Origin of the sequence: Pseudooceanicola marinus (assembly GCF_002786295.1) — a bacterium.
GTDB lineage: Bacteria > Pseudomonadota > Alphaproteobacteria > Rhodobacterales > Rhodobacteraceae > Pseudooceanicola > Pseudooceanicola marinus.
Genome location: NZ_PGTC01000009.1, coordinates 391942 through 449356 on the forward strand (window position 1 = coordinate 391942; position 57415 = coordinate 449356).

The following is a 57415-nucleotide window of genomic DNA, read 5'->3' on the forward strand; positions in this document are numbered from 1 at the left end:
ACCACGAGGTGCGGACGCCCGAGGACGTGGCGGGGCTGAAGCTGCGCGTGTCCGGTTCGGCCGCGGCCTCGGTGGTAAAGGCCCTTGGTGCGGTGCCGGTGCAGATGCCGGCGGGGGAGATCTACAACGCGCTGCAGACCGGGCTGGTCGACGGCGTGGTAACCGGCGCCTCTGCTGTCGGCGACTTCAAGCTGGACGAGGTGGCCAACAGCTACACCTACGGGCCGAACCTGGGGCATATCACCTTCTACCTGGTGATGAACGAGGCGCGCTACGAGGGGCTGTCGGAAGCGCACCGCGCGGCCATCGACGGCATCGCCGGGCGCCGGCTGTCGCAATTCGCCGAGGAGGGATGGCTGGAAAGCGCGAATGCGGTGACCGAGCAGATCAAGGCGGCCGGCGACAATACGGTGATCGAACTGTCGGAGCAGGAGGCCGCCGCCTTCAACACGTTGACGGAGCCGGTGACGCAGCAGATCGTCGGCGACCTCGGGGCCAAGGACGTTCTGTCGGCGATGCGCGGCGAGTGATTTCCCCCGTTTCGGCATCGCGATGACAGGTGCCGGTCCGCAGCTCACGAGGATCATCAGGGCGCCCGGTATGGCGCCCTGTCTTAAGGTCTGCCGTGCCTCAGCCCTGCACGTCAGGGGGGCAGGGCTCAGCGGTGTCGGGCGCGGGGGCAAGGCGGCGCGCCTCCTCGACGGCCAGGGCGGCCATCTGCAGGATGGCCTCTCGGCTGGTGGCGGCGGCGATGAACAGGGCCTTGTGACAGAAGGTGGCGCCGGGCACACCGCTGACCGCTTCCAGCTCGGCGCCCGAAAGGCCACCCCAGGCGGCCGGCAGGTCTGCCCGCTGTTCAAAGCCTTCGTCGTACTTGCGGATGCCGCCCAGGGTCCAGTCGCCCCCCGGACGCGGGGTCACCACGAACAACAGGTGATCGGCGCCGGCCTCGATGACGGCGGGGCGGAAGGGCATGCCCATGGGCAGTTCCAGGATCGGGCTGTCCCCGGCGGCACGCACCGCCTCCGCCGCCAGCAGCTCGGCGCGGCGCTTGGCGGCGCTGCGGGCCACGCGGGCCTCGACGAACTGCCGCGCGATCTCGACCGCGGCATGGAAGCCGCGGGTTTCGGCCTCGGGGTCTGTGTCGTCGAACACCGGCTTCAGCGTTTCGATCAGCCCGGGCAGGGTCAGCGACGACAGCGGCCCGGCCTCGGACACGCTGACGGTGCCGTTGTCGACCTGGTCGACCGGCAGCACGAACCCGCGGTCGAAGCTGCCGTGGATCTTCTCCAGGTCCGCCTCGGGGATGTCGAAGCTTTTCAGGTAGTCCATGCCGAAGTGTTTCCAGATCAGCCCGAAGGAACTGTAGGGGGTTTCGTCCTCGCGCAGCGGGCTTTCCCGCTGGTGGTGGTCGAAGATCCGCGCCTCGGGGTCGTAGGTGCCGCCGACATCGTAGATCACGCGGTCCGCAGCCGGGGTGATCTCCTCCCGTGCGCGGGTGCGCAGGACGCGGGCCTCGGGGTAGAGGCGCGTGAGGATGACGGTCGACAGGACTTCGTCGGCATGGAAGCCCCCGGAATGGGTGACGAGGGTGGTGATGGTCATGGGGCGCGTCCTGCTGTCTGTCTTGGCTGCGCCCCCAATGGCAGGAGCGGCGCCGTTTTCCCAGCGGGAAGTTGCGAATTCCGGCGCGGGCGATTGCACCGGCGGGCAGGTTCGGATCGCCCAAGTGACGGGTGATTTGCAGCAGAGTCTGCCGATGCCGCGACAGTTCGGCCCCGGAGGCAGGGGGCGTGCTGCCCGGACGGGACCGATCCAAGCGGAATTCTCCAACTGGCGGGAGGAGCCGTCGGCGCATTTCGCCGCCTGTCCCTTCGATAGGGTCAGCACGACGGAAGGGCGCGGTCAGCGTGTCCTCCTGCCGGAACTGCATCGCTCCGGATCGCACCTGGGTGGCGCTGGACAGCGTTGAGGAGAACGTGGCGGCCGGGGGAGCGCCGGTGACCCTGACCTGTGGGAGCCGAACGGCGGGGCGAACCGCCCCACGGTCAAAGGGTCACGTGCAGATGCCGCTGCGGGGGAGGGGATCGGCTGGCCCTTCTCGAAAAGCGTCCGGGCAGGCTGTTGCGCCGCCTGACGTCCTCCCGTCAGGCGCGCTGCCCGTGCGCCGCTTCTCGTGGCGGGTGGGATCAGCCCTCCGCGGCGCGGGCCGTGGCCTCGGGGCAGTCTGTCTTGCCGGAGGGGCCAAAACTGCCGCGCAGCCACAGGGCCATCAGCTCGGATCGGCTGCGGACGCTGTATTTGCGGAAGATCCGCTTTACATGGCCGTGGGTCGTGTGGCGGCTCTGGTTGACGACCTCGGCGATGGCCTTCTCGCTCAGCCCATCCAGCAGCCCGCGCAGGACCATGCGCTCGGCCTCCGTCAGAGGGGACTGAACCACGCCGATCCCCTCGTTCAGCATCTGCTGGCGATAGAACCAGCGCAGGCCGCGCAGGCAGAAGCGCAGGATGGAGCGTTCCGCTTCGCCGAAGGCTGGGCGCTCGGGGCCGCGATGCAGGCCCAGATGCACCTCGGCGCGGTCACAGACGGGAATGCTGATCCACAGCGACGAGGCACGACCGATGTCGGTGTAGTACTCGCGGAAACCGCGGCCTTCGAACCAGGTGGCCTCGACCATTTCGTCCAGGGATTCGATGCGGAACTGGCCGGCGCGCTGCGCCGCGGTGATCGCCGTCTGATCCGGTTCACCCCGTTCCATTTCGCGAATGGCCTGGCGGATCCGGTCGCTTGCCACCGGGTCATCCGGGCAATTCTGCACGAGGCGCGGTCGCCAGCCCAGCATCGGGTCCCCCTCGGGAGCCTCATCCAGCTTCATGAAGCCGATCCACTCGGCATTCGTGGCCCCCACCAGGTCGCTGAGCACCTGAAGCAGGTGGTTGCGGGCGATATGTCCACGACTGGCCTCGAAATCGGCCAGTTCATCCCAGAGCGTGAAGACACGTTCCTTCCAGGTGTCACCTCCGTGGCTTGGATCGTGAATGGGGTGTGTCAGACTGTCTTGTAGCATGGCCTCCCCTCCTTGCTCTGGAGTACAAATTTAACAAGTCGTTTCATCTAAAACAGCACGAAAGCGTGTGGGTTGCTGCACGCGTAGGGGGAGAAGTGTTTTTTGGGTGGGGTCCGCCGGTTGTCCGGCGTACCCCTTTGGTTTTCGCTGATGCGATGATCAGTTGGTCGGATCGCCGAAGACGGCGCCGGTGATGGCGGCGGTCACGGTGCTGGTGTTGATCGCGCCAGCTGCGGTGGTGCCGACTTCGCCGATCGAGCCGTTGCCGGAGAAGTTGATCGTCGCGGTACCGGTGATTTCGCCGGTGTTGGCGGCGATCTGCTCGACGCTCACACCGGTGCCGGCTGCCATGGCGTAGTTGGCCGCGGAGTCGGTGGAGCTGGTGGCGGCCGAGGAGCTGGTGTTGATGGAGCCAGCCGTTTCGGTCAGGTCCACGGTGCCGTTGTTGACAGCGCCCAGAGCGGTTGCCGAAACGTCACCAAGTGCAACGGTGGTCGCGCCGACCTCACCCGAGAAGGCACCTTCGGTGATGATCGAGTTATCTTCCATCCAGTCGATGGCCAGAGCACCTTCGGTTGCGTTGCTTGCGACGCCGTCAGTGGCGCTGGTGGCGAAGCTTGCGCTACCAGCGGCATCCAGGATGTCGTTGGTGGTGGTGCTGAAATCGCCAGCCAGCGCACCGCCGGCGGAGCCGTCAACGGTGATGTCGATGGAGCCGTCGATGGCTGCGTCGTTGCCAGCGATCGAGCTGATCAGAGCCGACACTTCTTCGTCGGTGTCTGCAATCAGGGTGTTGATGCTGGGGATCACCTGGGCGGAGCCCATGGTCGGCAGCATGGCGGTGGCGCCGAAGACGGCGGCTACAGCAAGTTTCTTGTGAAGCATAATTGTCTTCCTCCAGAGTTGTTGGCCCTGCCACCTGAGGGCCTGAAATCAATTTCGGTGGCTTCCCCCGTCCCGTACCAGGCGTGGAAATCTGTCTGTCGATCAGGCGTCTGAGAGCGTGGCGCTGTCGGCCGGCGTGGTGCCGAGCGCCTCTTCCGCGTTCTCCGTGGGCTTCAGTTTGCGATCGGCGGCCCCGTCAACGGGGGCTGTGCTGTGGACAACGGCCCGGGCGGGCAGTGCCTCGATGTCTGTGGGGGCCTCGGGCCGGCGGGCGGGCGCCGGATGCGGCGCGCGGGCCTCCTCGGTGGTCTCCCCGGCGGGCGCCGGGTCTGCCTGGGGCAGGGGCGCTGCAACGGCGGTCGTCTCGGGCGCTGCCTCGGCGGTTGGGACCTCCGCAGGCGCGGCGTCGGCCGCATCCTCCGCGGCGGCGCGTTCGGCATCGGCGGCGGCCTCTGCTTCTGCTGCGGCGGCATCGGCGGCGGCCTGGGCCGCCTCCATTTCCGCGTCGCGGGCATCCTGCAGCATGGCCAGCTGTTCGCCCGACGTCTTGGTGCCGCTCACGGCGCCCACGTCCTCGGCGATCAGGGCGCTGCATTCCTCGTATTTCTCCGGCGGCATCAGCTGCGTCAGCAGTTCGTAGGTTGCCAGGTACAGCATCTGTCGCAGCGCCATGTTCAGCGCCTCGCGGCGCTGCACGCCCGCGTCCATGTTGACCAGGGTGGTGCCGAAGAAGCGGTGCGTGAAGGCGCCCGTCTCATCCGAGAAGATCTGCTTCTGCAGGGGGATGTTGGCGACGACCTGGCCGTTGGCGGCATTGGTCACCGCCAGGTCCATGCCGACCAGAATCCGGTTCTGCCGATACTGCGGCCCGACCCCGCGCACGCCCAGCGACATGCCGCCCCCAGGAATGAAATCCAGGGTGTTGACGCTGCCGCTGATGAACAGGTTCACCGGCATCTGCCCCTTGATGTCGCGCAGACCCCAGCGGGCCTCGGTCTGGGGGATGCCCATGGAACGGCGGTTAACGATCGTCACACCGGACTTGAACAGGGCCGATTGCACGATGTCGGCCGCGCCTTGGCTGACGTATTTCCCGGCACCGCCGTCGTTGTAGCTTTCGCGCCCGGTCAGATCGGGGATCGGCCCGACGCTGAAGGCCAGCTTGTTGGAAATCCGGTTGTCCAGGCAATGCAGGGCCTGGTCGATCGGTGTAACGACATCCTCGATCGGGGGGCCTTCAAGCAGGTCCAGGTTCTTGCTGGGCGGGGTACAGGCGGCCAGGGCCACCAGGGCCGCCGCGCCCGCGAGTTTCGAGAAGGGCAGGGCGGTCACCGTCAGCACCCCGATGCACCACCAACGGAGGAATTCCCGCTGGAGATGTCGAAACCGCTGGAGCTTCCGACGTTAATGCTGCCGTTCTGGCAGCCCTGGGAGGAGGACGAGTTGTTGATATCGACGGAGTTGTTGCTGCCGTCAACATTTACCTCTGTCGTGGAATTGTTCACCGATCCCACCGTGTAGGATTCGTTTCCGGAATTCTCCCCTGTCCGATAATCAATATCGGCGCTGCTACCGTCGCCGACGTAGACGTCGCCGACGGAGCGATCATAGACCGTAGTGTTATTGTAGATGTCCGCACCGAAAGTCTCGTAATAGCCGGACTCGGCACGCTTGATCAGGTCCGCCTGGCTGGTGTTCGCCAGGTTGCTGTTGGGCGAAGAGAAATTGTAGGAGCCAGTCCACGAGGATCCGGGGCTGGACTGCGCCAGAGCGATCTGCGGAATGCTCAGCAGCGCGAGGGAAATGGCGTAGGAGAGACGCATGGAAAACTCCGGAATTGAAAGGTCACTCGTTGAACTGCGCGTCAGTTGGGCGGATCAATCCGTGCCGGATGTCTCGTCGCCGTCCGTGGCGCCCGTGCCACCGTTGCCGGCGGAAGACGACTGATCCCCGGCGGAGGCGCTGGCGGAGGCGCCGCCCGGGCCTGCACTTGCGGTGCTGGTTTCACCGGTCCCGGTGTCGGACGCGCTGGCCTGGGAACCACCAGCGTTGGCGCTGGCATTGCTTTGCTGCGTGTCGCCGGGACCCTGGGGGTCGGGATCTTGCGGATCAGGGTCCTGCGGGTCCGGGTCTTGCGGGCCAGGGCCTTTCGGGTCATCTTCGGTGCCTTCGATCCGCACTGCGCTGGCCCCTGCCACCTCGCAGGTGTCGCCCGCGATGAGGGGCTCCGCCAGGATCGGAGTCCCGGATTTGGTATAGATCACGGCTTGCGCGCGTTCGTCGCAAGACATGCCTTTGGGTGCGCAGGCAGCCAGGGACAACCCGGCTCCCACCAGAAACAGGACTCTCATAAATTCCCCCAATTCAATAGTAGACAGGCCGCCTTCCGACGCGCCGCCGATTGGTCAGAGCTCCGTTCGGCAGATCGTGGAGCCTCACGCCATCTGCGGAATTCATACGCTTGCACGCTGAATTCCAACAACACCCCTAATAAGGGGTATTTGCATTTTTCGGCTGTGTGTTATTTGCGCTCTATTCGCCTTCAGGGTGAGTGGTGTGCCGTTAATTGCACCGGGGTCGGGCGCCCGAGAGGCCCCGGGTGAGAAAGGTTGTCGTATTACGGTTCAGTACGTTTGAATACAGGTATACAGAGATTTCTATGGAAAGCGTCGACGGAAATGACCAGACTTCCGATTTGAAAGCTACGCAGGAATTTCGCGTCTAAGTTGTGATAGCTTGAGCGCCCTGTAAGTCGGAGAGAAATCAACGAACGCGGCGCGGGTTGAAAGAATGAATCATCGAAAAGATGAGTGGTCTTGTCGGGAATAATCTGCCTGCCTCGTTTAATGGATCCTGGGTTATACTGCCTAGTCATCTTGGTGCTCGGCTCCCGCCTCTCCCGGCTGTGGCAGGGAATAGGGGCGGGGGACAAGAACAGGCGCCTTCGCCCATGGAAGGCGGCGCGGCGTGTCGGCGGGTGGTTCCCGCGGGGCCGGGACACTGCGATGGACCTGCCTCCGAGGGAGAGGGCCCCGGCGATGCCTGCGCGACGGGCAGCAGGCCCCGTGTGTTCAGATCGAAGACGGCGCAGCGGGTCATTTTCACTTTTCAGGCCATTGCGGGCCGCCCCGGCACGGCCCGCGTCCGCCCAGAGGGACGGCCCCGTCAGCGAGGTGACCCGCCGTCAACACAGTCGGCGCACAAAGCGATTTCAACTCTCCGTACCACCGCCTAAGCTCCGCGCGGATTTGCCGGTACGACCCGGCGCCGATGGGAAAGGGGCACGTGATGGACATCCTGACGATCAATGACCGGCCGGGGCAGTATCCCGCCAGCTGGTATGCCGCCACGGCCGAGGCGCCGGGCCCCTTCCCTCCGGCGGAGGGGGAGATCCGCGCCGAGGTCTGTGTCGTCGGCGGTGGCTTCTCCGGTCTCTCGGCGGCGCTGCACCTGGCCCGCCAAGGCCTTTCGGTGGTCCTGATAGAGGCCAACCGCCTGGGCGGCGGCGCCTCGGGACGCAATGGCGGACAGGTCGGCACTGGCCAGCGCGTCGAGCAGCCGGAACTGGAAAACCTGGTGGGGGAGGACCGGGCGCGCGGGCTCTGGCAGCTTGGCCTCGACTCCGTTGATCTGGTGCGCGACCTGATCGCCGAAAGCGGCGAGGACTGCCAGCTGGCCCCCGGTATCCTGCATGCCGACCACCGCGCCCGCTATACCCCCCATACGCGCGCTTTCGTCGATCATCTGCGCGACCGCTACGATTACGACAAGATCCGCTTTCTCGACCGTGAGGCGGTGCAGGGGCAGGTCGGCTCGCCCGGCTATGTCTCGGGCGCGCTGGACATGGGGGGCTTCCACGTCCACCCGCTGCGCTATGCCTTCGCCCTGGCGCGACTGGCGCAGGCGGCGGGCGTCACCCTGTACGAAGGGTCACGCATGACCGGGCTGACCCCCGGCACGGGCGGTCGGCCCGCCCGCGTCACGACCGACCACGCCACGATCACCGCCGATCACGTGATCCTCGGCCTCAACGGCTATCACAACAACATCGCCGCGCCGCTGGCCCAGCGGGTCATGCCGATCAACAACTTCATCGCCGTCACCGAACCCCTGGGGGAGGCGGCCGCGAAGGCGCTGATCGCCAACAACCACGCGGTGGCCGACAGCCGTTTCGTCATCAACTACTTCCGCCTGTCGCCTGATCGCCGCATGGTCTTCGGCGGGGGCGAAAGCTATGGCTACCGCTTCCCCGCCGACATCGCCGCCAAGGTGCGTGGCCCGATGTTGCAGGTCTTTCCGCAACTGAAGGAGGCGCGCATCGACTACGCCTGGGGCGGCACCCTGGGCATCACCATGTCGCGCCTGCCGCATTTCGACCGGCTGGGCCAGAACGTCCTGTCGGTGGCGGGCTTTTCGGGGCATGGGGTGGCGATGGCGACGCTTGCGGGCCGCATGGCGGCGCAGGCCGTGGCGGGGCAGGCGGGGCAGTTCGACCTGATGGCGGGTCTGCCCACGGCACCCTTCCCGGGTGGCAAACGCCTGCGCTCGCCACTCTTGGCGCTGGCGATGTTGTGGTACGCGATGCGCGACCGGCTGTGACCGCTTGCACCCCCTGTGCGCCCGCGAAAGGGTGGGCGGTAAAGGGAGTGCGATGATGACCGACTACAACCAGCCGCTTGGCGGCAACGAGATGCCCCGCTTCGGCGGCCCGGCCACGATGATGCGCCTGCCCGCGGCGGACACGGCGGCGGGGCTGGATGCAGCCTTTGTCGGCATCCCGATGGACATCGGGACCTCCAACCGGCCCGGCACCCGCCTGGGCCCGCGCCAGATCCGCGACGAAAGCCGGATGCTGCGCCCCTACAACATGGCCACCGGTGCCGCCCCGTTCGAGCGGATGCAGGTGGCTGACCTCGGCGATGTGCCGATCAACACCTTCGATCTGAAGAAGTCGGTCAAGATCATCGCCAGCCATTACGCCGATATCCTGTCGCACGGCTGCACGCCCTTGACGCTGGGGGGCGATCACACCCTGACTTGGCCGATCCTGCGCGCCACGCGCGATCGCCACGGCCCCGTCGCCCTGATCCACGTCGATGCCCATGCCGACATCAATGACGAGATGTTCGGCGAGAAGGTCGCCCATGGCTGCCCCTTCCGCCGCGCCTGGGAGGAGGGCTGCCTGCAGGACGACAAGGTGTTCCAGATCGGGCTGCGCGGCACCGGCTATGCGCCGGAAGACTTCAATTGGGGCCGCGACCGCGGCTGGCGCGTGGTGCAGGCGGAGGCGTGCTGGTGGAAATCCCTCACGCCGCTTATGGCGGAGGTGCGCGAGGTCATCGGCGACACGCCCTGCTACCTCTCCTTCGACATCGACAGCCTGGACCCGGCCTTTGCCCCCGGCACGGGGACGGTGGAGCCCGGCGGGCTGACCACCTGGCAGGCGCTGGAGATCGTGCGCGGCTGCGCCGGTCTGACCCTTGTGGGCGCTGATCTGGTCGAGGTCTCGCCGCCCTATGATCCGTCCGGCAATACCGCCCTGATCGGGGCCAACCTGCTCTATGAAATGCTCTGCGTTCTGCCTGACAAGGCGTGACCGCCGGGGCGGATCGCCCCGCCAGTTCGGCTTGCGGTGGTCCCCGCGCCGGTGCATCTTCGCCCCATGGCAGAGCCTTCCGACACCCCCGACAGCGCCCCGCGCCTTCGCATTCGCCTGTCTTACGGCGATGGTCAGGTGATGGGTCCCGGCAAGGCCGAGCTGATGGAGGGCATCGCCCGCACCGGCTCCATCTCCGCTGCGGGGCGCGCCATGGGGATGAGCTACAAGCGCGCCTGGCAGCTGGTCGATACGATGAATTCCATGTTTGCAAACCCGCTGGTGTCTTCTTCCCGGGGCGGAGCGAAGGGCGGCGGCGCACATCTGACGGAGGCGGGCGAGGAGGTTCTGGCCGCCTATCGCGCGCTGGAAGAGGCCAGTCGCACCGCTGGCGCCCCGGCGCTGGCGCGGCTCGCTGCCCTGAGATCCGATATGTCTGACGGAAAATAACGCTTGGCGCTTTGGGCGATTTCGTTATGTTTGCCGAAATATAACGTGGATGTCCCCATGAAGTCCTTTCGCCCCTTCCTTTTCTCCATTGCTTTCAGCACTCTGGCCTTTCCCGTCGCGGCGCAGGAGGTGACGCTTTTCGCTGCCGCCTCGCTGAAAACCGCCATGGACCAGCTCGAACCGGCCTTCGAGAGGGCCACCGGCGCCGACCTGCGCGTCTCCCTCGCCGGCTCCTCGGCGCTGGCCCGGCAGATCCAGCAGGGGGCGCCGGCGGATGTCTTCATCTCCGCCAACCCCGGCTGGATGGACCAGCTCGAAGCGGACGGGCTGATCACGCCCGAGACACGCAGAGACCTTCTGGCCAACGAAATCGTGCTTGTGGCCCATGGCGCTGACGCCGCGCCGGTGACGCTGAACGCAGACCTCGATCTGCCCGCGATGCTGGGCGATGCGCCGCTGGCCATGGCGCTGGTCGATGCGGTGCCGGCCGGCATCTACGGCCGCACCGCCCTGCAATCTCTGGGCCTGTGGGACAGCGTGGCCCCCCATGTGGCCCAGGCCGATAACGTGCGCGCGGCGCTCGCCCTCGTGGCCCTGGGGGAGGCGCCCCTGGGCGTTGTCTATGCCACCGATGCGGCCGCCGAACCGGATGTGACGGTGATCGGCACCTTCCCCGAGGACAGCCACGACCCGATCCTCTATCCCCTTGCCGCCCTTGCAGACAGCACCAATCCGCTGACGGCGGATCTGCTGAATTTCCTCTCCGGTCCCGAGGCCCGCGCGATCTTCGAAGGGCAGGGGTTCACCTGGGCGTCCGACTGAGATGACCGACTGGCTTGGCCCCGAGGAATGGCAGGCGCTGCGGCTCTCGCTGAAGGTCTCCTTCTGGGCCATGCTGGCGAGCCTGCCCCTGGGCCTCCTGGCCGCCTACGCCCTGTCGCGCTGGCGCTTTCCGGGGCGACAGCTGTTGAACCTGCTGATCCATCTGCCGCTGGTGCTGCCGCCCGTGGTCACGGGCTACCTGCTGCTGCTGACGCTGGGGGCCAGAGCGCCTCTGGGCGAGTTCCTCGGGCAGTTCGGCATCACCTTCGCCTTCCGCTGGACCGGCGCCGCGCTGGCCGCCGGGATCATGGGCTTCCCGCTGATGGTGCGAGCCATCCGCCTGTCCCTCGACGCCGTCGATCCCAAGCTGGAGGAAGCCGCCTCCACCCTCGGCGCGCGCCCCCTCTCGCGCTTCGTCACCGTGACGCTGCCGCTGATCGCGCCGGGTATCCTGGCCGGCGCCGTGCTGTCCTTCGCCAAGGCGATGGGAGAGTTCGGCGCCACCATCACCTTCGTGTCGAACATCCCCGGATCGACCCAGACCCTGCCCTCGGCCATCTACGCCTTCCTGCAGGTGCCCGGCGGCGAGGCGTCCGCCCTGCGCCTGGTGGCGCTGTCGGTGCTCATCGCCATGGGCGCGCTGCTGTTGTCGGAACTTCTGGCCCAGCGGGTCGCGAAACGGGTGGCAGGCAAATGAGCCTGTCTGTCTCCCTCCGTCACGATTTTGGCGGCTTCTCCCTGGACGTGGACTTTCGCGCGCCGTCCGGCCTGACCGTGCTCTTCGGGCGCAGCGGCTCAGGAAAGACCAGCGTGATCAAGGCGGTGGCCGGTCTTCTGCACCCCGACGCGGGGCGCATCGCCACCGCCGACCGGGTGCTCTTCGACAGCACCACGGGCCGCGCCTTGCCCGTCCATCGCCGCCGCATCGGCTATATCTTCCAGGAGCCGCGCCTCTTCCCGCACCTGACCGTGCGCCGCAACCTGACCTATGGCCGCCGCTTCGGCCCCCGGCGCCGCGACAGGGCCGAGGTCGATCGGGTGGTCGAAATCCTGGGCCTCGGCGCGCTGCTGGATCGCCGTCCCGGCGCGCTTTCGGGCGGCGAACAATCCCGCGTCGCCATCGGCCGCGCCCTGCTGTCGGCGCCGGAGATCCTGCTGGCAGACGAACCCCTGGCCGCCCTGGACGAGGCCCGCAAGGCGGAGATCCTGCCCTATTTCGAGCGCCTGAGGGATGAGACCGACATTCCCATCCTCTACGTCAGCCACTCGGTAGAGGAGGTGGCGCGCCTGGCCACCACGGTCGTGGCACTGGAGCAGGGCCGCGTCACCCGCTCGGGGCCGGCAGTGGAGGTCTTCGCAGATCCTGCCTTCTCCCCCACGGGGCCGCGCGACGCCGGCGCCCTGGTCGAGGCGCGCATCCTCACCCACCACGCCGACGGCCTGACCGAGGTGCAGGCCGGGCCGGCCCGCCTCCATCTGCCGCGCATGCCCGGCGCGCCGGGCGATCCCCTGCGCCTGCGCATCGCCGCCCAGGATGTGATGCTGGCGCGCGACGCGCCACAGGGCCTCTCGGCGTTGAACATCCTGCCGGGCACCGTCACGGCGATCCGCGAGGACGCAGGCCCCGGCGTGCTGATCTCGTTGACCACGCCCGCCGGGCCGATCCTCTCCGCCATCACCCGCCGGTCGCTTTCGGCCCTGCGATTGGCCGAAGGCACCCCCTGCCACGCGATCATCAAATCCGTGGCCATCGCGCAACGCGAGGGCCCGCGTGCGGGCTAGCCCCATACGATGGCTGAAAATACTCCCGCCGGAGGCCCCCGCTGGCAAAAGGCAAACGGCCCGCGGGATCTCTCCAGCGGGCCGCCAAATGCATAAAGGAAGAACGCTCAGGCGTTCCAGGCCTTGTCTTCGCCGTTCACCTCGACCCGGGTCGGCAGGCCGATCTCATCCAGGATGGTGAAGAAGGGCTTGGGGTCCATTTCCTCGACGTTCTTCATGGTGCCCGCGTCCCAGTCGCCCTGCGCGATCAGCATGGCGGCGGCGACGGGCGGCACGCCGGCGGTGTAGGAAATGCCCTGGCTGCCCACTTCCTCGTAGGCTTCCTTGTGGTCGGCCACGTTGTAGACGAAGACCTCCACGTCCTGGCCGTCCTTGGTGCCCTTCACCAGATCGCCGATGCAGGTCTTGCCGGTGTAGTTCGGCGCCAGCGACGACGGATCGGGCAGGCAGGCCTTCACCACCTTCAGCGGCACAACTTCCTGCCCCTCGGCGGTGGTCACGGGCTGCTCGGACAGCAGGCCGATGTTCTTCAGCACGGTGAAGACGTTGATATAATGCTCGCCAAACCCCATCCAGAAGCGCACGTCGGCCTGGGGGTAGTTGGTGGCCAGGCTGTGCACCTCGTCATGGCCCGACTGGTAGGCCCGCTGGGTGCCGACGACCGGCAGATCCCAGTCGCGGCCGGAGGCGAACATGGTCGTCTCCTTCCACTGCTGGTCTTCCCAGTAGTAGACCACGCCGGTGAACTCGCGGAAATTGATCTCCGGGTCGAAGTTCGTGGCGAAATACTTGCCGTGGCTGCCTGCGTTGATGTCGACGATGTCGATGGATTTGACCTCATCCATGTATTCGTCGATGGCAAAGCGGGCGAAGGCGTTGACGACGCCCGGATCGAACCCGGCGCCCAGGATGGCGGTCACGCCCTTCTCGGCACAAAGATCGCGCTTCTTCCACTCGTAGTTGGCGTACCACGGCGGGGTTTCGCAGATTTTGTCGGGCTCTTCGTGGATCGCCGTGTCGATATAGGCGGCGCCGGTCTCGATGCAGGCGTCCAGCACCGACATGTTGACGAAGGCGGTGCCCACGTTGATGACGATCTGGATGTCGTTTTCCCGGATCAGCGCGGCGGTGGCGGCCACGTCGAGGGCATCCAGAGCATGCGATTTGAACACACCGTCCACTTTCATCGCCTTCTTTGCCTCGACCGAGGCAAGAATGGCGTCGCATTTCGATTTCGTCCGGCTGGCGATGTGAAGATCACCAAGAACATCGTTGTTCTGGGCGCATTTATGCGCCACGACCTGGGCGACGCCGCCGGCGCCGATGATGAGGACATTGCGTTTCATCAGTTCGGGAAACCCCCTTTTTGTTCAGGTTGGTCTCCGCCCCGGCCCGGGATCACCCCAGGGCCGAGACGAAATCGTCATAGTCGAAGTCGCGCACGAGGCGCTCCGTGCCATCCAACTCGCGGATGGCGATCGCGGGCATCTTCACGCCGTTGAACCAGTTTTTCTTGACCATCGTGTAACCGGCTGCGTCCTGGATCGACAGGCGATCGCCGGGCTTGATGGCTTCGGGGAAGCGGAATTCGCCGAAGATGTCACCGGCCAGGCAGGACTTGCCGCAGATCATCCACTCCTGGTCGCCGCTCTCGTTCATCTTGGCGCTTTCGCGGTAGATCAGCAGATCCAGCATATGCGCCTCGATCGAGCTGTCGACGATGGCCAGGTTCTTGCCGTTGTAGAGCGTATCCAGCACGCTCACCTCCAGCGTGGTCGACTTGGTGATCGAGGCCTCGCCGGGTTCCAGGTAGACCTGCACCTCGTTCTCGCCGGCAAAGCGTTTCAGCCGCTCGGAAAGCTTGTCCAGCGGGTAGCCTTCGCCGGTGAAATGGATGCCGCCGCCGAGGCTGATCCAGTTCATCCGGCGGATCAGACGGCCAAAGCGCTGTTCGATCATGCCCAGCATGGCGTCGAAGCGTTCGAAATCCGCGTTCTCGCAGTTGTTGTGGAACATGAAGCCGGAGATCATCTCGGCCACCGGCTCGATATCCTCGGGGGCATGTTCGCCCAGACGCGAGAAGGGGCGCGACGGATCGGCCAGGTCGAAATCGCTGGTGGAGACGCCCGGGTTCACCCGCAACCCGCGGATATGGCCGGCCGACTGCGCCTCGAACCGTTGCAGCTGCTGCGCGGTGTTGAAGATCACCTTGTCGGAATTGGCCAGCACCTCGTCGATCTCGTGGTCGGCCCAGGCGACGGAATAGGCATGGGTCTCGCCCGGAAACTTCTCGCGTCCCAGCTTCACCTCGTAAAGCGACGAGGAGGTGGTGCCGTCCATGTAATCGGACATGAAATCGAAGACGCCCCAAGTGGCGAAACATTTCAGCGCCAGAAGGGCTTTCGCGCCGGAGGTTTCGCGCAGATGGGCGATCTTCTCCATGTTGGGCAGAAGGCGGGCCTTGTCGATCAGGTAGTAGGGGGTCTGAAGCATGGCGTCTCTCCGGTCTGGCGGCGTGCATCGGGCGGGCCGAGTCGGCCCTGCTCCCGTGGATGGGGCGCGGTGGCCCTTTCGCCGCTTTGGCCCCCCCGCGCAAGGAAAAATGCGGCCATCGGGGCGCGGAGGGACGGCGCCGGGCAGGGTTAACGACTGCGTAACCGTTTTCCAGTTAGCTCGATCCCAGGTTCGACAAGGCCGCACGGGCCGTTGGGGGCGGGATGGCGCGCGTTCTATTCTTCGTGCATGTGCCGAAATGCGCGGGCATGTCACTGACCCGGGCGCTGGAACGGCATCTGCCTGCCGATGAGGTATATCAGAGCACGTCGCTTATCGCCAACCTGCGTGCCGGACGCCCCGATTTCATGGAGATCGCCCAGCCGGATCGCCTGCGCGCGGTGATCGGCCACTGGCTGCACGAGGCGATGCTGCCCTACCTGCGCGGCGATCTGCGCTTTGCCACATCGCTGCGCGAGCCTGCTGCGCGGATCCGCAGTCAGTACCGGTTCGACATGGCCCTGCGCGCGCCGGGCTGGCAGCCCGCCAGCCCCGAGGCTTTCCTGGCGCGCAATCGCAACGTCCTGTGCTCCTTCCTGCTGGCCCCGTTTCCCACCATCCGCGCCGAAAGTGCCTCGCCCCTGGAGGGGGCGAAGGCCGTGCTGGCAGGGATGGACACGGTCTTCGACATGGATCAGGCGAGCGCCACCCAGGCGGCGCTGCTGGCGGACCTCGGCATCGCGCAACCGGAGCCGCGGCGCGAGAACGTTTCGTCAGGGCGCGGCGGAGACTTTCCCGGGGAAGACCCTGCGCTGCGCCGGGCGGCGGGCGATGACGTGGCGCTTTATGAGTGGTTTCGCGACGCCAGGGAGCGGCAGGGGAGCGAGGATCCTTTGGCCAACCCGGTCTTCGATCCGGGGGCCCGCGCCCGGCTCGGCGCGTTGCGCAAGGCCCCCTTCAAGCCCGACCTGCTGGCCCGCTACCTGGCCGGGAAACTGGCGCGAGAGTTGCAGATCGAGGCGCCCGACCGGGCGGCGATGCAATCGCGTCTCTACCGGCGGCATGTCTATGCCCAGGCGCTGCACCAGGCTTTCGCCGAACTGCGCGAGGGGTAGCGCCCGCGCACCGTCAGGCGGGCAGGTCCGCGCGCACCATGTCCACGTGCATCTGCGGTGCGTCGAGGTAGGCGAAGACATAGCTGTCGCCGAAGGCGTCGAGCTGTCGGGCCACCCGTTTCACCTCCCGCGCGAAACTGTCGGGCAGGGCGCGGTTCCGGGCGAAGGGCTCCAGGTCCGGGCCCCAGACCTTCAGCATGTAGACCCACAACTCCGCCGCGCCGCGCAGGAAGCCCTCGCGCAGATCGGGGCGCAGGCCCGCGTGGCTCCATTCCAGGGTGTGGAAGAAGGATACGGCGACGGGACGGAAATCGGACCAGCCCTCGGCCACGGCGCGGCGCAGGATCAGGCGGTACATCTCCAGCGAATAGGTCGCGCGTTCGTCCCCTTGGGCGATGTCCTGGCCCGGGTGCTGGCGGTAGAGATAGCGCAGGTCGGCGCGGGCGGGGACGTGGCCTGCGTGGTAGCCGCTGACGATCTGGAAGATCTGGTCGTCGAAGGCGCGGATATGCTCCGGGAACCAGATGTCGTGCCCGTCGAGGAAATCGCGCCGGTAGACACGCCGCCAGATCGTCGGCTGGCCGATGACCACCTCGGGCCAGGGCACGTCGAAGACCTGCGTCGCGCCGAAGGGACGGCGGGGCAGGTCGACATGCGCATCCGCCTCGGGGATCGGCAGCCAGACGCGTCCGCGATCCGCGCTGTCGCGAAAGGCCTGAAAGGCGCCCTGGACCGCGCCTTGACCGGAATAGCGCGCCAGCTCCAGCAGGGCGGCGTAGAAGCCCGGGTCGACCATGTCGTCGGCATCCACGAAGGCGATATGCGCGGCGCGGGAGTGCATCCGTCCCCAGTTCCGCGCCGAGGCGCAACCGCCGTTCGGCTTGTGCAGCAGGCTCAGCCCCGGGGGATCGCCGAAGGCGGCCCGCAGCCGCGCCGCGCTGTCGTCGGTGGAGCCATCGTCGACCACCCAGATGTGCTGATCCGGGGGGGCATCCTGGAGCAGGCTGTCGACACAATCGACGATGGTTGCGGCGGAATTGTACATGGCGACGACGATGTCGAGGCCGGCGGGATGGGCCGAGCCCGTCGCGTCCTGCAGCCGCCAGGAGCTGCCGGCCAGCGGCATGTGGACCCGCCCCATGCCCTGCGCCACCGGGGTCGAGGCCGGGGGAGCACCCCAGCATTCGCCCAGCACGAAGGGGGGCAGGGCGGTGCCGAAGGCGTCGAGGATCGCACGTTCATGGCCCGGCGCGGTCAGTTTCAACAGCGTTGGCGCAAGATCCGGCAAGCTTTCGGCGGATCGGGCCGGAAAAGGCTCGGCGCGTGTGCCGCGCTGCCATTGCTGTGCGTCTGCGCTGAGGAACCCCGGACGCTTGCGGTCTCGGCGTAGCAGGCCACGGTCCCCCGGGCCCGGAAGGATCGCCGCCCGCTCTGCCCTGACCTGACCGCCAAGGTTCAGCGCCGCGATGTTGCGCCCGAGCGTCTCGAAGGCGCTCTGCTCGGGCTCGAAACAAGTGACCTGCCAACCAGGATGGGCCAGTGCGAAGAGCAGCGCAAAGGCGCCGAAACCCGCCCCCACGTCCACCGCATGCCCGGTGTCGAGCAGCGCCCATTGCGCCAGAGCCGGTTCATGAATCTCCCGCAGGCGCCACCGGCTGTCGTCGGCGGTGAAGCCGTCGCCGGGGATCTCAAGCGCGGCGCTTTGGCCAAAGGCGTGGAAAACGGATGGGGTCGGGGGCATCGGAAACCTCTCGGATCGGGGGGGCGGCCAGTCGGGGATCGCCCAGCACCTCCTGCAACCAGCTGCGCGCCGGGGCGAAGGCGTCGAACGCCGGGGGCAGGTCGTCCGGCAGGTCCCGCACCGCCGGGTCGGACAGGGCCATCACGGCGGCGAACCCGTCGCGGAAGACGGCCCGATGGTGATGCGACAGCATGCTTTCGCACCAGGCGGCCAGTTTCGCCGCCGACAAGAGCAGGGCCGCGCGGCAGTGCGGATCGCGCGCCTCCGGCAGCGGTGCGAAGCGGGCCAGCAGCAGGCGGATCACCGCGAGGATGTCGAAGCGCAGCGCATCGCGTGCTCCGGTGATCTGCCGCGCGCCGGGGCGGCGATGATAGGTGAAGGTGGGCTGCGAACAGAGGGCCAGGCGTTCGGCGGCCGCGACCGAGAGCGCATGGAAGTAGAGGTCCTCGAAGAAATGCCCGTTGGGAAAGCCGAGGCCCGCCCTCTGCAGCAGGTCCCGGCGCAGGCACTTGTTCGCCGATTGCGGCTCCGCCAGCAGGGCCAGTGCCTGGGTGCGGCGGTAATGCGGCGTGCCTTCGCCGCCCGGCGCGCTGGCCAACTGCCGGCCAAGCGCCTCCAGCGTGGCCTGGTCGTAAAACCGTGACAGCTGCCCTGTCTCCTCCGACAGGATACCCGGTGCCAGGATCAGATCCGGAGCGCTGGTGTCGATGGCCCGCGCCAGGCTCTGCAGCGCCCAGGGCGGGCGTGTGTCGTCGGCGTCGAGGAAGCAGACGTAGTCGCCTCGCGCGGCCGCCAGCCCGCGGTTGCGCGCCGAGGACAGCCCGTCATTTGCCTGCCGCAGGAGACGCAGGCGCGGGTCGTTCTGCCGTTCCGCCTCTGCCCGCGTCGCGGCATCGGCGCCGTCCATCACCAGGATCAGCTCGAAATCGCGAAAGTCCTGCCGCCACATCGACTGCAGGCTCTGCCGCAAAAGCGGGCCTTCGTTGTAGCAGGTGGTGATACAGGAAAAGGTGACCACCTTCGTCCCTCCCGGCTGTCCTCAGCCTCGCCTGTCCCGGCATCGGACCGGCGGCGGACGGGGTGAGTGTTGGGGCGGGAAGGTTAAATTTCCGTTGTGCCCAAACCGGCCCGAACGGGCTCTGAGGGGGACGCTGGCGGCGAGATGCGGCATAGACATGCGGCCGTCCGTCTCGGCCACATAATTTTAACCGGTTTTTAAGCCGCGGCGGATTTTCTCCAAATTGCAACGAGGGGTTGCGGGCCTGGCAGCTTTGCCTGGATTTGCCTGGATCAGCCCCTCCTCATGACCGTTTCGCCCGTGATGCGCGTCCCACAAGGGGGCGCGGCCGGGGGGACAGGGGGACAGATGATCAGATTCGCCGGCCGTGCCTGCAGACTGCCCATGGCACCCGATGTCACCGCCTTCGAGGCGCTTCTTTACGACGGGCGTTCAGCGGTGACCCAGATCCCGGAGGACCGCTGGCGCCATGCGCCCTTCTTCCACCCGGTGCCGGGGACGCCGGGGCGCTGCTACAGCTTCGCCGCCGGTGTGGTGGACGGGATCCATGCCTTCGATCCCGCGCCCTTCGGCATCTCCCCCCGGGAAGCGGCCTACATGGACCCGCAGCAGCGCCTGTTCCTGCAGGTGGTCTGGGACGCGCTGGAGGACGCCTGCCTGAAGCCGTCCGAGCTTGCGGGCAAGGAGATCGGCGTCTTCGCCGGCGCCTCGCTGATGGATTACGGCGCGGGCCTGGGCTACGACCCGCAGGCCGCCGACAGCTACGCGATGAGCGGGTCCTCCCTGGCGGTGATCGCCAACCGGGTCAGCCATGTCTTCGACTGGCACGGGCCGTCGATGACCATCGATACGGCCTGCTCCTCGTCCCTCTTCGCCCTGAACGCCGCCCGCAAGGCGCTGGAAAGCGGCGAGGTGGAGATCGCGGTGGTCGGCGCCACCAATGCCCTGTTGCTGCCCAGCCAGTTCGTCGGTTTCGCGGCGGCTCGGATGCTCTCGCCCAGCGGTCTGTGCCAGGCCTTCGGCGCGGGCGCAGACGGCTATGTGCGGGGCGAGGGCGCGGTGGCCTTCGTTCTGGTCCGCGACAGCGCCGAGGCGCCCCTGTCGCCGCGCGACCGGGGCCGGTTGCTGCACGTTGAGACGAATACCAGCGGGCAGACGGTGAACATCGCGCTGCCCTCGGCGCGGGCGCAGACGGCGCTTCTGCGCAGCGCCTACGATCGGGCCGGGATCGATCCCGACCAGCTGGACTTCGTGGAGGCCCACGGCACGGGCACCGCCGCCGGCGATCCGGTGGAGGCCGAGGCCCTGGGGCTTGCCCTGGGCCAGCGGCGCGGGGCGCCTTTGCCCATCGGGTCGGTGAAGACCAACATCGGCCACCTCGAACCCGCCGCCGGCAGCGCAGGGCTGCTCAAGGCGCTGATTGCGCTGGAGCGGGCAGAGCTTCCGCCCAGTCTCAATGCCGCCGAGCTGAACCCGGCGATCCCCTTCGACCGGCTGAACCTCGACCTGGTGCAGCAGCGGCGTCCGCTCGACGGGGCGGCGATGGCGGGGGTCAGTTCCTTCGGCTTCGGCGGGGCCAATGCCCACGCCATCCTGGGGGCGCCTGATCCGCGTCCGGTGCCCGCAGTGGAGGAGCAGGGGCCGGAGCCGCGCCCGATCCACCTCGCCTCCGCCTTCTGCCGCGAGGCGCTGCGCGAGATGCTGGAGGAACAGGGCGCGCGTCTTTTCGATCCCGCAGGGCAGCAGAACACGCGGCTGGTGGACGAGGCGCTGCATCATCGCGACCTTCACCCGCACCGGGTGGCGATCATCGCGCGAACGCCTCGGACGGCTCAGGCGGCGCGCGCCGCTTTCGAGGTGGGCCAACGCCACCCGGCGCTGGAAATGGCCGGGTCGCGGCTGGTCGATGCGCCGCCCGTCTTCGTCTTCTCGGGCAACGGCGCGCAGTACCCTGGGATGAGCCGCGCCGCCTATGCCGGTAGCCCGGACTACCGCGATGCCTACGACCGGATCGACCGGGCCTGGCAGGCGCAGGCCGGCTGGTCCCTGGTGGACCGGCTCGGCGCGGAGGACCTCGGCGTGCAGCTGTCCAAGGCCCCGGTCTCGCAACCGCTTCTCTTCGCCGATCAGGCGGCGACCGCGTTGGCGCTCATGGCGCGGGGGGCGCAGCCCGCGGCGGTCATGGGCCACAGCGCGGGCGAAGTCGCGGCGGCCTTCATCGCCGACGCGCTCGACCTCGCCTCGGCGGTGCGCCTGGTGCAGGCCCGGTCTTTGACGCAGGAGTCGCTGGCGGGGCAGGGCACCATGGCCGCGCTGCAACTGGGGATCGAGGAGGCGCGGGACATCCTGGCCACCCATGGGGATCCACGGATCGAGATCGCGGCCGACAACAGCCCCCGCTCCGTCTCGCTGGTCGGGCCAAGGGATGCGCTGGAGGCGTTTACCCGGCACGCCCGGCGCGGCCTGAGGCTGGCCTGCGTGCCCCTGCGCGTCGACTACCCGTTCCATTCCAGCGCCCAGGAGGCTCTGCGCGCCTCGCTCTTCGACCACCTTGGCGTCCTCGACCCTGGCCCGGAGGCCGTGCCGATCTATTCCAGCGTCACCGGCAGACGGCTGGTCGGGGGTGATCTCGACAGTTTCCACTGGTGGCGCAACATGCGTCAGCCGGTGCTGTTCCGCCGGGCGGTGCAGGCGCTGGCCGAGGACGGGCATCGCCTGTTCCTGGAGATCGGGCCGGATCCGGTGCTGGCGGCCTACCTGCGTGACAGCCTCGGGACGGAGGCCGGAGAGATCGCCGTGCTGCCCAGCCTGGCGCGCAAGGACGAGGCCTCGCCGGATCCGCTGGATCGGGTGCTGGCCCGGCTGCTGGTCAACGGGGCGCGGCTGGACCGCACGGCCCTGGCACCACCGCCCGCGGGGCCCTCGCGGGAGCTGCGCTCCTATCCCTGGCAGCTGAAGCATCTCGCCGCCTCCGACACCCCCGCCCTGAGCCGCGACAGCGGGCGCAGTGGCTTCCACCCGCTCCTCGGGCGACAGGCGGATGCCAGCGCGACGCTCTGGACCAACGAAATGGACCCGGATCTGCAGCCGGCCTTCGCCGCGCATCGGGTGGCCGACCGCTGCCTGTTGCCGGGCACGGCGCTGGCGGAAATGGCGCTGGCCGCCGCGCAGCGCAGCCTGGGGGCCGAGGCGGTCACGCTGGATGACTTCGACATGACGGCGGCCCTGCCGCTGACGCCGCGCAGCCTGACCGAGGTCCGCACCGAGGTCGTCCCGGCCGAGCGGCGCCTGCGCATCGCCTCGCGGCCCCGCTGGTCCGAGGAGGCCTGGCGCGGCCATGCCACGGGCCGCTTCGCCCGCTCTGTGGATCCGCAGTCGGTGCCGCCGGTCCCTGCGCCCGATCCGGCCCTGCGCCCGGGCGATGGCCCGGCCCACAGGCTTTATGCCCAGGCGGCGGAAATCGGGCTGACCTACGGGCCGGCCTTCCGCAACCTGTCGCACTACCGCATGCCCGGCGAGGACGAGATCGAGGTGATCCTGCAGGCCCGCCGGCCCGATGGCTACGACCCGGCCGACTACGCGCTGGATCCGGTGGGCGCGGATGCCGTGCTGCACGGGCTGATCGGAGCGCTGCACCAGGGGCGCTTCGCGGATGAGGTCCTGGCCTTCGTGCCGACCCGCATCACCCGGCTGGACCTTCTGCACCCGGGCTGTGCCCTCGCGGCGGGGCGCATTCACCTGCGCCGGCGCGGGGATCGCAGCCTGCGCGCCGATCTGACGCTCTTCGACGCGGCCGGTCGGCTGGTGGCCCGCATGGACGGGGTCGAGTTGCGCGCGCTGCGGGCGACGCAGCTGGTGGACCTGTCGCGCCATGCCTTCGGACTGGAGACGGTCCCGATCGACCCGCCGGGCCTGCCGCAGAAGGCGCCCGCGCCCTGGCCGGCACCGGAGGAGGTCGTCGCGCAGCTCGGTGCGCTCTCCGGGGAGGCGCCCGAGGCGCCGGAAGAGGCGGCGCTGCTGCTGGATGCGCTGGCGCAACGGATCGCCTTCGACACGCTGGCGGCTGTCGGCCCCGCATCCGGCGGCGACGCGCAAGGCGTTGCGGCGAAGACTTTGCGACAGGGCCTTTCGGACCTTCTGGCGCCGCTGGATCTACCGACGCAGGCCCTTGGCCAGGAGGCGGAGCTAGAGTGTGACCTGCCCGACGCGGCGGCCCTGATCACCGGGATCTCGGCAGAATACCCCGCGCTGATCGCCGAATGTACGGCGCTGGCCCATCTGGCGGAGGCGCTGCCGCGCTGGCTGGCCACTGGCCTGCCCGAAAGCGAGGAGGCCGGCTTTGGTCGCGCCGTGCTCGACGGTCTGGAGGTCGGCTCGGTCATGACCGAGGCCCGCGCGCGCCTCGTCGCAGAAAATCTGGGCAGGCTGCTGGCGGCGCGGTCGGGGCGGGCGCGGCGGCCGCTTTGCGTGGTTGAGCTTTGTGATGGCCCGCCGCGTCTGCTGCCGCATTTGCAGGGCGGGGCCGACGGCGCCGCCTGGACAGCCTGGGCATTGGAGGAGGACCGGGCCGCCCTGCTGCCGCCCGCCTTGGGCGATGGGATCGGCAGGGTGGGCCCGGCGCATCTGGCCGAGATCGGCTCGGTGGACCTGGTACTGGGCTGTGGCTCCGCGATGACGCCGGTCACCTGGTCGACCCGGCTGGCGGCCCTGAGCCCGGCCCTGCGTCCCGGAGGGGCGGTGATCCTGGCCGAGGCCAGGCCGCGCCCGCACCTGGCGTTGCTCCGTCTGCTTGGCGAGGCGTTGGCCGAAGAGGACGCGGATCGGCCGCGACCGCCGAAATTGCAGGAGGCGCCGGGCCTCGAAGAGGCGGCCCGAGCGGCTGGCTTTGAAGAGACGTGGGCGCAGCCCTGCGCGGGGGCCTGTGGGCTGACGCTGCTGATCGCCCGGACACCGGACGGGGTCACCAGAGACGGTGGTGCGCCGAGGGACACGGACGCTCAGCGAGGAGAGGGCACGGGACTGGAGGAAATGCTTCGCGCCGCGCTGGTCGGAGAGGCCCTGCCGTCGGAGGAGACGGCGGAGCCCTTGCCGGTCCTGACCGGGGCGGAGGGTGCAGGCCCCCTCGTGCTCTTTGCGCCGAAGCCGGAGCCGGAGGGACAGGAACGCCCTGGCGCGCCCCGTCTCGCGGCGCGTCTGCTGGCGCTGTCGACCCGTTTGCGCCGCGAAGAGGCCCGGGGCGCCCGGGACATCTGGCTCATCTGCCCGGGCGGCGCGGGGGCCGGAGGCCTCGCGCCGCCGGATCCGGACCAGGCGGCGCTCTGGGCGGTGATGCGCACGGCAAAGAACGAATACCCCGGCTTCGACATCCACGCGGTGGATCCAACGGGGTTGCCGCCGGGTGAGGCCGCGGCCCGCATCGCCGCGCTGATCGCAGCGGGCACCCCGGAAACGGAGCTTTGCTTGATGCCGGATGGCCCCCGTGCCCTGCGGGTGCGGGCAGGGGCGGCGCCCACGGCTGCCACGTCTCCCGCGGTGCGGCTCACGGCGGATCCCGCCGGTGGCCTAGACCGCCTGGCCTGGCGCGCGGCGCCCCTGCCGGAGCCCGGGCCCGGCGAGGTTCGGGTGGATGTGGCGGCGACGGGCCTGAATTATCGCGACGTGATGTGGTCCATGGCGCTGCTGCCCGAGGAGGCCTTGGAGGGCGGCTTTGCCGGGCCGACCCTCGGCCTGGAATGCGCCGGGCGCGTCGCGGCCTTGGGCGCGGGGGTGACCGGTCTCGCCGTGGGGGATGCCGTCGTCAGCTTCGGCCCGGCTTGCCTTTCCAGCCACATGGTGACCGACGCTGCCTGGCTGACGCGCCTGCCCGATGGGCTCTCTCCGGAAGAGGCGGCGACGCTGCCCGTGGCCTTCTTCACCGCCTTCTACGCGCTGGAGCACCTGGGACGCATGCGACCGGGGGAAACGGTGCTGATCCACGGCGGGGCGGGGGGCGTCGGCCTGGCCGCGATCCAGATCGCGCAGTGGCGGGGCGCCCGGACCATCGCCACCGCCGGCACGGAGGCGAAGCGCGCCTACCTGCGCGCCCTCGGGGTCGAGCATGTCCTGTCGTCCCGCGACCTGACCTTTGCGGCGGAGGTGCGGGCCCTGGGCGGTGTCGATCTGGTGCTGAACGCCCTGGCCGGCGAGGCGATGGAACGCAGCCTCGGGCTGCTGCGCCCCTTCGGTCGCTTCCTGGAGTTGGGCAAAGTCGATTTCTACGCCAATACCGGCATCGGCCTGCGCCCGCTGAAGGACAATGTGACCTACCACGGGGTCGATATCGACCGCCTGCTGCGGCACGATCCGGCCCTGGCGCGAGAGCTCTTTGCCCAGGTGATGACCCTGTTCGGGGACGGGGCGCTGGCCCCCCTGCCGGTGCGTGCCTTCGATGGCACGCAGGTTCAGGAGGCCTTCCGTCTGATGCAACGGTCGGGTCATGTGGGCAAGCTGGTGATCCGTCCGCCCGCGACGCCGCGTGCCGCGCCGCCCGACGCGCCGGTGCTGTTCCGGCCAGAGCCCGAGGGCGTCGTGGTGATCGCCGGCGGCGGCAGCGGCCTGGGTCTGGCCCTGGCCGCACGGCTGGTGCGCAATGGCGCGCGAAAGATCGCCGTGTTGGGGCGGCGAGCCGAACCTGCGCCGGCCTTGCTGCTGGAAATGGCCCGGGCCGCGGAACAGGGGGCGGAGATCCGGCCGGTCTGCTGCGACATCGCCGATGCCGCTGCGCTGGAGGACAGCCTGCAGACGCTGCGGAACTGGGGCCCCCTGGATCTGGTGGTCAATTCCGCCATGGTGCTGCAGGACATGCGGCTGGCCGACCTTTCGGCGCCGGTCCTGAAGAAGGTGCTGGCGGCGAAGGTGACGGGCACCCGCAACCTCGATCACGCGACCCGGGGCGATGCGCTGCGCGGCTTTGTCGTCTTCACCTCGATGGCGACGCTGATCGGCAACCACGGGCAAGGCGCCTATGTCGCCGGCAACGCCTGGGCCGAGGCCCTGGTGCGCCAGCGCCGTGCCGCCGGTCTGCCCGGTCTGGCCGTCGGCTGGGGGGCGATCGACGACTGCGGTTACCTGACCCGCGATGCGGAGACGGCCCAGGTCGTGCGCCGCTTCGGCGGTGGCGTGCGCTTCGGCGTGGCCCAGGCCCTGCGCGCCCTGGATGAATTGCTGGCCTTTGACCAGCAGGAGGATGCGGACCCGGTGATCTGGGTCTCGCCGATGGCCTGGGCCGCGCCCGCGGCCAGTCTGCGCCTGCTGCGCGGGCCGATGCACCAGGTCCTTCGGGCCCTGGGCCAGCAGTCCGGGGAGGGACCCGAGGGCGACGATCTGCGCGCCACCCTGGCCACCCTGTCATCTGAGGCGGCGGAGAAGCGGCTGACCGGCTTCCTCCTTAGGGAGGTGGCACGGATCCTTCGCGTCCCGGAAAGCGGCCTGTCGGCGACCCGTCCGGTGGCCGATTTCGGCGTCGATTCCCTGATGGGCATCGAGTTGGGCCTGGCCGCCCAGCAGGCGCTCGGTGATGACATCCCGCTCATGGCGATCTCGGATGCGCAAAGCATGGCAGAGATCGCGCGTCGCATCGTGGCCCATATTCAGGGGACGGGCCCCGGTGCCGGGGACAGTGGTCTGGGCGATTTGGCGGCACAACACCTGGGCGCGGCCTCGGCGGGCAGGACGTCGGCGCCGGACGGGCTGCCCGCGCGCCGCGCCGCAGGCGGTGGCGGTGCGATGGAGGCCGCGGAATGAGCGGGGCAGGACAGCGCCGTGGCCTGGCGCCGGAGATCCGCGATGCCGCCCTGGGCGCCGCCCGTCGGGCCTCGGTCGCCGCGCCTGCCGCAAGAGGTCTGGCCGGCGGGCCCTCGCGACCTGTCGCGCCAGCGCCAGACATGGCACCCGAGGCTCGGACCGATGTGGCTGGGGGCCGCCCCAGGGGTCTGCACCGGCTAGAGGGATGGCAGCAGATGCAGGCGCTGGACCAGGCGACCGAGGCGCTTGGCGTGGCCTCGCCCTACTTCCGCCTGCATGAGGGGCGGGCGGCGGATACCACCCGGATCGCCGGGCGGGACTGTCTGAACTTCGCCTCCTACGACTACCTCGGCCTCAACGCCGATCCGGGGCCACGGGCCGCGGCGCGGCAGGCGCTGGACACCTACGGGGTCTCGGCCTCGGGCAGCCGGATGGTTTCTGGCACGCGGCCCGTCCATGACGCGCTGGAGGCGGCGCTGGCGCGGCACTACGGCTGCGAGGCGGCGCTGAGCTTTGTCAGTGGTCATGCCACCAACGTCAGCCTGATCGCCACCCTGATGGGGGAGGGCGACCTGGTGCTGTCGGATGCCTATATCCACAATTCCGTCAGCACCGGCATGGCCCTGTCGGGGGCGGCGCGCCGCAGCTTTCCGCACAACGACCTGGCCGCGCTGGAGCGGATCCTGGAAAACGCCCGACCGCTGCACCGCCACGTGCTGATCGTGGTCGAGGGCCTGTATTCCATGGATGGCGACCTGCCCGATCTGCCCGGCCTGCTGGCGCTGCGCGACCGTTTCGACGCCTGGCTGATGGTGGATGAGGCCCATGCCCTGGGGCCGGTCGGCCCGACCGGGCAGGGCGTGTTCGAGCATTTCGGCCTGGAGCCCGCGCTGGTCGACATCTGGATGGGCACGCTCAGCAAGACCTTGGCGTCCACCGGCGGCTACGTGGCGGGCAGTGCCGACCTGATCCGCCTGCTGCGGCATCGTGCGCCGGGGCATGTCTTCTCGGTGGCCCTGCCGCCGGTGCTGGCGGCGGGGGCCGAGGCGGCGCTGGTGCAGATGGGGGAAGAGCGCTGGCGGATCGAGAAGCTGCACGCCAACGGGGCACATTTCCTGGCCAAGGCGCGCGGGCTCGGGCTGGACCCCGGGGCGGGGCAGGGGTTCGGCGTCTTGCCGGTGATGATCGGTGACAGCCTGCAGGCCGCGCGCCTGTCGGAACGGTTGCTTGCCCGGGGCATCAACGTGGCGCCGGTGACCTTCCCTGGCGTGCCCATGGGCGCGGCCCGGCTGCGTTTCTTCCTGTCATCGGATCACGACACCGCGCAGATCGACCAGGCGCTGACGGTCTGTGCGGAGGAACTGGCGCGACTGCGCGACGACGGTCTGGGCCGTCTGATGAGCGGCAGCCGCCGCGACGAAAGGGCAGGATCATGATAGACGCAGGCAGCACGGTCCCTGCACCGAAACGCATTCTGGTGGTCGGCGCGGGTCTCTCGGGCGCCGTCGTCGCGCGCGAACTGGCTGATGCGGGCCACTATGTGACGGTGCAGGATGAACGCCGTCACATCGCCGGCAATTGCCATACGGAGATCGATCCGCGGACCGGCATCCTGGTCCATGCCTACGGCCCCCATATCTTCCACACCGACGACGCCGCCGTCTGGGCCTATGTCACCCGGTTCGCCGACATGGTGCCATTCCGCCACCGGGTGAAGGCCGTGGCCGCCGGGCGGGTCTATTCGCTGCCGATCAACCTGCACACGATCAATCAGCTCTACGGTCGGGCCATGACGCCCTGCGAGGCCCGCCATTTCATTCGCAGCCAGGCCATCGCCGGGGACGACGCCCCGGTCAGCTTCGAGGAGCAGGCCCTGCGCTTCGTCGGGCCGCGTGTCTACGAGACCTTCCTGCGCGGCTACACGCGCAAGCAATGGGGGGTGGAACCATCGGATCTGCCGGCCTCGATCCTGAAACGCCTGCCTTTGCGGTTCGACTACGATGATCGCTACTTCGATCACCGTCACCAGGCCATGCCGCGCCACGGCTACACGGCGATGGTGGCGCGAATCCTCGATGCCCCCCGGATAGAGTTGCGCCTGAACGCCCCCTTCGACGGGCGCCCCGGTCCGGAGATCGATCACCTGGTCTACACCGGCCCTCTGGATCGCTACTTCGGTCAGGACCTGGGGCCTCTGGGCTATCGGACGCTGGAGTTTGAGCGTTTCGAGGTCGAGGGCGATGCCCAGGGGACGGCGGTGGTGAACTTCTGCGATGAAGAGGTGCCCTATACCCGCGTGACCGAACACCGGCATTTCTCCCCCTGGGTGGAGGCCCCGCCGGAGCGCAGTGTCTGCTTCCGCGAATACAGCCATTCGGCGCGCCCGGGCGACATTCCCTATTACCCGCTGCGTCTGCTGAGCGACCGCAAACTGCTGTCGCGCTATCGTGCCCGTGCGGAGGCGGAGGAGGGCGTGACCTTCGTCGGGCGGCTTGGCACCTACGCCTATCTCGACATGGACAAGGCCATCGCCCGGGCGCTGGAAACCGCCGGGGCCCTCAATGCCGCCTGGGCGCGGGAGGCGGAGGCACCGGCCTTCGTGCATGCCCCGTGAACGCACCCGGCATTTTTCCCAACGAGCCGATCCACCGGCTGCAGGAGGTCCTGTTCCCGGCGCGCGGGCGGCCGCCGGACATCTACCTGCAGGCGGATCCGGGCGCGGTGGAGGTCAGCGGTGGCACCCTGGCCTGCCTGGCGGGGACGCGGCTCGACTTCGGCACCTGGTTCAACAGCTTCTACCTCGGCTTCTGGTCCGCCCATGCGCAGATCCGCGGTCTGATCCTGCGGCTGAGCTTTCACGGCGCCCTGCGCATCACCGTCGAACTGCGCCGCGACGGTGTGCCGCCCCGTGTCCTCGCCCGGCAGGAGGTCGAGGGCGCGGGCGAACCCTTCGTGCTGCCCCTTCCGGATCCGGGGGAGGCAGGGCGGCTGGCCCTCGTGCTCGACTGTCTCGGCCCCTGCCGTCTGGTGGAGGCGGCCTTTTGCACCGATGTCCCGCCGGCCCCCGTGCGCCTGACCATCGGCATCTGCACCTTCAACCGCGAAGAGCAGCTGCGGGCGACGCTGGACAACCTGGCCCGGATCCGCGCGAGCCTGCCGGAGCTGGTGGACATCATCCTGGTCAACTAGGGCGATCCCCTGGCTGCGCCTGAGACGCGCGCCGCGCTGGATCGGGCGGGCGCCCGGCTGCTTCATCAGCCGAACCTGGGGGGCGCCGGCGGCTTCACCCGGGGTCTGGACGCGGCCTGCACCGGCCCGGGGGACACGACCCATCACTTGCTGATGGACGACGATATCGCCCTGGATCCGCGCATGGTCCGTCGCCTGGTGGAAGCGCTGTCCTATGCGCGGCCCGATCGCGCCCTGGGTGGTGCCATGTTGGAGACGGAGCGCCCGCGCGTGCTGCACGAAGCGGGGGCGCGGTTGCAGCGGGGCTGGGGAGTGGCCTCCTTCGGCACGGGTCGGGCGCTCGGGCAGCAGGAAACGCTCGCGCTCTTCGACCGGGTGGCGAAGGCGGATTACAACGGCTGGTGGTTCTGTGCCGTGCCCATGACGGCGGTGCGTCGCGCCGGATTGCCGCTGCCGCTGTTCATCCGTGGCGACGACATCGAGTATGGCTGCCGTCTGGGCGCCGTGGGCGTCGCCAGCGTGACCCTGCCGGGCTGCGCCGTCTGGCACGACGCCTTCGCGGGCAAGGCGCGCCCCTGGCTGACCTACTACGACTACCGCAACCTTCTGGTGAATGCCGCCCTCCACCCGCAGGTCGCGCCGCCGCCCGCACCGCTGGAGGTGCTGGGCGCGCTCTTCGCGCGGCTGCTGTGCCATCAGTACGGCATGGCCGCGGCGGTGCGGCAGGCGGTGTCGGACTACCTCGCCGGGCCCGGGCAGATCGACCGGATCACCCTGACGGAGCGGCACAGCCAGTTGTCCGCCCGGTTCAGCCGGGAGGATGGCCAGCCGCTGGCCCCCGGGACGCCGGCGCCCCCACCGGGGTCAGCGCGGGACAGGCCGCAGGCGATCGGGCGCGTCGTGGCCCTGTTCCTGCGTCGGTTTATCCAGATCTCTGCCGGTGCCGGGCGTGGCGATCCCGCCAACGCCAGCTACAGCCTGCACCAGATCACCCCGGCGGCGGTCGGCCCGGGCCCCTATGTGCGCCGCGCCGATCCGGAGGGGCGCCGGTGCCTGATCCTGTCGCCACATCGCGCGCGGCTCTGGTGGGGCGCGCTGGCCGCGCTGGCGCTGTGGCTGCACTACCTCTTGCGCCACCGTGCCGCGGCGCGCCGCTGGCGGGACGGGGCCGGTGCGCTGGCGGACCGGGAGGCCTGGGCGCGCCGGTTTGCCGGGGCCGGTGCAGGGCCGCAGAGCGAGGGTCGTTCCGATGGCGCCTGACGCATCCGCCGCGCCCAGGGTGCTCTTCCTGCAGGGGCCACCCTCGGATTTCGCGCGCGCCCTCGGGGCCGAGTTGGGCGAGCGCGGTGCGCGCGTGCACCGGATCAACCTATGCGCCGGGGATTGGATCTACTGGCATGGGCCCGGCGCGCGCAGCTATCGCGGCAGCCTGGCGGGCTGGCCCGACTGGCTGGACGGGGTCCTGGCGACCGAGGGGATCACCGATCTACTCTATTTTGGCGATTGCCAGCCCTATCACCGCGCGGCCCGTCGCGTGGCGGAACGGCGCGGGGTCCGCACGCTGGCCTACGAATATGGCTACCTGCGGCCCGACTGGATCTTGGCGGAGCCGGGCGGGCAGAGCACCTATTCCTGCCTCACCGCAGATCCTGCCCGTCTGCGGGACGCGGCGCGGGATCTGCCGGCAGTGGACCTGACCCCGCGTCACCGGATTGACCGCAGGCGCGAGGCTCGGGGCGACGTGATCTATCACCTGGCCAATTACCTGCTGGCCCCGCTTTACCCGCGCTTTCGTCGTGACCGGCTGTTCAATCCGATCCTGGAGTATCTGTCCTATCTGCCGCGACATCGCCGCGCCCGGCGGGGGGAGGGGCAGGCGCGGCGGCTGGCCGACCGGCTTGTGGCCGAGGGCGCGCCGGTCTTCCTGGCGATCCTGCAGATGCAGAACGACTACCAGATCCGTGCCAATTCGCCTTACCGCGATCAGCGCCACTACCTGGAGGAGCTGGCCGCCTCTTTCGCGAAGCACGCGCCGCCGCAGGCCCAGCTGGTGGTGAAACTGCATCCCCATGACAACGGCTTGACGCCCTGGCGCCGCTGTCTGGCCCGGTTGCGTCGTCGGTTCGGCCTGGCGGGGCGGCTGCACCTGCTGGATGGCGGCCGGGTGGAGGACTGGGCCTGCCACGCGCAGGGCGTGGTCACGATCAACAGCACCGCCGGGCTGACCGCGCTGGCCTGTCGCGCTCCGGTGCTGGTGCGCGGGGTGGCGATCTACGACATGCCAGGGCTGACGCATCAGATGGGGCTGGACAGGTTCTGGCACGCGCCGCAGCCGCCCGACCCGGACTGTCTGGAGGACATGTTGCGGGTCCTGGCCCATCATCTTCACGTCCGCGGGGCCTTCTACGGCGGATCGGGACAACAGGCCGCCATCACCGCCATGGCGGATCGGATCATGGCCCCGACCCCGGCACCTCCGATCTTCGAGCCGGTCCCGCCACGGCTGGCCCGCGCCCGCGCCATGGGGGTGCCGGTCGATGCCTGATCTGCCCTATCGCCGCATTGCCATCGCCGGGGGCAGCCGGGGGATCGGTGCGGCCCTGGCGCTGGCGCTGGCCGGCCCGGGGCGGGAGCTTTGGCTTTGCGCGCGCGACGGCCCGCCGCTGGAAGAGACGGCGCGGGCCTGTCGGGACAAGGGAGCGCAGGTGCGGTGCCACAGCTGCGACCTCAGCCAGCCCGGGGCGGCGGCGGCCTGGCTTGACGAGATGGGCGAGGGGCGCGCACCTGACCTGCTGATCGTCGCCGTCGGCATATTCGGCGGGCGGCCAGACGGCGCGGTCGTGACGCCGGAGGCGGTGATGCGCCAGGTCATCGCGGTCAACCTGACCGGGGCCCTGGCCCTGGCCGAGGCGGGAGCGCTGAGGATGCGCTGCGCCGGGCGGGGGCAGATCGTCCTGCTGGGCTCACTGGCCGCCCGGGACCCCTTGCCGGACGCCCCGGCCTACAGCGCCAGCAAGGCCGGCCTGGCCTGCTACGCACGGGCCCTGCGCGCAGACCTCGCCGGCAGCGGTGTCGGGGTGCTGCTGGTCGAACCGGGCCATGTCGAGACGCGTCAGACCGCCCAGCACCAGGGGGCGCTGCCGCTGCTGATGTCTCCCCCTGCGGCGGCAGAGCGCATCCTGCGGGCGCTCGACCGTGGCCGCAGTTCCATGGCGTTTCCCCGCCGGGCCGTGCTGGCGCTGTGGCTTCTCGATCTCCTGCCGGCGGCCTGGCGCGCGGCGGTGCTGGCGCGGCATCGGTTCAGCGTGCACAACCTTGCACCCCCGGCACCGCCGGTCGCCCGGGGACCGGGCGGGGAGGACTGATGGCCCGGCTGATCCTGCATATCGGCACCCACAAGACCGGCACGACCGCGATCCAGCACTGGCTGGCCGGCCACCGGGCCGCGCTTGGCACACTGGGCTGGCACTACGGCGCGACCGACCGGCCACCGCATCCGCGCCTGCCGAAACACAGCAGCCTCTACCGGGCGCTGCTGGAGGGGCGCTACAGTGCCGAAGAGGCCGCGATCCTGGCCGATCACGCGGCCTCTGGGCTGCCCGATCTGATCCTCAGCGAGGAGGGCTTGTCGCTGCCAGCGTTCCGCCGCTTCGCCCCGCTTCGGGGACTGGCGGAGCATTTCGATGTGACGGTGGTGGCCTTGTTCCGCCGTCAGGACATCTTCCTCGAGTCCCACTGGCGGCAGTTGTGCAAGGAAGGGCAGACCGGCGCCTCGCTCGACAGCTTCCTGCAGAGGGAGTGGACCCGCCAGCGCATGCGCTATGACCGTATCCTCGATTTCTGGGCGGAGTTCGCCAGCATCCGCGCGGCCCGCTACGACCCCGGACATGCCGGGGGCGCCGTCGGTCAGGTTCTGGCGCTGGCCGGGCTGCCGCTGGATCCCGGGCCGGTCCGGCGGGCGAATCCCTCGCTGTCCCCCGGGGTGGCGGATGTCTGCGCCCGGCTGACGCGCAACGGCCTCGCCTCGCTGGTGCCGATGGTTGCGCGCGTGGCCCGGGGGCGCGGTGGCCAGGGATCGGGGATCAGCATGGCGCGCCGCACAGCGCTGTTGGCCGAGGCCGCGCCCGGCAATGCCCGCCTGGCGGAACGCTACGACATCCACTTCGACCCACCGGACGCGCCTGCGGCGGACAGCCCTGTCCCCGCGTCCGCCCAGGCCCCCCGGGACGATCCGTCGCAGTCGGCAGGCGGCCACACGCAAACGTTAGGAAACATCAGGTGACGATTGAACGAATTGAGTGCAAAATCGCCTAAGGGTTTGATCGAGGGGGGAATATTGTTTGACGGGTCAAATTATTTACCCTATCGTCACCCTGACTTTCACATCAGAGCGCACCCATGCCCAAGAGCCAACCCTACTGGCAGATGCCTGCCTTTCTCGAAGATACCGGCGGCCCCGATTACACGATGATGGATCATGAGGATTACCTCACCTATCGTATCGGCATGCTGTCGGGGGAATTCAACCGCAATATTTCCAAGTACAACGCCCGGCATTTCGACCTGACCCTGGCCGAGGGCCGCGTGCTGACCCGGCTGGTGGATAGCGAGCCGCTGTCCTACGGCGAGATCTGCGAAAAGCTGCTGCTGGACGGCGCCCAGATCAGCCGCGCGGCCGCCTCGCTGGTGGAACGCGGCTACATGCGCAAGGCGACCGACCCCAAGGACGCCCGCCGTGCCATCTTCGAGTTGACGGAGACCGGCGAGGAGGTGGGCCGTTCCGTGCTGAAAGTCGGGCGCGCCCGGCAGAAATTCCTGCTGGAAAAGCTGACGGCGGCGGAACGGCGCACGCTCTATCGCTCGCTGTCGAAACTGATGGGAGTCATGGCGGATCTGAACGCCTCGGGCACTCTGCTGGGCGAGGCCGCGACCGCCGCCGAAGAGTGAGCGCGCCGGCGCCTGCAGGATCCGGAGCGTCGCGCGGGTCGCCCCGCGTGACCGGGTGCGCCCGGATGCGGCGGCCCGGTCCCGGGCCAAGTTCTCACTGCGTTGTCACATGCGCGTTACCACGAAGGTGCATCTCTCCCCCACACAAATTTCCTGACGGGGGACACCATGACCTTTCGCGTGACCGCTCTGACCTCCCTGCTGGCCCTGTCGGCTGGCATGGCGAGCGCCGAGATGAACTTCAACCGCATCGCCAGCTTTCCGACGCCGCTGAACATGGCCGAGGGCGAGGACCGCTCGCGCACCACCTCGGCCGAGATCATCGCCGCCACTAAAGACGGCATGACGCTGGCCTATACCGACAGCCCGCTGGAGGCGCTCGGCCTGATCGACATCACCGACCCGGCCAACCCGCAACCCCTGGGCAACATCGCCCTGGGCGGTGAACCGACCTCGGTGGGCATCGTCGGGCAGACGGCTTTCGTCGGCGTGAATACCTCCGAAAGCTACACCGATCCCTCGGGCAAGCTATTGGTCATCGACATCGCGACGCGCGAGATCACCGGCGAATGCGACCTGGGCGGCCAGCCCGACAGCGTTGCCGTGGCCAAGGATGGCAGCTTCGTCGCCGTGGCGATCGAGAACGAGCGCGACGAGGATCTGGGCGATGGCCGCGTCGGCCAGATGCCCGCGGGCGACCTGGTGCTGGTCGATGCCGCTGACGGCGCCGCCGACTGCGCCAGCCTTCAGCACGTGGCCCTGACCGGCCTGGCCGAGATCGCGCCCGAGGATCCCGAGCCTGAGTTCGTCGACATCAACAGCCTGGGCGAGGTCATCGTCACCCTGCAGGAAAACAACCACCTGGTTGTCGTGTCGAAAGAGGGGGAGGTCCTCAACCACTTCTCCGCCGGGGCGGTCGACCTGGAGGGCATCGACGTGGACGAAGAGCGGGCGCTGACCTTCAACGCCGCACAGCCGGGCCGCAAGCGCGAGCCCGACGCGGTGAAATGGATCGATGACGATCATTTCGCCATCGCCAACGAAGGTGACATGGACGGCGGGTCGCGCGGCTGGACGATCTTCACCAAGGACGGCTCGGTTGCCTACGAGGCCGGCGTGTCCTTCGAGTATGCCGTGATCGAGGCGGGCCACTATCCCGAGAAGCGGTCGGGCAACAAGGGTGTCGAGCCCGAGTCGATCGAGACCGGCACCTTCGGTGACACGCCGATGGTCTTCGTCGGGGCCGAACGTTCCTCCATCGTGGGGGTCTATGACGTCTCCGACCTGTCGGCCCCGGTGCTGACGCAGCTGCTGCCCTCGGGCATCGGGCCGGAAGGGTACGTCGCCATCCCCGAGCGCAACCTGCTGGTTTCGGCCAATGAGGAAGACCTGGTCGAGGACGGTGGCGTGCGCGCCCATGTCATGATCTTCGAATACCAGGAGGCGCCGGCGCGCTATCCGATGCTGACCTCCGCGGGTCTGCGCGAAGACGGCAAGCCGGTCGGCTGGGGCGCCAATTCCGGCATGGTGGCCGATGGCGATTTCATCTGGGCGGTCAACGACAGCTTCTATGCAATGCAGCCCTCGATCTTCAAGATCGACCCGTCGGAGACGCCGGCGAAGATCGTCGACGTGATCCGCGTGACCCGCGCCGGTCAGCCGGCGCAGAAGCTGGACATGGAAGGCATCACCCTGGACGGGGAGGGCGGTTTCTGGATCGCCTCCGAAGGTCGCACCGATCGCGTCGTGCCGCATGCCCTTTATCACGTGAATGCCGAGGGTGAGATCGAGGACGAGGTGGGCCTGCCGTCCGAGCTGATGGCGGTGGAGCGCCGCTTCGGCTTCGAAGGGATCACCAAGGTCGGCAACACCCTTTGGATGGCCGTGCAGCGGGAATGGGGCGACGATCCCGAGAACCACGTGAAGCTGGTGGCCTACAACATCGAGACCGGCGACTGGGGCGCCGTGGCCTATGAGAAGGCCGCGCCCGAAACCGGCTGGGTCGGCCTGTCGGAGATCGTGGCCCGGGGCGACAGCTTCTACGTCATCGAACGCGACAATCAGATCGGCGCCGCAGCGGTGACCAAGAAGATCTACCGCATCCCCGCCGCCGAAATGGTGCCTGCGCCCCTGGGTGGCGAACTGCCCGTGGTCAGCAAGGAAGAGGTCCGCGACATGATCCCGGATCTGAAGGCCACCGGCGGCTATGTCCTCGACAAGGTCGAAGGCCTGGCGATCATGGAGGACGGCACCGCCTGGGTGTCGACCGACAACGATGGCGTGGATGACCATTCGGGCGAGACGATGTTCTTCACCATCGGCAAGCTCTGATCCCGTCACCAGGGTAAGATTGGGCGCGTCCGGTCAACCGGGCGCGCCTTTTTGTTTGCGGGGAGGGGCGGCTCAGCCCAGCCGGTCGAGGATCGCCGAGACGTCGCTGCCCGCCATGGCACCGGTGATGCGCCCCGCCTCGCCCGCCAGTCGGGTGGCGGTAAAGGCATCGGCCACGGCGGCAGGCGCATGGCGGATCAGCAGCGAGGCCTGCAACAGCAGCGCCAGCCGTTCCACGAACCAGCGCGCCTCGGCCTCGGGCGGCAGGGCGGGCCAGCGCGCCTCATGGGCCTTCAGCGCCGCGTCGTAGCGCGGATCGCTGCCGGTGGCGGCGGTCAGTTCGGCGCGCAGGGTTTCGGCGGCCAGCGGTTCCTTCGCCAGGGTGCGCAGGATGTCGAGGCAGATCACGTTGCCCGAGCCTTCCCAGATCCCGTTCAGCGGCGCCTCGCGGTAGAACAGCGGCAGGGGCGTGTCCTCGACATAGCCCATCCCGCCCAGGGCCTCCATCGCCTCGTAGGTGACGACGGGCGCGCGCTTGTTCGAGTGGAACTTGGCCAGGGCCACGGCAATGCGGGCAAAGGCGCGGTCCTCTGGCGTGCTGCCATCGAAGGCGCGCGCGGTGCGTAGGCCGAGGATCAGGGCGGCCTCGACATCCAGCGCCAGATCGGCCAGCACGGCACGCATCAATGGCTGGTCGATCAGCCGCCGCTGGAAGGCCGCGCGGTGGCGCACCCAGTGCAGAGCCTCGGACAGCGCGCCGCGCATCAGCCCGGCCGGGGCCATGGCGGTGTCGAGCCGCGTGTGATGCACCATCTCGATGATCGTGCGCACGCCCCGGCCCTCGTCGCCGATGCGAAATGCCAGGGTATCCTGGTACTCGATCTCGGACGAGGCGTTGGAGTGGTTGCCCAGCTTGGCCTTCAGCCGCTGGATCTGAACGCTGTTGCGCTCTCCTTCCAGCCAGCGGGGAACGAGGAAACAGGTCAGCCCCTCGGGCGCCTGGGCGAGCGTCAGGAAACCGTCGGACATGGGCGCCGAACAGAACCACTTGTGCCCCCTCAGGCGGTAGTGATCGCCGTCGCGTGTGGCATTGGTGGTATTGGCGCGCACGTCCGATCCGCCCTGCTTTTCGGTCATGGCCATGCCCAGGGTAGCGCCCTGCTTTGCACCGACCGGCGCCATCGCCGGGTCGTAGCGGCGCGAGGTCAGCTTGGGCGCCCAAGCCTCCGCTATCTTCGGCGCGGCGCGCAGGGCGGGGGTGGCGGCATAGGTCATGGTCAGAGGGCAGCAATGGCCCGGTTCCACCTGGCTGGCCAGGTAGACCTGGGCGGCATGGGTCACATGGCCGCCGGGCGCCTCCTCCCAGGCGACGGCGGCGTAACCGGCAGCGACGCTGGTCTGCATGAAGCGGTGATAGCTGGGGTGAAAACGCACCTCGTCCAGGCGCCGTCCCGCGCGGTCGAAAAGCACCAGCTCGGGCGCGTGGTCATTGGCCTCGCGGCCGGCGGCGCGCATCTCGGCGCGGCCCAGGGTCGCCCCATAGGGGGCCAGGGTTTCAGACTGTCCGCCTTCGCGCGCGATGGCCTCGCGCAGGGCGGCGTCCCCGGCCCAAAGGTCGCGGTCGCCTTCGGGGGCGGGTTGGTTCAGCACCTCATGGGTGGCAAGCTGGTCGCGGGCGGGCAGGTCGGTCATGGACGGTCTCCTCTCTCGCCCCCGAGGCTACGCCCGGCGCGCGAGGGGATAAAGCATGCCGTTGCGACGCAGCCCGCGCCGCGCCCCTCCTATCCGACAGCCGGAAATACGCCGGGGGAGGCCCGGCCGTGCCGGGACGGGGGCAGCGCCCCCTTCCTCGCCTGACCTTCGACCCCGATCAGGCGCCAACCAGCGGCGACACCGGCGCGCCCTGGGCCGCGCGATCCAGCCAGATCGGATTCGACCAGGCCCGTTTGCCCGCCCGGTCGATCACCGTCACCCGGATCCAGTCGGAATTGGCGAACCGCGACAGGGCGATGCGCGCCGTGGTCAGGCTTTCGCCATGCACCGCCGTCGCCGCCGTGCCCGCCCCCTGCACGATGACCGAGGCCACGGCGGAACTGTCTACGACCACCTTCTTGCCCTCGATCCGTACATCGCGCAGCTCGGGCCCCTGGGTGGAATAGAAGGCGCCGTTCTTCAACGCCGCCAGCAGGGCCTCGGGGGTGTTCTCGGGCGCCTTTACCATGACCCAGCCGCCGAAATGGTCGGGTTCGGAGAAATGCGCGTCATCGGTGGCCACCAGCGACAGGCGGCGACCCTCGGTCAGCAGCAGATCGGCGATGGCAAAGCCGTCGGGCCGGTCACAACCCATGGCACAGCCGTGGTTGTAGATCTCGACCGCATGGGCCGCCTCGATCCCGCGCGCATCGGCCAGGGTGAGGCCCGACCATTGCGGATGGGCCACGGCGACGAAGGCGCCCGCTGCCACCGCCCGCGCGGCGATCTCGGCGCCTGTCTCCTGCCCCTCGACCGGGGCGAAATGGGGCGAGTTGGAGGGGGCGAAATCGGCAGGCAGCCCCACGGCCAGGATATGCCACAGCTCGCCATTGGCCATGGCGCCGGAATGCAGCTCCGCCCCCAACAGGGTGGTGAATCCGCCCTCGCGGAAGGGCAGGGTATCGGCGATGGGATAGCCGAAGAGGCCAATGAAATGATCGGTCAGGGCAATGAAATCATAGCCTTCGGCGCGGTAGCGGCGGCAGACCTCGCGCGGCTCCAGAACCCCGTCGGACAGGGTCGAATGGGTGTGCAGGTTGCCGCGCCAGAAGCGGCCGGGGCGGGTGAAGGCGGTCAGTGGCATGATCTCTCCCAGTCTTGAGGCCGCCTCTTCTGGACGGTCTCGCGATCCTTTCATGACAGGCTTGCCTTGGTCGTTCCAGTCCCCCAGAACGGGAACATGAGCGTTGCAGAGGAACTTTCCGCCGCCCTTGCCGCCGGTCGCTGGCCGGAGGCCGAGCGGTTGCTGACCGGGCTGGCTCCGGGCGGACATCCCTCGGTGCTTTACAACCTCGGGCGGGTGAAGATGGAGCTGGGCAAATGGGCCGAGGCCCGCGATTGGCTGACCCGCTGCCTGGACGCCGCGCCGCGCCATGCCCACGCCTGGTTCGAACTGGGCCGGACCGAGCTGGAACTGGACGCGCTGGAGGCCGCCCGCGATGCCTTTGCCCATGCGGTGACGCTGGATGCCTCCGATGGCGACGCCCGCCTGAACCTGGCCCGCATCTGCCTGAGCCTGGGCGATTATCCCCCGGTGCGCGAGTTGCTGGCGCCCATGGCGGGCCAGACGGTCGAGATTGACGCCCTGCGGTATCGTGCGGCGGCCGAGCTGGGGCTGCCCGAGGCCTTGGCAGAAGGCGAGGCGCTTTGGGCGCGGGAGGGGGGGCGAGCCGAGGCGCTGAAGGCGCTGACCCGCGTGGCGAAGGGGCGGATGCGGTTGGATCTGTGAGGGGGATGACTGCAAGATAGCATATGCGTCAGCATTGATCTGGTCGCTCCTAACACGAATAGTGTCTTTGGTTTTCTCAGCGCAGGAGAGTCGCAGGTGCGTCGTGGTCTATCCATTTGGTTGTTTGTTTCTCTTTGCTTCGCGTCCTCCGCGATGGTGCACGGTTCACATTGAATGGCGCTGCAGATGCTATCGCCGAATGTGTGCCTGACTTTGCCCGCTAATATGCCGCGCGCTCTTGTGGCGGACAGGGGTTGATCGACCCTACCGCCGATATCGCTTCCGATAGACCCCTGCCTCGCGCCCCAACTCCTCCTGCACCCCTCGGTTCGCCGCCACCTGGTCCGCGTCCATCACGCCGACCTCAAGCCCCGGCACCTCCGCGGGCACCGGGATCACCTGGGCCACCGGGGTTCCGGCGGGCAGGACGCCCGTGAAATCCCGCTCGGTCCAGAGCGCGGGGAAATGCACATAGCCGTCGCGGAAGCTGTCGCAGTCCACCACGCCCGACAGGGTGCGGAAGGGCAGCTCCTCGCGGTTCATCGGGTGGGTGAACAGGAGCGACCAGCCCGGGGGCGCCTCTAGCGCCCAGAAGTTCATGAACTTCAGCACCGAGTTTACCGCCAGCGGCCAGGGCGCGCCGGTGGCCTGTTCCGGCACGTGCATTCCGATCGGCGCGCGGGAGATCAGCGTGTCGGGCAGGGGTGGAAAGTCCCAGTCCCAGCGGACCGCGCCGTCCTCGAAATGCAGGTCGCAGGCCAGAGGGATCAGGATCCCCAGCGACAGGGCGTCGAGGAAGGGGGGGCAGTGTTTCACCGTGCGCACCATGGCGCCCTCCAGCACCGCAGAGGGCGCCTCGGAGGGCATGGCGCGGACCCAGTCGGGCAGGGCGCGTTTCGCCGCCACGGGTTTCGGCAGCAGCGCCTCCAGCGCCGGGTGGCAGCGGGCTTTGATCGCGGGCAGGGACATCTGTCCGGGTTACTCCCCCTTGCCCTCGCGCCGCAACAGGAAGGTGTGGGCCAAGGTCGCTATGACGGTGACCGCGATGATGATGGTGCCGACCGCGTTGATGACCGGCGGGTGGCCGTTGGGGTTGCGGCCCATGGCGCCGATCTCGGTGGCGAGCGTACAGGAGCCGCCCTTGGCGAACATCGTGGTGTTGTAGTTCTCCATCGAGGCCATGAAGGCAATGACGGCGGCGGAGATCAGGGCGGGCGCGAGGTAGGGCAGGGTCAGGCGGCGGAAGACGCGGAAGGGCGAGGCGCCGAGGTCCAGCGCGGCCTCCTCCAGCTCCACCGGCTGGCGTTGCAGGCGCGCCATGAGGATCAGCATCGGGTAGCCGGCGATGAAGGTGGTCTGCGCCATGATGATGGTGAAGAGGCCCGCATTGACGCCGAGACGCCCCCAGAACACCAGCGCCGAGAGGCCCAGCACCACGCCCGGCGCCAGCATCGGCGACAGCAGCACCCACCACAGCACCCCGTTGGCCGCCGAGCGCCAGCGCGTCAGCAGCACCGCGCCCGCCAGCCCCAGCAGGAGAGACAGCGGCACCACGATGGCCGCCACGCGGAAGGAATTGCCGAGGCAGGAGACGAAGCGATCCCGGTCGATGGCACGCAACACGTCATCGGCGCGCAGGGCCTCTTCAGGCATCCAGAAGAAGGCGTACCACTTGCCCGTCAGCCCGTTCCATTCGGTGACCGAAGGTGGCGAGGCGTCATTGAAGGACGAGATCACCATCAGCAGCAGCGGGCCGAACATGAAGATCAGGAAGGCCCAGGTATAGGCGGTCAGGAGACGGTTGGAGGTCATGGCCGGGCTCCCTTGGGCATGGGCGTCATTTGGATACGTCGCCTCGGGCTTTTAGACGGACTTGTGGAAATCTCCCGCCCGATCCAACCCCGTACGAGAAAGGTTCGATTGCGGACGCATTGGGAGGAGAGGTTCGCCATCATTGCACCCTTGCGAAGTCTTTCAGCCGGGTCCGCATGGCCCACATGAAGACCGCCACCAGCAGGAAGCACAGCAGCGTGTAGCCGAAGCTGTAGGCGGCGCCGATGTTGGAATTCTCGCTTTCGAAGAACTTGTTGTAGATCGTCTGGCTGAACCATTCCGCCTGCAGGCCCCGGCTGATGATGCGCGGCACGGAAAAGGCCCCGGCCGACAGCATGAAGGTGGCGATGCAGCCCACGGCGATGCCGGGCTTGGAATGCGGGATGATGACCCGGCGATGCACCCGCACGGCGCTGGCGCCCAGGTCCTTGGCGGCCTCGATCTGGTTGCGGTCCAGCGTCGACATGACGTTGAAGATCGGGAAGACCATGAACAGCACGTAGGTATAGACGATCACCAGGAAGATCGTCGCCGGGAAGCGGTTGAACTGGATCGGGTCCGAGATGACGCCGGCCCAGGACAGCAGGGCGTTCACCAGCCCCTGGTTGTCGATGATCGTGGTCCAGGCATAGACCCGCATCAGCTCGACGATGGTGTAGGGGATGATCAGGCCGAGGAAGAGCCAGACCGCCTGGCGCGGCGGCGAGGCCAGGGCGACCTTGTAGGCGATGGGATAGCACAGCACCAACGCCAGGGCCGTGGCCAACAGGGCGAAGACGATGGTGCGGGTCAGGGTGACCAGGCCGATGCGTTCGTAGACCACGCCGTCGACCTCATATCGCAGACCCACGGCGCTGAGCAGCCGGTTCGACAGCAGCTTGTGCTCCTCGGCCCTGGCGGCCTCGGACATCGGTATCAGGCGCGGCGCGGCCAGGGTCTCGAAGTTGTCGAGCGTGTAGGGGAAGGCATTGGCCTCTTCCACGACCAGCCGGTCGTAGAGGGCGTTGGCCGTCACGTGGATCTCCTCGGCGGCGGCGATCTGATCGTCCAGCGGCAGGTCCGGGTCCACCGCCAGGGCAGGGATGCCGTAGAGCGTATCGAGATGGGCGATCTCCTCGCCCTCGCCGCGCACCAGCCGGGCATGGGTATCGGCCCGGTCGCATTGCAGGATGTAGGGTCGGGTGTCGTTCGCCGCGGTGGCCCCGCCCATGGAGGGCACGGCCATGCCGCCGGAGGAGGGGGGCGACATCGAGGGCACCGCCAGCCCGCCGGAGCTTTCGTTGCTTGCAGACGGCGTGGAGATCGACGGGATCGCCAGTCCGCCCGAACTGCTGGCGCTCTCCTCTGCTGGGGCTTCGACGGGGCGATAGGTCTCCAGCAGGGACATGCAGGTGCGCGCGTCGCGGGCCACCTGGCGGGCGATGGAACTGTCCAGCTGCCGCGCCGGCGGCGTCACCGCGCGTTCCAGCATCGTCAGCTGCGGCAGGATGATCAGCATCAGCCCCCAGACGGCGGCTGCGGCAAAGAACAGCGCCGTCAGGCCGCGCCCGTATCCCCGGATCAGCGACCTCATTGCGCCGCCAGCTCCCGGCCTGTGCGGGCCATGTCGCCCTCGGGCAGCACCAGGGCGGTGTCGGCGGCAAAGCCCACGCGCGCGGTCTCGGGGCGTGCGCCCGACGGGCCGGTATTGGGCTCCTGCAGGACCAGGCGCTGGCCGGTGGCAGTGGTAAACTCATAGTTGATGAAGGCGCCTTCCAGATCGCGCCGGCGCAGGGTCACGTCGAAAGCGTTCTGCGGCGCGTCGAAGCGCATCTGTTCGGGACGGACGAAAAGGATCGCGCTGTCGCCTTCGGACAACCCGCGCGGGTTGCGCGCCATCAGTGGACCGCCTGCGGTCTCGATCCGGGCCATGCCGCCCTCGGTGCCGGTGATGCGGCCGGGCAGGGCGTTCACCTCGCCCACGAAGGAGGCCACAAAGGCCGAGGCGGGATCGGAATAGACCTCGTCGCCGGTGCCCACCTGTTCGATCACGCCCGCGTTCATCACCGCGATGCGGTCGGACATGGTCAACGCCTCACCCTGGTCATGGGTGATGTAGATGAAGGTCACGCCGGTCTTCTGCTGGATCTCGCGCAGCTCGGCGCGCATGTGCTGGCGCAGCTTCAGGTCCAGCGCCGACAGCGGCTCATCCAGCAGCAGCACGGCCGGTTCCACCGCCAGGGCGCGTGCGATGGCCACGCGCTGACGCTGGCCGCCCGACAGCTCCGAGGGCAGCTTCTCCCCCTGATCGCCAAGCGCCACCAGCTCCAGCAGCTCCTGCGCCTTCTGGCGCCGGGCGCGTTTGCCCACGCCACGCGCCTCCAGGCCGAAGGCCACGTTTTCCCACACCGGCATCAGCGGGAACAGCGCGAGGTTCTGGAAGATCAGCGCCGTGGGCCGGGCATTGGGCCCGATGCCACGCATGTCCCGGCCCCCGATCAGCACCTTGCCGTGCGACGGCTCGACAAAGCCCGAGACCGCGCGCAGGATCGTCGTCTTGCCACAGCCCGATGGCCCGAGGATGGAAAAGAACTCGCCCGCCCGGATCTTCAGATCCGTAGGCTGCACCGCGGTGAACCCATTGGGATAGGTCACCTGCATCGCGTCCAGATGCACGTCCTGTCCGCGTCCGCTGCCGTTGGTCATGGTTGTCCCCGTCGCTCGGGCGTCTGACGCGCCCTGTTCATTTTCTGGCTGGAAATATCCCCGCCGGAGGCGTCCGACGGCGCCACCCGCGGCACGGATGGGAAAAAGGGGTGCGCCGCGCACGGCACACCCCGGCAACGCGGATCAGGCGTTGGTGATGATCTCGACCATCTCGTTCACGACCGGCGCGTAGAACGGGGTGTCGGACTGCCACCACCACATGTTCGACAGGACCTCGGGGGTGTAGGTCTCGTTGAACTGCGACTTGAACTCTTCCGAGGCGAACTCGGCAGCGCCGGCCACGGCCGAGTTGTAGCCGGTGTTGTTGGAGAACATGCCGCCCACTTCGGGCTGCAGCATGAAGTTGAGGAAGGCGACGGCCTGCTCCTGGTTCTCGGCGCCGCGCAGCATGCCGAAGCTGTCCAGCCAGGTGATGATGCCTTCCTTCGGCGCCCGATAGACGTAGTCCGAATTTTCGCGGTTCAGCAGCAGGCCGGTGGTGTCCCAGGTCTGGCCGATGACGCAGCCGGCATCCTTGAAGGCCGAGGTCGCCTCGGTGGCATTGTTCCAGAAGGCGCCGAAGTGGTCCTTGTTGGCGACCATGTATTCGACGATGGCGCCGAAGACGCGGCGGGCGTCGGCCTCGGACTTGTAGACGTCCAGCATGCGGTTCGATTCGATCTCACCGGCCGCATCGAGGTAGAGGCCCACGCCGATCAGCGCCGATTTCTGGCGGAAGGCGGATTTGCCTTCGGTGCCGTCGGCGAACAGGTGGCCGTAGGACAGTTCGCTGTCCGAGACGGGCAGGGCGGCGCGGTTCAGGGTGATGCCCTCGGTGCCCCAGTCGAAGGGCAGGGCGACCTGTTCGCCGTTCTGCACGCCGCCCAGGGCGGCGCTGTCACGCAGGAAGGAGGGGATGATGGCGTCGGTGTTCACACCCTCGGGGATCGGCTGGAAGTAGTGCTCGCCGTTGTCGTCGTAGTAGTTGGCGACGTTGGTGATCGAGGGGAAGACCACGTCGAAGCCCTTGCCGCCGTTGGCGCGCACGGTCGACTCAGCCTCGTCGTTGGAGCCGAAGGTGGTCAGGTCCAGGGTGATGCCGGTCTCGGATTCGAACTTCTCGGCGATGTTGGGCTGGATGTAGTCCTGCCAGGCGAAAACCTTGACGGTGCCGGAGGAGGCCAGCGCGTCGGAGGCGCGCAGGATGGTCGGTGCGGCAACGGCGCCGGCGGTCAGCTGCAGCGCGGTACGGCGAGTGATGGTCATGAAAATTTCCCCTGTGGATGGTTATGTCCTGCGACCGGGCGTGCGCCTCGACGATCGGGCGAGGTTTGGCCGCCAAGCGACTGCGTCGCTCTAGACCCGGTGTGTCTCCGTTCTGTGACGGTTGGTTAACACGCGCATGAAAGGCGGAACTGACCAGTTGGTCAACGTGGTTTTTGCGCAGCCCCGGGGTTGGCGGTTCCAAGCGCTTGGGACCCTGCGTCACCTGACGTGATCCGCGTGACGAAAAATGTGTCACGGGCGGCAATGACCGGCGGAAAGATGTATCTGAGTAAAATACTCGGATTGACAATCCCGACTGGATCGATCAACTTTTGGTCGTCCAGCCATGCCGCCGTCCTGCGCGGCAAAGCCGATAGAGACCCGAACGAGGATTCGAAATGCCGAGCGACTGGACCCGTCCCGTGCCCCGCAGCCATCAACGCCCCGCAGAGGGCGATCTTTACCGACCTGTAGAACTTCTCGCGAAGATCTTCGAGGGGCCGGAAGGCGGGCTGGCCGGGTTGGAGCATGTCCTGGAACGGCTGGAATGGAAGGAAACGACGCGATGATGTCCGAGAAAATCGACCGGAACACGGCCCTGCCGGCAATCCCCCAGCATTCTGCCCAGGAGCTGACCCAGGGCGGCGCGACCGCCCAGATCGTCCTGAATGAGCAGGTCTACACCTTGCGCATCACCCGCGCGGGCAAGCTGATCCTGACAAAGTAGGCGGAGGGACGCCCGGCGGTTCGTTTTTTCGGGCCATCGGGGTGACCTTTCCCCGTGTCCTGCCTTATCTGAAGGGCCGTTGACCGGATCAGTGAAAGGTTCTCGTTCATGTCCCGCATTCTTCTTATCGGCGCCACCGGCGGTGTCGGCTCGCGCCTTGCCCCGATGTTGATCGCGTCCGGCCACCAGGTCACCGGCCTGCACCGCAGCCTGGCCCAGGCCGAAAAGCTGCGCGCCCAGGGGGTGACCCCGGTCGCCGGCGACCTGATGGAGATGGACGCCGGGGCCCTGGCGGAGATCGCGCGCGATCATGACATCATCATCTTCTCCGCCGGCGCCGCGGGCAGCGGGGCCGAGCGCACCAGCGAGATCGACGGGCGTGGCCCGCTGAAGATGATCGCGGCGGCCAAGGCCTGTGGCATCGCCCGCGTCTACCTTGTCTCGGCCATGCCCGAGGCCGGGCGCGGCGGGCAGCCGAAGCTGGGGTTCGAGCACTACATGCGGGTGAAGAAGGAGGCCGACGCGGCGCTGGTCGCCTCGGATCTCGACTGGGTCATCCTGCGCCCCGGCACGCTGCTGGCCGAAGACGGGGATGACGCCGTGTCGCTGGCGCCCGCGCTGGTCTACGGCAAGGTCAAGCGCGGCAATGTCGCCGCCGTCCTGGCCGGCCTCGTCGAATGCCCGGAGATCCGCCGCGAAATCCTCGAACTGACCGACGGTACGACCCCGGTGGCCGAGGCCGTGGCCGCCTGCTTCCGCGACTGACCTAGGGGCGCCCGGGCACTCCCCGGGCCACCGCCCCTGTCATCCGACAGCTGAAAATACTCCCGCCGGAGGCAGGCCTGCATCGCAGGCCCCCCTAGCGCGACAGCCGGGCAGCAGCGCGGGCGATCACCAACTCCTCGTTGGTGGGGATGACCAGGACCCGCACCCGGCTGAACTCGGTCGAGACAAGGGTTTCGTTCCTCGCATTGCGCCGCTCGTCCAGCTCGACCCCCAGCCAGTGCATGCCGCGGCAAGTGCGCGACCGGATCTCGGCGGCGTGTTCGCCGATGCCGCCGGTGAAGACCAGCGCGTCCAGCCCCTCCAGCGCGGCGGCCAGCCCGCCCAGCTCGCGCCGGATACGGAAGCAGAAATAGTCGATCGCCTCGGCCGCATGGGGGCTGTCGGAGGCCAGCAGCGTCCGCATGTCGGAGCCGATCCCCGACATGCCCTTCAGACCCGAGTCCTTGTAGAGCAAATCCGAGATCTGCTGCGGATCCATTCCCTCCTGGTCCATCAGGTACAAAAGCACCCCCGGATCCAGCTGGCCCGACCGCGTCCCCATGGGCAACCCGTCCAGCGCCGAGAACCCCATCGAACTGGCGACCGAACGCCCGCCGACCATCCCGCACATCGAGGCGCCATTGCCCAGGTGCGCCACGACCACCCGGCCCGCGTGCAGTGACGGCGCCATCTGTTTCAGCTGGCCGGAGATGTAGTCATAGCTCAGCCCGTGGAAGCCGTAGCGCCGCACGCCCTTTTCGTAGAATCGGCGGGGCAGGGCGAAGGTGTCGTTGACGAAGGGGTGGTGGCGGTGAAAGGCGGTGTCGAAACAGCCCACCTGTTGCGCCTGCGGAAAGGCGGCCTGCGCCGCCGCGATGCCGGCCAGGTTATGCGGCTGGTGCAGCGGCGCGAAGGGCACCAGGGTTTCGAGATAACTCAGCGCATGATCGTTCAGCACCACCGGCTCGGCGTAGTTGCGCCCGCCATGGACGATGCGGTGGCCGCAGCCCAGAATCTTCGCCTCTGGGAAGGCGTCGAAGAGCGGCGTCAGCGCGGCGTGCAGGGCGCCCCGGTGGGTGGCGCCCTCGGCCTCGGGCAATGTCTCATCTGCGATCACCGCGCCGCCCGCGCGTTTCAGGTGCAGCTCCGCCGCGCCGCCGATCCGTTCGATCAGCCCGGTGGCCAGGGCCATGGGCTCGGCCTCGGCGGTGAACAGGCCGAATTTCAGCGAGGAGGAGCCGGCGTTGAGGACCAGAAGGTGGTTCAGGCTCATGCGCTTTTCCCCGAGATCCGCGCGTCATGCAGCGCCGCCACGGCGCAGGAGGCCAGCCGCGCCATGTCGTCATCGGCGCGCGAGTTGAGGATGATCGGCACCCGGGCGCCCAGCACCAGCCCGGCACCCTCGGCGTGGGAGATATAGGTCAGCTGTTTCGCCAGCATGTTCCCGGCATCCAGGTTGGGCACCACCAGCACCTCGGCCCGACCGGCGACGGGCGAAGTGATGCCCTTGGTCCGGGCCGCGCCCAGGTCCACCGCGTTGTCCATGGCCAGCGGCCCGTCCACCAGCCCGCCGGTGATCTGGCCGCGATCGGCCATCTTCGACAGCAGGGCCGCGTCCAGCGAGGAGGGAATGTCGGGGTTCACCGTCTCCACCGCCGAGAGAACGCCCACCTTGGGTTCGGCAATCCCCAGCGACAGGGCCAGGTCGATGGCGTTCTGGCAGATGTCCATCTTGGTCTTCAGGTCGGGGGCGATGTTGATCGCCGCATCCGTCACCAGCAGCGGATGCGACAGCCCCGGCACGTCCATGACGAAGATATGGGTGAACCGGCGCCCGGCGCGCAGCCCCGTGGCCCGGTCCAGGGCCGGGCGCAGCAGGTCGTCGGTGTGCAGATGCCCTTTCATCAGCGCCTGGGCGCGGCCCTCGTTCACCAGGGCAATGCCGCGGACGGCGGCGGCGCGGTGCTCGGGGATGTCGATCACCTCGATGCCCTCCAGCGTTTCCCCCAGCTCGGCGGCGGTGGCGGCTATTTTCACCGCATTGCCCACCAGGATCGGCTCGATCAGCGTGCGGCGCCGGGCGAGCAGGGCACCGCCCAGAGAATTCGGCTCCTCGGGGCAGACAACGGCGGTCTTCAGCGCCGGCAGCGGTTCGGCCAGCTCCAGCAGGCGTTCGAAATGGCGGTGCCGCTGGACGATCAGCCCGGGGATATCCTGGGCATTGCGGTGGATCTTCACCTTGGGGGCATAGACGCGGGCCTCGCCCGACAGGATCAGCGTGTCGTCCGCCGGGCGGCGGATTTCGGTCGCCAGTGTGACGCAACCCGTCGCGGGATCCTTGCCGGTCACCGTGACCCGCGACAGCAGTTCCTCCCCCGCATGGGCGCGGGCGTGAAAATCGAAGTGCTGCGAGCGGTAGAGGGTGCCTGCACCGGGCAGGATGTTGCCCAGCACCGCCGACACCATCGAGCCCACGAACATACCCGGTGCCACCGCCTCGTTCACCCCGTCGCCATCGCCGTCGCGGTCGGCCAGATGCATCGGGTTGTGGTTGCCCGAGACGTTGGCGAAGACGATCATGTCGTCCGGCGTGCAGAGCCGCTTCAGCTCGGCGGTGTCTCCGATGGCAAGCTCGTCGAAGGTCTTGTTCTCGATCAGCATGGGAACTCCTGTCTGGTGCCGGCAGGCTGGCAGATCCTGATGCAGAAACCGTGACATGGATCAGATCGCGGGGAAAAGAGCGCAGCGGTGCGGAGCTGGCGGTCGGGCGCGATTGCGCCGGTGGCGGTGAAGGAGGGGGCGCCCCTCGCCCACGTGCCTGGGCCCGCTCCGCACAGCTGGTGTGCTCCGGCCGCCGTTGGTCGAGCAGGCGGCCGGAGGGTATGCCTTTCAATCCCTCAGTCTGGCGCCTGGACCAGGATCTTCACGTGGGACTTCTCCGCGACCAGTGCTTCGAAGCCCTCCGCCACGATGTCGTCAAGCGCGATGCGTTTGGTGACGAGTTGATCCGCGCTGAAGTAGCCTTGTGTCATGAGCGCCATGACCGCGGGGTAGACATTGCGATAGGCGATGGTCCCTTGCAGCTGGCGCTCCTTGAGAACCGCCGTGTTGGGTTGGAAGGACGCCTCCTTCTCCCAGATTGACACGATCAGCACCTGTCCTTCGTGGCGGGTGGCGTCGATGCACTGCGGCAGCACCTGCGGCACGCCCGTCACCTCGAAGGCGACGTTCACCCCTCCGGTGGCCGCACGGATCGTGTCGACCGCGTCGCTCTCCGTCGGGTCGATGACCGAGGTCGCGCCCAGATCAAGCGCCTTCTGGCGGCGCACCTCCGCTGGCTCGACCACATGGATTTCCGACGCCCCCGCGACGCGCAGCGCCTCGACCACCAAAAGCCCGATCGGACCGGCGCCGAAGACGGCGGCCTTGTCACCCGCCTTGATCTTGGACAGCCGAACGGCATGCAGGGCAACCGCAGCCGGCTCGACCAGCGCGCCCTGTTCCATCGACAGGTCATCGGGCATTTTGTGGACCATGCGCGCGGGCACGACGCTGTGCGCGGCGAAACCACCATGGCCGCCGGACAGGCCGACGAAGCCGAGGCTGTCACAGAGGTTGTACTTGCCTTCCAGGCAGGCCGGGCAGGTCCCGCAGGCGAAGATCGGCTCGATCGCAACGCGGTCGCCGATCGCGAGGTCGGTGACGCCGTCGCCCAGCTCGACGACTGTGCCGCAATACTCGTGCCCCATGGTGATCGGTGCCTTGTCGTGGCTCAGGGGGTGCTCTTCGTCCACGGGCACGAAGATCGGCCCGGCCAGGTATTCGTGCAGGTCGCTGCCGCAGATCCCGGTCCACGCCACCTTGACTTTCACGTCGCCCGGGCCCGGCTGAGGGTCCTGAATGTCTTCGACGCGAATGTCTTTCACGCCATGCCAACGTGCTGCTTTCATTTCTTTTCTCCGATACTTGAAAGGTGCGCCCGGCGGGAGGATCAGCCGGGCGCCTGGGCGCGCCGCATCGGGCGCAGCCCTGTAAGGGCATCACGAGAGGTGATGCACCTCTTGCAGGCCGTAGACCGGGGTCTCCAACCCCTCCATCCGAGCCTTCAGCTGCAATGCCAGGTAGAGTGAGTAATGCCGCGACTGGTGCAGGTTGCCGCCATGGAACCAGAGGTTCTCTTGCTGTGTCGGCTTCCACATGTTGCGCTGTTCGCCCTCCCAGGGGCCGGGGTCCTTGGTGGTGTCCGACCCGAGGCCCCAGACCTTGCCGACCTTGTCCGCGACCTCCTGAGAGATCAGGTCAGCGGCCCAGCCATTCATGCTGCCGTAGCCCGTGGCCATCACCACGAGGTCGGCATCGAGATGCGTGCCGTCCGACAGCACCACGCCGGTCTCGTCGAACCGCTCGACCTGGCCCTTGACCAACTTCACCTCGCCATCAATGATGAGCTGGCTGGCGCCCACGTCGATGTAGTAGCCCGAGCCGCGGCGCAGGTACTTCATGAACAGGCCCGATCCGTCGTCACCCCAATCGAGATCGAACCCGGCCTTTTCCAGCCCGGCATAGAACTCGGCGTCACGCTCCTTCATCTGATCGTAGAGCGGGATCTGGAACTCGTGCATGATCCGGTAGGGCAGGGAGGCGAAGACCATGTCGGCCTTCTCGGTCGTCATGCCGCTGGCCACGGCGTCCTCGGAGTAGAGCGCGCCGAGGCCGATCTCCATGAGGCTGTCGGATTTCACGATATGGGTCGAACTGCGCTGCACCATGGTCACGTCGGCATCCGCCTCCCAGAGCGCGGCGCAGATGTCGTGGGCCGAGTTGTTGGAGCCGACCACCACCACCTTCTTGCCGGTCCAGTCGTCCGGGCCGTCATGCTGCGAACTGTGCTGGATGGTGCCCTTGAAGTCCTCCATGCCGGGGAACTTCGGCATGTTCGGCTTGCCCGACATGCCGGTCGCCAGCACCAGCTGCGTGGGGCGCAGGATGACCTCCTCGCCGTCGCGGTTCACCTTGACCTCCCAGGTGCCGGACGCCTCGTCATAGCTGGCCTTCTGCACCTCTGAGCGGGTCCAGTAGGGGATCTCCATCACCTTGGTATACATCTCGAGCCAGTCGCCCACCTTGTCCTTGGGCGTGAAGACCGGCCAGTTGTCGGGGAACTTGATATACGGCAGGTGGTCGTACCAGATCGGGTCATGCAGGCAGAGCGACTTGTACCGCGACCGCCACTGGTCGCCGGGGCGGTCGTGCTTGTCGAGCACGATGGCTGGCACGCCAAGCTGTCGCAGCCGCGCGCCAAGCGCGATGCCGCCCTGACCGCCGCCTATGATGACCGTATAGGGCTGCTCGGTGTAGCCAAGCTCTGCTGCCTCAGCCTCGCGCTTTTCGGTCCATGACTTGCGGTTCTTCGCGGCACCGTGCTCGGCCCCCATGGGGCGGCGTTTGCCGCGGTTTTCCTCGAAACCCTTCAGCTCCTGCAGCGTGGTCAGCAGCGTCCAGATGCGACCGTCCTTCAGGCGCATCAGCCCCCAGCCCCTCCCGGCTGCGGTCTCGAAGGTGATCCAGGCCGTGATGACGCCGCCCTCCTCAGCGGGAAGTTCGCCCTCCTGGATGGCAAAGCTGCCGGGCTTCGTATGCCCCAGCTGAGCCGTGAGCATGTCCTGCACGCCGGCGGGCCCTTCCACAGTCTTCAGGTTCCAGGTGACGGCGACCAGGTCGCGCCAGTAGCTGTCGGTGGCAAAGAGCGCACTGGCCGCCTGGGCGTCGCCCTGCGCCAGGGCGGCGTTCAGGCTGTCGAGCATGTCTTGCACTTCAGCGGTGACGGTCGAGTCAAGCATTGCGTATCCTCCTCATAGGCAATGTGATGAGGAGAGTGTGGCGAGCGCGCCCGCCCTTCGGCCACGTGAATCCGACAGTTTTGGCTGTCTCTGAGATTGCAGCATCGCAGCATGTTGCAAACGCAACGCCGCGCAACACGTCAGTTCGGCGCGCGCAACCCTTGCTTGCGGATACGGCGCAGCACCGTCGAGCGGTTGACCCCCAGCCGTCTTGCGGCGCGGGCCATGTTCCAATTGCAGGCGTCAAGCACGGCCTCAAGGCTCTGCTCTTGATTGCTGGCGCGGGGGGGCTCGGGCAGATCCGGCAGATCGATCACGCAGCCTTCGGCCAGGGCACAGGCCACGTCGAGCACATTGCCCAGTTCGCGCAGGTTGCCCGGCCAGTCGCGGGCCATCAGTTCCGCGCGGGCCGAGGGCGTGAGGCGCATCTCGCCGCCCGACAGCCGCCGCAGCAGCCGCTCGATCAGCCAGCCAAGATCCTGCCGTTCGCGCAGGGGCGGCAGCTCGAAAACGGCTCCGGCGAGCCGGTGATAGAGCGCGCAGGGCAGGATCTCGTGCGACAGAAGGGCACTTGGCGAGAGGCCGCTGGTTGCGATCGCTCGCAGGTCGGGATGCGCATCCAGAAGCCCGGGCAGCGCAAGGGCGGCCGCCTCGGAAAGGTCCTCGATGCGCCGAAGCAGCAGCGTCGCCGGTCGGGGCTGCGCCTCGATCACCGATGCCATCTCATCGGCCGGCATCCCGGCGCAGTCCAGTGTAACGAAGCCGCCCCGCCTGGAGGCCATGTGAACGGCGCGGGCGAGCTTTGTCTTGCCGCTACCGCTCTCGCCGCAGATCAGCAGCGGAACCTCTGTCGGCGCGAGCCGTTCGACGCGGGACAAGAGGCGCTCCATGCCGGGATCACTGCCCGCAAGCCCGGTCAGGACGCCACCGGAGGTGCGCGAGACCGTCGCCCCCGGTGGCCGACGCGGGGTCTGTGGCGCGATGGCGTGACCGAAGACCGCACCGCCATCGCCAAGCGCCACGACACGCTCTTCGGTCGGGCGATCCCGCATCAGGTCGGGAAGGTCGTCGACGCTGATCCCGAGCAGACCGTCGATCCTCTCCCCGATCAACTGCCTCTCACGCGAGAGCATCCGTGTCGCGGCATGGGTGGCCCCGATCACCCGGCCCGAGCCGTCCAGTGCAACCGCGCACTCCGGGTCCACATCAAGGAACTCCGGGCTGGAGGAAAACCTCAATACCCATTCGCGACGGTTCGCGGCCATCAGGTTGGCCATCTCGACCCGCCGCGCCGCTGACGTCACCAGAGACATCGCGAGGTTCTGGCTGCTTTTCGGGGACGGAGAGCGCAGCAACGAGATGTCGAGCACGGCGGCCAGTTGTCCCAGGCTGTCGTAGATCGGAGCGGAGGTACACGAGAGCGCGGTATGGGCATTGCCGAAATGATCGTCCTGATGGACCGTGACCGGTTCGCCGGTGACGATGCAGGCGCCCACGCCGCAGGTTCCGGCAAGATCCTCGGACCAGTTCGAGCCGAGATAGAGCCCCGCCCCGCGCAGTTCATCGGCAAAAAGGTCGTCGCCGAAGAAGTCGACGCAGACCCCTTTCGCATCCGTCAGCAGCAGAACGTAATTCTGCCCCGCCACCTGGCGAAAAAGGGTTTTCAGGCTGGACCGCGCCGCCCCGATCATCCACTCGGCCTGTTCCCGATGGGTGCGGAACTCCGTCTCGGTCACGATATGGGCCGGCTCGTTGCGTGTGGGGTCCATGCCATACACCTCGACGCACCGGCGCCAGGATGCATCCACATAACTGTCCCGACCAGAGGCATGACCATTCAGGACTTGGGCAATTTCCTCTACGTGATACCGCTCGATCATCAGACCTCTCCCTGATCTACATGGTACAATCAAAAGCGCCTCTGCCAATGCAGGATTTTGGTATGAGGGATCGGCCCTGTCGATCTGAAAGCGAAGGACGGCTCATTGGCGGGCGAATTGGGCTAAGAGTGGCCACCCGCTGCGCCTGGCGCGAAGGTCTGCTCCGGGCCGAGAGCGACGGCGTACTTGGGGCACGTGTTTGTGCTCTGCTGCGTGGCCGCATGACCGGTTTGAGCCCATTCTGCCTGACGCCTGCCTCTGCACTGAACAGCTGTCTGTCGACGTTCGGGCACGCAGCGCCACAAAGGTTGAAGATGGGCCTCCCAAGCGACCCTCTTGCCTGCAGAACTATCTTGGGCAGATGCCAAGCGCTACCCTTCCCGACCGTTGCGAAGGAATGCAGAAGGCGACTGTCCGGTCACGCGCGCAAATTCACGGTTGAAGTTCGATTTCGTGTTGAACCCGCTTCCGAGCATGGCTTCGGTGATGGTCTCGCCACGCTCCAGAAGCGCGCAGGCGCTGCGAACGCGAAAACCGTTCACATAGCGCGAGACATTCTCACCCTTTGTCCGGTTGATCGCGGCCGAAAGTTGCTTGATCGGCACATGCAGCCGCCGGGCGAGGCGGGCCAGCGTCAGGTCGGGGTCGAGATGCGGCTTGTCTTTCAGCATCAGCGCATCGAGGCGCGCGATGAGGTCTGCATCTTCTTCCGATGGGCGGGGCATGTCAGGCGCGCCCGTGCTGTCTTCGCCCGACCGGTCCTCAGCCGTGCCATCCGCATCGCGTGAGAGCGACAAAAGACCGATGCCGAGAAGCGTGAAGGATGTGAAGAGGCTAATGATAAGCGGCCGCCATTCGACATGCCCGAGCCGAAGAGCAATGGCGATCAGGACGTCCGACAGAGCCGAAAGAACAAGAAGGAGGCCAACGGCCTTCCAGATCCGTGCCGGTCGTGGCCCGGCGCCGAGCCGAGCGAGCGGCAGTGCTTCGTCGATCCGAAGACTAGCCAGGATTGTCGCGCCGTAGCCGGCGAAGAGCGCGGGCAGCACAACGTCCAGTGTGACCGGGGCAAAGACCGTGCAGAAGGCGGCGAAGGCAGGCCCAAGCAGGTGGAGCCAGTCCCGTCTCCGATCGAACGGTCGCAGGGCAGCGGACTGGAATGTCAGCCAGGCCAGCGGCGGCATGATTACGGCAGTGGCGAGCTGGAGGGGCCAAAGACCGGACAGCCCATAATGTTGCGTCAGCGAGATCACCAAGGCCTGCATCGCGCAGGCCGCCAGAAGCACCAGAAACAGGATCGAGCGGTCGCCGGCAAGGGCGTGGCGCAATGCCAGAAAGCCCAGGATCAGCGCGACGATGAGCGGAATCGGAAGCGTCAACATGGTGGCCGAATAGACCAGGATCCGGTTCTGCACGACCTCAAACCGGTTTCAGGACGCGGAATAGGGCCGACACGTGGCTGGTGGGGGCATCACCCAACCCAAGGAGACCCGAGATGAAACACCTGCTTTCCGCGACCGTTCTGACCCTTCTGCTCGCCGGCCCGGCGCTTGCTGACCCGAATGTCGGCTTCGACCGGTTCGATTTCCGGGCCGATCATCGCTCCGGACCGATCGCGGGCGGTCTCTGGTATCCGGTCGGTCGGGCGACCTATACCGGCCTGGTCGGTGAGAGCATGATATTCCAGCCGGTCGAGGCCTATGTCGGCGCGGCGTTTCC

Annotated in this window: 46 protein-coding genes (2 of these 46 running past the window's edge); 23 read left to right on the forward strand and 23 right to left on the reverse strand. The window is 68.1% G+C overall.

All coding sequences use genetic code 11. The features are described from left to right. On the forward strand, positions 1-530 hold the 3' portion of the coding sequence (locus tag CVM50_RS03015) for a TRAP transporter substrate-binding protein (protein ID WP_085886178.1). The gene continues 454 nt to the left of window position 1, outside the view; the window shows 530 of its 984 coding nt (coding positions 455-984); the start codon falls outside the window, past its left edge; the stop codon is at positions 528-530. 100 nt (positions 531-630) lie between these two features. Here CVM50_RS03015 and CVM50_RS03020 read toward each other — a convergent pair whose 3' ends face one another. The 6 genes from CVM50_RS03020 to CVM50_RS03045 form a co-directional block, all read right to left on the reverse strand. Beyond that, entirely contained in the window at positions 631-1605 is a 975-nt protein-coding gene (locus CVM50_RS03020; RefSeq protein WP_085886177.1) for an MYG1 family protein, read from the reverse strand. 584 nt (positions 1606-2189) lie between these two features. Then, positions 2190-3068 (reverse strand): helix-turn-helix transcriptional regulator, encoded by an 879-nt coding sequence (locus CVM50_RS03025; RefSeq protein WP_085886176.1) that lies wholly within the window; start codon positions 3066-3068, stop codon positions 2190-2192. Between the two features lie 159 nt (positions 3069-3227). Beyond that, the gene (locus CVM50_RS03030; RefSeq protein WP_085886175.1) at positions 3228-3953 is read right to left on the reverse strand and encodes a hypothetical protein; all 726 of its coding nucleotides are present in this window, start codon (positions 3951-3953) and stop codon (positions 3228-3230) included. A gap of 102 nt (positions 3954-4055) precedes the next feature. Beyond that, a complete protein-coding gene (locus tag CVM50_RS21675) occupies positions 4056-5294 on the reverse strand; it encodes a CsgG/HfaB family protein (RefSeq protein WP_100148421.1) in 1239 nt (412 codons plus the stop codon). Continuing rightward, complete coding sequence (locus tag CVM50_RS03040; protein ID WP_085886173.1) at positions 5288-5776, reverse strand: hypothetical protein; 489 nt, start codon at positions 5774-5776, stop codon at positions 5288-5290. The genes CVM50_RS21675 and CVM50_RS03040 overlap by 7 nt, the downstream gene beginning before the upstream one ends. A gap of 54 nt (positions 5777-5830) precedes the next feature. Further along, positions 5831-6274, reverse strand: a complete 444-nt coding sequence (locus CVM50_RS03045; protein WP_157792119.1) for a hypothetical protein — start codon at positions 6272-6274, stop codon at positions 5831-5833. A 967-nt stretch (positions 6275-7241) separates the two neighbouring features. On the opposite strand from CVM50_RS03045, the gene CVM50_RS03050 reads away from it, so the two are divergent. The 6 genes from CVM50_RS03050 to modC all read left to right on the forward strand — a co-directional run bounded on the left by CVM50_RS03050 (position 7242) and on the right by modC (position 12603). Next, complete coding sequence (locus tag CVM50_RS03050; protein WP_085886171.1) at positions 7242-8552, forward strand: NAD(P)/FAD-dependent oxidoreductase; 1311 nt, start codon at positions 7242-7244, stop codon at positions 8550-8552. Between the two features lie 55 nt (positions 8553-8607). Further along, positions 8608-9549, forward strand: a complete 942-nt coding sequence (gene speB / locus CVM50_RS03055) for an agmatinase (RefSeq protein WP_085886622.1) — start codon at positions 8608-8610, stop codon at positions 9547-9549. Positions 9550-9615: 66 nt separating this feature from the next. Beyond that, positions 9616-9999, forward strand: a complete 384-nt coding sequence (locus CVM50_RS03060; RefSeq protein WP_085886621.1) for a winged helix-turn-helix domain-containing protein — start codon at positions 9616-9618, stop codon at positions 9997-9999. Between the two features lie 57 nt (positions 10000-10056). Beyond that, a complete protein-coding gene (modA, locus tag CVM50_RS03065; protein WP_085886170.1) occupies positions 10057-10821 on the forward strand; it encodes a molybdate ABC transporter substrate-binding protein in 765 nt (254 codons plus the stop codon). Position 10822: 1 nt separating this feature from the next. Next, positions 10823-11518 carry a molybdate ABC transporter permease subunit gene (gene modB, locus CVM50_RS03070; RefSeq protein WP_085886169.1) on the forward strand — a complete coding sequence of 232 codons (696 nt, stop codon included), beginning with the start codon at positions 10823-10825 and terminating at the stop codon, positions 11516-11518. Continuing rightward, positions 11515-12603: a molybdenum ABC transporter ATP-binding protein gene (gene modC, locus CVM50_RS03075; protein ID WP_085886168.1), complete on the forward strand. Its 1089-nt coding sequence runs from the start codon at positions 11515-11517 to the stop codon at positions 12601-12603. Before modB ends, modC begins: the two co-directional genes overlap by 4 nt. 107 nt (positions 12604-12710) lie before the next feature. Here modC and CVM50_RS03080 read toward each other — a convergent pair whose 3' ends face one another. Next, complete coding sequence (locus CVM50_RS03080; RefSeq protein ID WP_085886167.1) at positions 12711-13949, reverse strand: saccharopine dehydrogenase family protein; 1239 nt, start codon at positions 13947-13949, stop codon at positions 12711-12713. 52 nt (positions 13950-14001) lie between these two features. Beyond that, a complete protein-coding gene (locus CVM50_RS03085) occupies positions 14002-15096 on the reverse strand; it encodes a carboxynorspermidine decarboxylase (protein WP_085886166.1) in 1095 nt (364 codons plus the stop codon). A 224-nt stretch (positions 15097-15320) separates the two neighbouring features. On the opposite strand from CVM50_RS03085, the gene CVM50_RS03090 reads away from it, so the two are divergent. Further along, positions 15321-16211 (forward strand): hypothetical protein, encoded by an 891-nt coding sequence (locus tag CVM50_RS03090; protein ID WP_085886165.1) that lies wholly within the window; start codon positions 15321-15323, stop codon positions 16209-16211. A 13-nt stretch (positions 16212-16224) separates the two neighbouring features. Here the strand turns inward: CVM50_RS03090 and CVM50_RS03095 are convergent, their stop codons facing one another. Together CVM50_RS03095 and CVM50_RS03100 are read right to left on the reverse strand one after the other, a co-directional pair. Beyond that, positions 16225-17952, reverse strand: a complete 1728-nt coding sequence (locus CVM50_RS03095; RefSeq protein WP_085886164.1) for a glycosyltransferase — start codon at positions 17950-17952, stop codon at positions 16225-16227. Next, positions 17900-18970: a glycosyltransferase family 2 protein gene (locus CVM50_RS03100; protein WP_085886163.1), complete on the reverse strand. Its 1071-nt coding sequence runs from the start codon at positions 18968-18970 to the stop codon at positions 17900-17902. The genes CVM50_RS03095 and CVM50_RS03100 overlap by 53 nt, the downstream gene beginning before the upstream one ends. Before the next feature lie 348 nt (positions 18971-19318). Between CVM50_RS03100 and CVM50_RS03105 the strand changes: the two genes are divergently transcribed. From CVM50_RS03105 to CVM50_RS03150, 10 genes are all read left to right on the forward strand, one after another. Next, entirely contained in the window at positions 19319-26752 is a 7434-nt protein-coding gene (locus CVM50_RS03105) for a type I polyketide synthase (RefSeq protein WP_198431837.1), read from the forward strand. Beyond that, positions 26749-28188, forward strand: coding sequence for an aminotransferase class I/II-fold pyridoxal phosphate-dependent enzyme (locus CVM50_RS03110; protein ID WP_085886161.1), 1440 nt, complete (start codon positions 26749-26751; stop codon positions 28186-28188). Before CVM50_RS03105 ends, CVM50_RS03110 begins: the two co-directional genes overlap by 4 nt. Then, positions 28185-29366, forward strand: a complete 1182-nt coding sequence (locus CVM50_RS03115) for a UDP-galactopyranose/dTDP-fucopyranose mutase family protein (protein WP_085886160.1) — start codon at positions 28185-28187, stop codon at positions 29364-29366. Before CVM50_RS03110 ends, CVM50_RS03115 begins: the two co-directional genes overlap by 4 nt. After that, entirely contained in the window at positions 29363-29941 is a 579-nt protein-coding gene (locus CVM50_RS03120) for a hypothetical protein (RefSeq protein ID WP_085886159.1), read from the forward strand. The genes CVM50_RS03115 and CVM50_RS03120 overlap by 4 nt, the downstream gene beginning before the upstream one ends. Positions 29942-29950: 9 nt before the next feature. After that, complete coding sequence (locus CVM50_RS03125) at positions 29951-31201, forward strand: glycosyltransferase (protein ID WP_100148422.1); 1251 nt, start codon at positions 29951-29953, stop codon at positions 31199-31201. Continuing rightward, complete coding sequence (locus CVM50_RS03130; protein ID WP_085886157.1) at positions 31191-32486, forward strand: capsule biosynthesis protein; 1296 nt, start codon at positions 31191-31193, stop codon at positions 32484-32486. Before CVM50_RS03125 ends, CVM50_RS03130 begins: the two co-directional genes overlap by 11 nt. Further along, positions 32479-33306, forward strand: a complete 828-nt coding sequence (locus CVM50_RS03135; RefSeq protein ID WP_085886156.1) for an SDR family NAD(P)-dependent oxidoreductase — start codon at positions 32479-32481, stop codon at positions 33304-33306. Before CVM50_RS03130 ends, CVM50_RS03135 begins: the two co-directional genes overlap by 8 nt. Further along, positions 33306-34223 carry a hypothetical protein gene (locus CVM50_RS03140; protein ID WP_085886155.1) on the forward strand — a complete coding sequence of 306 codons (918 nt, stop codon included), beginning with the start codon at positions 33306-33308 and terminating at the stop codon, positions 34221-34223. Before CVM50_RS03135 ends, CVM50_RS03140 begins: the two co-directional genes overlap by 1 nt. Before the next feature lie 116 nt (positions 34224-34339). Further along, positions 34340-34888 carry a MarR family winged helix-turn-helix transcriptional regulator gene (locus CVM50_RS03145; RefSeq protein ID WP_085886154.1) on the forward strand — a complete coding sequence of 183 codons (549 nt, stop codon included), beginning with the start codon at positions 34340-34342 and terminating at the stop codon, positions 34886-34888. A 168-nt stretch (positions 34889-35056) separates the two neighbouring features. Further along, complete coding sequence (locus CVM50_RS03150; RefSeq protein WP_085886153.1) at positions 35057-37219, forward strand: esterase-like activity of phytase family protein; 2163 nt, start codon at positions 35057-35059, stop codon at positions 37217-37219. A 72-nt stretch (positions 37220-37291) separates the two neighbouring features. Here the strand turns inward: CVM50_RS03150 and CVM50_RS03155 are convergent, their stop codons facing one another. Together CVM50_RS03155 and CVM50_RS03160 are read right to left on the reverse strand one after the other, a co-directional pair. Next, entirely contained in the window at positions 37292-38911 is a 1620-nt protein-coding gene (locus CVM50_RS03155) for an acyl-CoA dehydrogenase family protein (RefSeq protein WP_085886152.1), read from the reverse strand. Between the two features lie 178 nt (positions 38912-39089). Continuing rightward, the gene (locus tag CVM50_RS03160; RefSeq protein WP_085886151.1) at positions 39090-40055 is read right to left on the reverse strand and encodes a CehA/McbA family metallohydrolase; all 966 of its coding nucleotides are present in this window, start codon (positions 40053-40055) and stop codon (positions 39090-39092) included. Positions 40056-40151: 96 nt separating this feature from the next. Here CVM50_RS03160 and CVM50_RS03165 point away from each other — a divergent pair, with 96 nt between their 5' ends. Further along, entirely contained in the window at positions 40152-40700 is a 549-nt protein-coding gene (locus CVM50_RS03165; protein WP_085886150.1) for a tetratricopeptide repeat protein, read from the forward strand. 264 nt (positions 40701-40964) lie between these two features. On the opposite strand, the gene CVM50_RS21255 is transcribed toward CVM50_RS03165, so the two are convergent. The 5 genes from CVM50_RS21255 to CVM50_RS03190 form a co-directional block, all read right to left on the reverse strand. Then, complete coding sequence (locus CVM50_RS21255) at positions 40965-41669, reverse strand: hypothetical protein (RefSeq protein ID WP_085886149.1); 705 nt, start codon at positions 41667-41669, stop codon at positions 40965-40967. A gap of 9 nt (positions 41670-41678) precedes the next feature. After that, positions 41679-42512 (reverse strand): ABC transporter permease, encoded by an 834-nt coding sequence (locus tag CVM50_RS03175; protein ID WP_085886148.1) that lies wholly within the window; start codon positions 42510-42512, stop codon positions 41679-41681. A 139-nt stretch (positions 42513-42651) separates the two neighbouring features. Beyond that, entirely contained in the window at positions 42652-44106 is a 1455-nt protein-coding gene (locus CVM50_RS03180) for an ABC transporter permease (protein WP_085886147.1), read from the reverse strand. Next, positions 44103-45218: an ABC transporter ATP-binding protein gene (locus CVM50_RS03185; protein WP_085886146.1), complete on the reverse strand. Its 1116-nt coding sequence runs from the start codon at positions 45216-45218 to the stop codon at positions 44103-44105. The genes CVM50_RS03180 and CVM50_RS03185 overlap by 4 nt, the downstream gene beginning before the upstream one ends. A 144-nt stretch (positions 45219-45362) precedes the next feature. Beyond that, positions 45363-46484: an extracellular solute-binding protein gene (locus CVM50_RS03190; protein ID WP_085886145.1), complete on the reverse strand. Its 1122-nt coding sequence runs from the start codon at positions 46482-46484 to the stop codon at positions 45363-45365. A gap of 398 nt (positions 46485-46882) precedes the next feature. Here CVM50_RS03190 and CVM50_RS21260 point away from each other — a divergent pair, with 398 nt between their 5' ends. The 3 genes from CVM50_RS21260 (at position 46883) to CVM50_RS03200 (ending at position 47976) form a co-directional block, all read left to right on the forward strand. After that, the gene (locus tag CVM50_RS21260; protein ID WP_157792120.1) at positions 46883-47053 is read left to right on the forward strand and encodes a hypothetical protein; all 171 of its coding nucleotides are present in this window, start codon (positions 46883-46885) and stop codon (positions 47051-47053) included. Next, positions 47050-47211 (forward strand): hemin uptake protein HemP, encoded by a 162-nt coding sequence (hemP, locus tag CVM50_RS03195; protein WP_100148423.1) that lies wholly within the window; start codon positions 47050-47052, stop codon positions 47209-47211. Before CVM50_RS21260 ends, hemP begins: the two co-directional genes overlap by 4 nt. Positions 47212-47319: 108 nt before the next feature. Then, a complete protein-coding gene (locus CVM50_RS03200) occupies positions 47320-47976 on the forward strand; it encodes an NAD(P)H-binding protein (protein WP_085886144.1) in 657 nt (218 codons plus the stop codon). A gap of 94 nt (positions 47977-48070) precedes the next feature. Here CVM50_RS03200 and CVM50_RS03205 read toward each other — a convergent pair whose 3' ends face one another. The 6 genes from CVM50_RS03205 to CVM50_RS03230 all read right to left on the reverse strand — a co-directional run bounded on the left by CVM50_RS03205 (position 48071) and on the right by CVM50_RS03230 (position 57111). Beyond that, positions 48071-49249, reverse strand: a complete 1179-nt coding sequence (locus CVM50_RS03205; protein WP_198431838.1) for an acetate/propionate family kinase — start codon at positions 49247-49249, stop codon at positions 48071-48073. After that, on the reverse strand, positions 49246-50637 hold the full coding sequence (locus CVM50_RS03210) for a bifunctional enoyl-CoA hydratase/phosphate acetyltransferase (protein ID WP_085886143.1): 1392 nt from the start codon (positions 50635-50637) through the stop codon (positions 49246-49248). The genes CVM50_RS03205 and CVM50_RS03210 overlap by 4 nt, the downstream gene beginning before the upstream one ends. A 236-nt stretch (positions 50638-50873) precedes the next feature. Beyond that, positions 50874-51926 carry a 2,3-butanediol dehydrogenase gene (locus tag CVM50_RS03215; RefSeq protein WP_085886142.1) on the reverse strand — a complete coding sequence of 351 codons (1053 nt, stop codon included), beginning with the start codon at positions 51924-51926 and terminating at the stop codon, positions 50874-50876. A 90-nt stretch (positions 51927-52016) separates the two neighbouring features. After that, positions 52017-53816, reverse strand: a complete 1800-nt coding sequence (locus CVM50_RS03220) for an NAD(P)/FAD-dependent oxidoreductase (protein ID WP_085886141.1) — start codon at positions 53814-53816, stop codon at positions 52017-52019. A 140-nt stretch (positions 53817-53956) separates the two neighbouring features. Next, positions 53957-55696 carry a sigma-54-dependent Fis family transcriptional regulator gene (locus CVM50_RS03225; protein WP_085886140.1) on the reverse strand — a complete coding sequence of 580 codons (1740 nt, stop codon included), beginning with the start codon at positions 55694-55696 and terminating at the stop codon, positions 53957-53959. 371 nt (positions 55697-56067) lie between these two features. Beyond that, the gene (locus tag CVM50_RS03230; protein WP_232618134.1) at positions 56068-57111 is read right to left on the reverse strand and encodes a helix-turn-helix domain-containing protein; all 1044 of its coding nucleotides are present in this window, start codon (positions 57109-57111) and stop codon (positions 56068-56070) included. Between the two features lie 80 nt (positions 57112-57191). Between CVM50_RS03230 and CVM50_RS03235 the strand changes: the two genes are divergently transcribed. Next, on the forward strand, positions 57192-57415 hold the beginning of the coding sequence (locus tag CVM50_RS03235; protein ID WP_085886139.1) for an alpha/beta hydrolase family protein. Its footprint extends 805 nt past the window's final position; only the first 224 of its 1029 coding nucleotides appear in the window; its start codon is at positions 57192-57194; its stop codon lies off the right edge, out of view.

What these genes read in the sequence shown, in the direction of transcription:
- CVM50_RS03210 (WP_085886143.1), bottom strand. Translation starts at nt 50,637, where the DNA reads ATGCTGATCGAGAACAAGACCTTCGACGAGCTTGCCATCGGAGACACC.
- CVM50_RS21255 (WP_085886149.1), bottom strand. Translation starts at nt 41,669, where the DNA reads ATGTCCCTGCCCGCGATCAAAGCCCGCTGCCACCCGGCGCTGGAGGCG.
- CVM50_RS03165 (WP_085886150.1), top strand. Translation starts at nt 40,152, where the DNA reads ATGAGCGTTGCAGAGGAACTTTCCGCCGCCCTTGCCGCCGGTCGCTGG.
- CVM50_RS03220 (WP_085886141.1), bottom strand. Translation starts at nt 53,816, where the DNA reads ATGCTTGACTCGACCGTCACCGCTGAAGTGCAAGACATGCTCGACAGC.
- CVM50_RS03030 (WP_085886175.1), bottom strand. Translation starts at nt 3,953, where the DNA reads ATGCTTCACAAGAAACTTGCTGTAGCCGCCGTCTTCGGCGCCACCGCC.
- modB (WP_085886169.1), top strand. Translation starts at nt 10,823, where the DNA reads ATGACCGACTGGCTTGGCCCCGAGGAATGGCAGGCGCTGCGGCTCTCG.
- speB (WP_085886622.1), top strand. Translation starts at nt 8,608, where the DNA reads ATGACCGACTACAACCAGCCGCTTGGCGGCAACGAGATGCCCCGCTTC.
- CVM50_RS03205 (WP_198431838.1), bottom strand. Translation starts at nt 49,249, where the DNA reads ATGAGCCTGAACCACCTTCTGGTCCTCAACGCCGGCTCCTCCTCGCTG.
- CVM50_RS03160 (WP_085886151.1), bottom strand. Translation starts at nt 40,055, where the DNA reads ATGCCACTGACCGCCTTCACCCGCCCCGGCCGCTTCTGGCGCGGCAAC.
- CVM50_RS03095 (WP_085886164.1), bottom strand. Translation starts at nt 17,952, where the DNA reads ATGCCCCCGACCCCATCCGTTTTCCACGCCTTTGGCCAAAGCGCCGCG.
- CVM50_RS03180 (WP_085886147.1), bottom strand. Translation starts at nt 44,106, where the DNA reads ATGAGGTCGCTGATCCGGGGATACGGGCGCGGCCTGACGGCGCTGTTC.
- CVM50_RS03155 (WP_085886152.1), bottom strand. Translation starts at nt 38,911, where the DNA reads ATGACCGACCTGCCCGCCCGCGACCAGCTTGCCACCCATGAGGTGCTG.
- CVM50_RS03190 (WP_085886145.1), bottom strand. Translation starts at nt 46,484, where the DNA reads ATGACCATCACTCGCCGTACCGCGCTGCAGCTGACCGCCGGCGCCGTT.
- modA (WP_085886170.1), top strand. Translation starts at nt 10,057, where the DNA reads ATGAAGTCCTTTCGCCCCTTCCTTTTCTCCATTGCTTTCAGCACTCTG.
- CVM50_RS03130 (WP_085886157.1), top strand. Translation starts at nt 31,191, where the DNA reads ATGGCGCCTGACGCATCCGCCGCGCCCAGGGTGCTCTTCCTGCAGGGG.
- CVM50_RS03105 (WP_198431837.1), top strand. Translation starts at nt 19,319, where the DNA reads ATGATCAGATTCGCCGGCCGTGCCTGCAGACTGCCCATGGCACCCGAT.
- CVM50_RS03020 (WP_085886177.1), bottom strand. Translation starts at nt 1,605, where the DNA reads ATGACCATCACCACCCTCGTCACCCATTCCGGGGGCTTCCATGCCGAC.
- CVM50_RS03080 (WP_085886167.1), bottom strand. Translation starts at nt 13,949, where the DNA reads ATGAAACGCAATGTCCTCATCATCGGCGCCGGCGGCGTCGCCCAGGTC.
- CVM50_RS03135 (WP_085886156.1), top strand. Translation starts at nt 32,479, where the DNA reads ATGCCTGATCTGCCCTATCGCCGCATTGCCATCGCCGGGGGCAGCCGG.
- CVM50_RS03025 (WP_085886176.1), bottom strand. Translation starts at nt 3,068, where the DNA reads ATGCTACAAGACAGTCTGACACACCCCATTCACGATCCAAGCCACGGA.
- hemP (WP_100148423.1), top strand. Translation starts at nt 47,050, where the DNA reads ATGATGTCCGAGAAAATCGACCGGAACACGGCCCTGCCGGCAATCCCC.
- CVM50_RS03185 (WP_085886146.1), bottom strand. Translation starts at nt 45,218, where the DNA reads ATGACCAACGGCAGCGGACGCGGACAGGACGTGCATCTGGACGCGATG.
- CVM50_RS03060 (WP_085886621.1), top strand. Translation starts at nt 9,616, where the DNA reads ATGGCAGAGCCTTCCGACACCCCCGACAGCGCCCCGCGCCTTCGCATT.
- CVM50_RS03040 (WP_085886173.1), bottom strand. Translation starts at nt 5,776, where the DNA reads ATGCGTCTCTCCTACGCCATTTCCCTCGCGCTGCTGAGCATTCCGCAG.
- CVM50_RS03225 (WP_085886140.1), bottom strand. Translation starts at nt 55,696, where the DNA reads ATGATCGAGCGGTATCACGTAGAGGAAATTGCCCAAGTCCTGAATGGT.
- CVM50_RS03200 (WP_085886144.1), top strand. Translation starts at nt 47,320, where the DNA reads ATGTCCCGCATTCTTCTTATCGGCGCCACCGGCGGTGTCGGCTCGCGC.
- CVM50_RS03090 (WP_085886165.1), top strand. Translation starts at nt 15,321, where the DNA reads ATGGCGCGCGTTCTATTCTTCGTGCATGTGCCGAAATGCGCGGGCATG.
- CVM50_RS03215 (WP_085886142.1), bottom strand. Translation starts at nt 51,926, where the DNA reads ATGAAAGCAGCACGTTGGCATGGCGTGAAAGACATTCGCGTCGAAGAC.
- CVM50_RS03085 (WP_085886166.1), bottom strand. Translation starts at nt 15,096, where the DNA reads ATGCTTCAGACCCCCTACTACCTGATCGACAAGGCCCGCCTTCTGCCC.
- CVM50_RS03115 (WP_085886160.1), top strand. Translation starts at nt 28,185, where the DNA reads ATGATAGACGCAGGCAGCACGGTCCCTGCACCGAAACGCATTCTGGTG.
- CVM50_RS03175 (WP_085886148.1), bottom strand. Translation starts at nt 42,512, where the DNA reads ATGACCTCCAACCGTCTCCTGACCGCCTATACCTGGGCCTTCCTGATC.
- CVM50_RS03050 (WP_085886171.1), top strand. Translation starts at nt 7,242, where the DNA reads ATGGACATCCTGACGATCAATGACCGGCCGGGGCAGTATCCCGCCAGC.
- modC (WP_085886168.1), top strand. Translation starts at nt 11,515, where the DNA reads ATGAGCCTGTCTGTCTCCCTCCGTCACGATTTTGGCGGCTTCTCCCTG.
- CVM50_RS21260 (WP_157792120.1), top strand. Translation starts at nt 46,883, where the DNA reads ATGCCGAGCGACTGGACCCGTCCCGTGCCCCGCAGCCATCAACGCCCC.
- CVM50_RS03140 (WP_085886155.1), top strand. Translation starts at nt 33,306, where the DNA reads ATGGCCCGGCTGATCCTGCATATCGGCACCCACAAGACCGGCACGACC.
- CVM50_RS03150 (WP_085886153.1), top strand. Translation starts at nt 35,057, where the DNA reads ATGACCTTTCGCGTGACCGCTCTGACCTCCCTGCTGGCCCTGTCGGCT.
- CVM50_RS03145 (WP_085886154.1), top strand. Translation starts at nt 34,340, where the DNA reads ATGCCCAAGAGCCAACCCTACTGGCAGATGCCTGCCTTTCTCGAAGAT.
- CVM50_RS03110 (WP_085886161.1), top strand. Translation starts at nt 26,749, where the DNA reads ATGAGCGGGGCAGGACAGCGCCGTGGCCTGGCGCCGGAGATCCGCGAT.